The sequence below is a fragment of the Streptomyces sp. NPDC048566 genome (assembly GCF_043199735.1).
GTDB lineage: Bacteria > Actinomycetota > Actinomycetes > Streptomycetales > Streptomycetaceae > Streptomyces.
This window is the reverse complement of sequence record NZ_JBICWL010000005.1, coordinates 349,727-398,384: the sequence shown is the minus strand read 5'-3', so window position 1 is coordinate 398,384 and position 48,658 is coordinate 349,727. Positions and strand designations below refer to the sequence as shown.

Genomic DNA, 48,658 nt, shown 5'->3' with positions numbered 1-48,658 from the left:
TCGCGGTCGCGGTCAGCAACGGTTCGGGTGCGCGGCTGCGGGAGCGGCTGGCGCCCGCGCTGCCGGGCGCGACCTGGTACGAGGTCGGCGGCGGCTCGCTCGACGACGCCATCCGGCTCGCCGACGAGATGCGCTCCGGCCACTTCGACGCGGTCGTGGGCCTCGGCGGCGGCAAGATCATCGACTGCGCGAAGTTCGCCGCCGCACGGGTCGGGCTGCCGCTCGTCGCCGTGCCGACCAACCTCGCCCACGACGGTCTGTGCTCGCCGGTCGCCACCCTGGACAACGACGCCGGCCGCGGCTCCTACGGCGTGCCCAATCCCATCGCGGTCGTCATCGACCTCGACGTGATCCGGGAGGCGCCGATCCGGTTCGTCCGGTCCGGGATCGGCGACGCCGTCTCCAACATCAACGCGATCGCGGACTGGGAGCTGGCCAACCGGGTCAACGGGGAGAAGATCGACGGACTGGCCGCCGCCATGGCGCGCCAGGCGGGCGAGGCCGTGCTCCGCCACCCCGGCGGCGTCGGCGACAACGACTTCCTCCAGGTCCTCGCCGAGGCGCTGGTCCTCACCGGCATCTCGATGTCGATCTCCGGCGACTCCCGGCCCGCCTCGGGCTCCTGCCACGAGATCAACCACGCCTTCGACCTCCTCTTCCCGCAGCGCGCGGCGAGCCACGGCGAGCAGTGCGGACTGGGCGCGGCCTTCGCGATGCACCTGCGCGGTGCCCACGAGCAGGCGGCGCACATGGCCGAGGTGCTGCGCCGGCACGGACTGCCGGTGCTGCCCGAGGAGATCGGCTTCACCGCGGAGGAGTTCGTCCAGGTCGTGGAGTTCGCTCCGCGGACCCGGCCCGGGCGCTACACGATCCTCGAACACCGCGACCTGAAAACCCACCAGATCAAGGACATCTACACCGACTATGCCAAGGCCATCGGTAGCTGAACTGCGCCCCGTCGTCCACCCCGCAGGGGTGAAGGACCGGCGCAGCGGTGAGCACTGGGCGGGACGCCTGTACATGCGGGAGATCTCGCTGCGCTGCGACCGCTACCTGGTGAACACCAGGATCACGCCCAACCAGCTCACGTACCTGATGACCCTGTGCGGCGTGCTCGCGGCCCCGGCCCTGTTGGTGCCGGGGATCGCGGGCGCCGTGCTCGGCCTGGTGATGGTGCAGCTCTACCTGCTGCTCGACTGCGTGGACGGCGAGGTCGCCCGCTGGCGGCAGCAGTTCTCGCTCGGCGGGGTCTACCTGGACCGCGTCGGCGCCTACCTGACCGACGCGGCGGTCCTCGTCGGCCTCGGTCTGCGCGCCGCCGACCTGTGGGGCGCGGGACGCATCGACTGGCTGTGGGCCTTCCTCGGCACCCTGGCCGCCCTCGGGGCGATCCTGATCAAGGCCGAGACCGACCTCGTCGGCGTCGCCCGCCACCAGGGCGGACTGCCGCCGGTCCAGGAGTCGGCCGCCGAGCCCCGCTCCTCCGGCATGGCGCTGGCCCGCCGGGCCGCCGCTGCGCTCAAGTTCCACCGGCTGATCCTCGGCATCGAGGCGACCCTGCTGATCCTGGTCCTCGCGATCGCCGACCAGGTGAGGGGCGACCTGTTCTTCACCCGCCTCGGCACCGCGGTGCTCGCCGGCATCGCGGTCCTGCAGACCGTGCTGCACCTGGTGTCCATCCTCGCCTCCAGCAGGCTCAAGTGAGTGCGGGCACGACGGTCGGCGCCGTCGTCATCACCATGGGCAACCGTCCCGAGGAACTGCGCGCCCTGCTCGACTCGATCGCCGGGCAGGACGGCGACCGCGTCGAGGTGGTCGTGGTCGGCAACGGCGCCCCCGTCCCCGACGTCCCCGCGGGTGTCCGCACCGTCGAGCTGCCCGAGAACCTCGGCATCCCCGGCGGACGCAACGTCGGCATCGAGGCCTTCGGCCCCGGCGGTACCGACGTCGACGTCCTGCTCTTCCTGGACGACGACGGCCTGCTGGCCCACAAGGACACCGCGGAGCTGTGCCGCCGGGCGTTCGCCGACGACCCCCGCCTCGGGATCATCAGCTTCCGCATCGCCGACCCCGAGACGGGCGTCACCCAGCGCCGCCACGTGCCGCGGCTGCGCGCCGCCGACCCGATGCGCTCCTCGCGCGTCACCACCTTCCTGGGCGGCGCCAACGCCGTGCGCACCAAGGTCCTCGCCGAGGTCGGCGGGCTCCCGGACGCCTTCTTCTACGCGCACGAGGAGACCGACCTGGCCTGGCGGGCCCTCGACGCCGGCTGGATGATCGACTACCGGTCCGACATGGTGCTGTACCACCCCACGACCGCCCCCTCGCGGCACGCGGTGTACCACCGCATGGTGGCCCGCAACCGCGTCTGGCTCGCCCGCCGCAACCTCCCCGCGCTCCTCGTCCCGGTCTACCTGGGCGTCTGGATGCTGCTGACGCTGCTGCGCCGCCCCTCCCGGGCCGCGCTGAAGGCGTGGTTCGGCGGCTTCCGGGAGGGCTGGAGCAGCCCGTGTGGACCCCGCCGTCCGATGAAGTGGCGTACGGTGTGGCGGCTGACCCGACTGGGCCGACCTCCCGTCATCTGACAAGCTCGATTCCGAGAGCGTTCGGGCCGCCCCCGGCCCGCGGCGCTCGCCCTGCCCGATCCGGCTGTGCGCATCCTGAGGACGAAAGTTTCCACTTGTGAGTGAGACAACGCAGGACGGCGGTGTCGCGGTGAGCGACCGCCCGTCGCCCGATGAAGGGCTCTCCGCGGCCGAGCTGGCCGCCCGGTACGGGCTCGCGGTCAGCGGTGCCCGCCCCGGTCTCGTCGAGTACGTCCGTCAGCTGTGGGGCCGGCGCCACTTCATCCTCGCCTTCTCCCAGGCCAAGCTCACCGCCCAGTACAGCCAGGCCAAGCTCGGCCAGCTGTGGCAGGTGGCGACGCCGCTGCTGAACGCGTTCGTCTACTACCTGATCTTCGGTCTCATCCTGAAGGCCAACCGCGGGATGTCGCACGACGTCTACATCCCGTTCCTGGTGACCGGCGTCTTCGTCTTCACGTTCACCCAGAGCTCGATCATGGCGGGCGTGCGGGCGATCTCCGGCAACCTCGGCCTGGTGCGCGCGCTGCACTTCCCGCGCGCCTCGCTGCCGATCTCCTTCGCCCTCCAGCAGCTCCAGCAGTTGCTGTTCTCGATGATCGTGCTGTTCGTCGTGGCGATCGGCTTCGGCAGCTACCCGGGCATGTCCTGGCTGCTGATCCTCCCCGTGCTCTTCCTGCAGTTCCTCTTCAACACGGGCCTCGCGCTGATCGTGGCGCGGATGGGTGCCAAGACGCCCGACCTCGCCCAGCTGATGCCGTTCATCCTGCGCACCTGGATGTACGCCTCCGGTGTCATGTTCTCCATCAGCACCATGCTGGCGGGCCGCCCCGAGTGGATCTCCCGGGCGCTCCAGGCGAACCCGGCCGCGGTCTACATGGACCTGATGCGCTTCGCCCTCATCGACGGCTACGGCTCCTCCAACCTGCCGCCGCACGTGTGGGCCATCGCCGTCTTCTGGGCCGTCGTGACGGCCCTCGGCGGGTTCGTGTACTTCTGGAAGGCGGAAGAGAGGTACGGCCGTGGCTGAGCTGGAGAAGAGGTCGCACATCCCGACCGTCATCGCGGACGAGCTGCACATCGTCTACCGGGTGAACGGCGCCAAGACCGGCAAGGGCAGCGCCACCGCCGCCCTGAGCCGCATCGTCAAGCGCGGCGAGGAGCGCGGGGTGCGCAAGGTGCACGCCGTCAAGGGCGTCTCCTTCACCGCCTACCGCGGCGAGGCCATCGGCCTGATCGGCTCGAACGGCTCCGGCAAGTCCACGCTCCTGCGGGCCATCGCCGGCCTGCTGCCCGCGGAGAAGGGCAAGGTCTTCACCGACGGGCAGCCCTCGCTGCTCGGCGTGAACGCGGCCCTGATGAACGACCTGACCGGCGAGCGCAACGTCATCCTCGGTGGACTGGCCATGGGCATGTCCCGCGAGCAGATCCGCGAGCGCTACCAGGACATCGTCGACTTCTCGGGGATCAACGAGAAGGGCGACTTCATCACGCTGCCGATGCGGACCTACTCCTCCGGCATGGCCGCCCGGCTGCGCTTCTCGATCGCGGCGGCCAAGGACCACGACGTGCTGATGATCGACGAGGCGCTCGCCACCGGCGACCGCTCCTTCCAGAAGCGCTCCGAGGCCCGCATCCGGGAGCTGCGCAAGAGCGCGGGCACGGTGTTCCTGGTCAGCCACAACAACAAGTCGATCCGCGACACCTGCGACCGGGTGCTGTGGCTGGAGCGCGGCGAACTGCGCATGGACGGCCCCACCGAAGAGGTCCTGAAGGAGTACGAGAAGTTCACGGGCAAGTAACCCGTTCCGCCCAGGGCCCCGCCGGAACTGTCCGGCGGGGCCCTGCGTCTGCAAAGGAAACGTCAACTCCCTTGGGCCATAGGAATCTTGGCGCCAATCGGTGTGTTGTCGTGATGCGCGGGACACCCCGGCGGAGGGGGCGGCGTTGTACAACGTAAGCTGTACCGGTGCTCAATCGCGTCAAGTGGGGCGATAATACGCGACACCCGGCACCGTCGCGCCGCGCGGACCGCCGGGCGGCGTGTCCGAAATGGGCAGGGTTGGGTCGGCAGTGTAGAACGGGAGATGTGACGGCAATGGCTACGGTGACTCTCCAGCTCCGCGATGCGTGTGCCGTCCCCGCGCCGGGTGGCCGTCGGTGACCGAAGCCGGTACGGCCCGCCCCGGTGCCCCGGGGCGCGGCACCCTCGACAAGGCCGCGGACGAGAACTTCCCCGTGGCCCCCTTCTTCCTGCCCGCCGCGTGGCGCGACGACCTGACGGCCGTCTACGGCTTCGCCCGGCTCGTCGACGACATCGGTGACGGCGACCTGGCCCCCGGAGGCGCCGACGCGGCCCTGCTCGGGGTGCCCGCCGCGGACGCCGAGGACAGGTCCGTCCTGCTGGACGCCCTCGAAGCCGATCTCCATCGCGTGTTCGATCCCGGCGCCGTCCCCGGCCACCCGCTCCTGGCCGGCCTGCGGCCCACCGTCCGCCGCGCCGGCCTCGACCCCCGGCCCTTCCTCGACCTCATCGCGGCCAACCGCCAGGACCAGCTGGTCGGGCGGTACGAGACCTACGACGACCTGCTCGCCTACTGCGCGCTGTCCGCGAACCCCGTCGGCCGGCTGGTGCTTCGCGTGACCGGGACCTCCACCCCCGAGCGGGTCCGCCGCTCCGACGCGGTCTGCACGGCCCTGCAGATCGTCGAGCACCTCCAGGACGTCGCCGAGGATCTCGGCCGCGACCGCGTCTACCTCCCCGCCGAGGACATGAAGCGGTTCCGTGTCACCGAGGCGGATCTCGCCGCCCCCACGGCAGGCGCATCGGTGCGAGCACTGGTTGCATACGAAGCAGAACGCGCCTTGCGCCTCCTGAATGAAGGCACCCCCCTCGTGGGTAGCGTCCACGGCAGGCTGAAGCTGCTGCTCGCGGGGTTCGTCGCGGGGGGGAAGGCGGCGGTCCGGGCGATCGCCGCCGCCGAATACGACGTACTGACAGGCCCGCCCAAGCCCGGCAAGCTCCAGTTGCTGCGCGAGGTGGGAGTGACCCTGCGAGGAAAGGGGTGATCCGGACCGTGGAGTCGGAACAGCACGTGTCCGCACCGGTACTCGCCGCGTACAGCTACTGCGAGGCGGTCACCGGTCGGCAGGCCCGCAATTTCGCGTACGGCATCAGGCTGCTGCCCACGGCCAAGCGCCGTGCGATGTCGGCGCTCTACGCCTTCTCCCGGCGCGTGGACGACATCGGGGACGGCACGCTGGCGCCGGACGTGAAGGCGGTGCGCCTGGAGGAGACGAAGGAGCTGCTCGCCCGCGTCCGGGCGGGCGCCGTCGAGGAGGACGACACCGACCCCGTCGCGGTCGCCCTCACCCACACCGCCGCGACCTTCCCGGTACCCCTCGGGGGCCTGGACGAGCTGATCGACGGCGTGCTCATGGACGTGCGCGGCGAGACCTACGAGACCTGGGACGACCTGAAGGTCTACTGCCGCTGCGTGGCCGGGGCGATCGGCCGGCTCTCGCTCGGTGTCTTCGGCACCGAGCCGGGGGCCCGCGGCGCCGAGCGGGCACCCGAGTACGCCGACACGCTCGGACTGGCGCTCCAGCTCACGAACATCCTGCGCGACGTCCGCGAGGACGCCGAGGGCGGGCGCACCTACCTGCCCGCCGACGACCTGGCCAAGTTCGGCTGCTCGGCCGGCTTCGACGGGCCGACCCCGCCGCCCGGCTCCGATTTCGCCGGCCTCGTCCACTTCGAGGTCCGCCGGGCGCGCGCGCTGTTCGCCGAGGGCTACCGGCTGCTGCCCATGCTCGACCGGCGCAGCGGCGCCTGCGTCGCGGCCATGGCCGGCATCTACCGGCGGCTGCTCGACCGGATCGAGCGGGAGCCCGAGGCCGTGCTCCGCGGCCGGGTCTCGCTCCCCGGCCGGGAGAAGGCGTACGTCGCCGTACGGGGTCTGTCCGGACTCGACGCGCGCCACGTCTCGCGTCGCACGGTCCGGAGGCGTGTCTGATGGACAATAGGGGCCAAGGTGACGCGTCCGGCGAAAAGCGGCACGCAACCCTCCGGTGCCGGACGGCGTCCCTGACGGCAGCGGTCAGCCGTGTGTCGTACGACCGCCGTTCCGCGGTCCCAGGGGAGGGTGCACGATGAGCGAGGTCCAGGAGGCCGCGGCGGACTCCGCCCGGTCCGCGGTGGTGATCGGCGGCGGACTCGCCGGCATCACCGCGGCGCTCGCGCTCGCGGACGCCGGGGTGCGCGTGACGCTGCTGGAAGGCCGGCCGCGGCTCGGCGGCCTCGCCTTCTCCTTCCGGCGCGGCGACCTCACCGTGGACAACGGCCAGCACGTCTATCTGCGCTGCTGCACTGCCTACCGCTGGTTCCTCGACCGCATCGACGCCGCCGCGCTCGCCCCCCTGCAGGATCGTCTCGACGTGCCCGTTCTCGATGCGCGGGCCCCCGTGGGCCGCCGCCTCGGACGGATCGGCCGCGGCCCCCTGCCGGTCCCGCTGCACCTCGCGCGCAGCCTCGCCACCTACCCTCACCTCTCGCTCGCCGAACGCGCCCGGGTGGGCCGCGCGGCGCTCGCGCTGAAGGGCCTGGACCCGGCCGATCCCGCGCTCGACGACCGGAGCTTCGGCGACTGGCTCGCCGCCCACGGCCAGTCGCGGCGTGCCGTGGAGGCGCTGTGGGACCTCGTCGGGGTCGCCACCCTCAACGCGGTGGCCGGCGACTGCTCGCTCGCCCTGGCCGCGATGGTGTTCAGGACCGGCCTGTTGTCCGACCCGGGCGCGGCCGACATCGGCTGGGCGCGGGTCCCGCTGGGCGACCTGCACGACACCCTGGCCCGCAAGGCGCTCGACTCCGCGGGCGTGCGCACCGAGACCCGTACCCGCGTCACCTCCGTCTCCCCCCACGAGAACGGGCGCTGGAGCGTCCGGGTTCCCGGCGAGCGCATCGAGGCCGACGCCGTCGTGCTCGCGGTCCCGCAGCGCGAGGCGCACGACCTCCTGCCCGAGGGTGCGCTGGACGCCCCCGAACGGCTCCTGGAGATCGGCACCGCGCCGATCCTGAACGTCCACGTCGTCTACGACCGCACCGTGCTGACCGCGTCGTTCTTCGCCGCTCTCGGCTCCCCGGTGCAGTGGGTCTTCGACCGCACCGCCGCCTCCGGGCTGCGCGCGGGGCAGTACCTCGCCCTGTCGCAGTCGGCGGCGGCCGACGAGATCGACGAACCGGTCTCGGCGCTGCGCGAGCGCTACCTCCCGGAGCTGGAGCGGCTGCTGCCCGGCACCCGCGGCGCCACGGTGACGGACTTCTTCGTGACCCGGGAGCGCACCGCGACGTTCGCTCCCGCCCCCGGGGTCGGTCGGCTGCGTCCCGGCGCCCGGACCAAGGCCCCCGGCCTCTACCTGGCCGGAGCGTGGACCGCCACGGGGTGGCCCGCGACCATGGAGAGTGCGGTCCGCAGCGGAGTCGGCGCGGCGGACGCCGCGCTGGGCGCCCTGGGACGGTCCCGCGATCACCTCCCCGGAGTCTTCGAGGAGGCGGCATGACGCTCGAACAGAGCACGACAGGCCCCCGCACCCGCGGTACCGCGACAAGAGGAGAGACTGTGCCCACTGTGCCCCCGGCCGAAACGGCTGCCGACGCGGTGGACGTGACCGCGCTCCTGGAGCGCGGCCGGACCCTGTCCACACCGGTGCTGAAGGCGGCCGTCGACCGCCTGGCGCCGCCCATGGACACCGTGGCCGCCTACCACTTCGGCTGGATCGACGCCCAGGGCAACCCGGCGGACGGCGACGGCGGCAAGGCGGTGCGCCCGGCGCTCGCCGTGCTCTCCGCCCAGGCCGCCGGCGCCGAGCCCGAGGTGGGCGTCCCCGGCGCCGTCGCGGTCGAGCTGGTCCACAACTTCTCGCTGCTGCACGACGACCTGATGGACGGCGACGAGCAGCGCCGGCACCGCGACACCGTCTGGAAGGTGCACGGCCCCGCCCAGGCGATCCTCGTCGGCGACGCGCTGTTCGCGCTGGCGGGCGAGGTGCTGCTGGAACTCGGCAGCGTCGAGGCGGGCCGCGCCGCCCGGCGGCTGACCACCGCCACCCGCGCCCTCATCGACGGCCAGGCGCAGGACATCTCCTACGAGCACCGCGACCGGGTCAGCGTCGAGGAGTGCCTGGAGATGGAGGGCAACAAGACCGGCGCCCTGCTCGCCTGCGCCTGCTCCATCGGCGCGGTCCTCGGCGGCGCCGACGACCTCACCGCCGACACCCTGGAGCGCTACGGCTACCACCTCGGCCTGGCCTTCCAGGCCGTCGACGACCTCCTCGGCATCTGGGGCGACCCGGAGTCCACCGGCAAGCAGACCTGGAGCGATCTGCGCCAGCGCAAGAAGTCCCTGCCCGTGGTGGCCGCGCTCGCGGCGGGCGGTCCGGCCTCCGAGCGGCTCGGCAAGCTGCTCGCCGAGGACGCCAAGGCCAGCGACTTCGAGAACTTCTCCGAGGAGGAGTTCGCCGCCCGCGCCGCTCTCATCGAAGAGGCGGGCGGTCGCGACTGGACCGCCCGGGAGGCGCGCCGGCAGCACGCCATCGCCGTGGAGGCGCTGGACGCCGTCCCCATGCCCGACCGTGTCCGCGCCGAACTCGTCGCGCTCGCCGACTTCGTCGTCGTCCGGAAGAGATGATCACTATCGGTCGAATACACCTCGCGTAGTCGCCGGCCGGTGTCCGTGCCGCTTCTCGAACCTCGTTCGGGCACGAGAGCACCAGCGCAACGGGAGCACCGGCCGACGGCGGACCCACAGCAGAGTCGTACCTTTGCACGAAGGGGAAGCCATGACAGCGACGACCGACGGAAGCACCGGGGCACTTCCTCCCCGCGCTGCCGCGGCCAGCGAAGCCCAGCACGACACTCCCGCGGCGGCCGGGACGGTCGAGACCCGAGACGCCGCCACGCGCGCCATGCGGCGCGCCACCGACTTCCTGCTCGCGCTCCAGGACGACGAGGGCTGGTGGAAGGGCGACCTCGAGACGAACGTCACCATGGACGCCGAGGACCTCCTGCTCCGCCAGTTCCTGGGCATCCGCGACGAGCCCACCACCCGCGGCGCGGCCCTGTTCATCCGCGGTGAGCAGCGCGAGGACGGGACCTGGGCCTCGTTCTACGGCGGGCCGGGCGAGCTCTCCACCACGATCGAGGCCTACGTCGCGCTGCGGCTGGCCGGGGACGCCCCGGACGCCGAGCACATGGCGAAGGCGTCCGCGTGGATCCGCGGGCGCGGAGGAATCGCCGCGGCGCGCGTCTTCACCCGGATCTGGCTCGCGCTGTTCGGCTGGTGGAAGTGGGACGACCTGCCCGAACTGCCCCCGGAACTCATCTACTTCCCGAAGTGGATGCCCCTCAACATCTACGACTTCGGCTGCTGGGCACGCCAGACGATCGTGCCGCTCACGGTTGTGTCGGCGGAGCGTCCGGTGCGCCCCGCGCCCTTCGCGCTCGACGAGCTGCACGCCGACCCGGGCAACCCCAGTCCGGCCAGGCCCCTCGCCCGCGTGGCCAGTTGGGACGGCGTCTTCCAGCGGCTGGACAAGGCGCTGCACCAGTACCGCCGGGTCGCCCCGCGCGCGCTGCGCCGGGCGGCGATGAACACGGCGGGACGCTGGATCATCGAGCGGCAGGAGAACGACGGCTGCTGGGGAGGCATCCAGCCGCCCGCCGTCTACTCCGTCATCGCCCTGCACCTGCTCGGCTACGACCTCGACCACCCGGTGATGCGCGCGGGGCTGGCCTCGCTCGACCGGTTCGCCGTGTGGCGCGAGGACGGGTCCCGGATGATCGAGGCATGCCAGTCTCCGGTGTGGGACACCTGCCTGGCCACCATCGCGCTGGCCGACGCCGGCGTGCCCGCCGACCACCCGCAGCTCGTTCGGGCCGTGGACTGGATGCTCGGCGAGGAGATCGTCCGGACCGGCGACTGGTCGGTCAAGCGGCCCCATCTCCCGCCGGGCGGCTGGGCGTTCGAGTTCCACAACGACAACTACCCCGACATCGACGACACCGCGGAGGTCGTCCTCGCGCTGCGCCGCGTCCGCCACCACGACCCGGACCGGGTCGAGCACGCCATCGGACGCGGGGTCCGCTGGAACCTCGGCATGCAGTCCAAGGACGGCGGCTGGGGCGCGTTCGACGTCGACAACACCAGCCCGTTCCCCAACCGGTTGCCGTTCTGCGACTTCGGCGAGGTGATCGACCCGCCCTCCGCGGACGTCACCGCGCACGTCGTGGAGATGCTCGCGGTCGAGGGACTCGCGCACGACCCGCGTACCCGCCGGGGCGTCGAATGGCTGCTGGCCAACCAGGAGCCCGACGGCTCCTGGTTCGGGCGCTGGGGCGTCAACTACGTCTACGGCACCGGCTCGGTGGTCCCGGCCCTCGTCGCGGCGGGGCTGCCCGGCTCGCACCCGGCAATCCGGCGGGCGGTGGCCTGGCTGGAGGGCGTCCAGAACGAGGACGGCGGCTGGGGCGAGGACCTGCGCTCCTACGACGACGCCGCCGGATGGAGCGGACGCGGCTCCTCCACCGCCTCGCAGACCGGCTGGGCGCTGCTCGCCCTGCTGGCCGCGGGGGAGGGCGAGTCCAAGGCGGTGGAGCGCGGGATCGGCTGGCTCGCCGCGTCCCAGTTGCCCGACGGCTCCTGGGACGAGCCCTACTTCACGGGGACCGGCTTCCCGTGGGACTTCTCCATCAACTACCACCTCTACCGCCAGGTCTTTCCGCTGACCGCGCTCGGCCGCTACGTCAACGGAGAGCCCGACCTGGCGCGGGAGGCGGGCTGATGACCACCCGGCCCGCTCCGGCCCCGCTGCTGATCGCCTGCGCGCTCGGCATCGAGCAGCTCGCCCTGCGCAGCGGCGACCGCAGCGGCGCGGACGCACCCGTCACCGTGCTGCGGACGGGGATGGGCCCGCGGGCCGCCGAGCGGTCCCTCACCCGGGTCCTCGGCTACCCGGACCTGCGGGCGGCGGCCGTGCTGGCCACCGGGTTCTGCGCGGGGCTCGCCCCGGGCATGCACCCCGGCGACCTGGTCGTCGCCGAGGAGACCCGTGACCCGGACGGCACCACGCCGTGCGTGGGCGCTGACCTCCTCGTCAAGGAACTGGTGCGGGCCCTGCCCGGCCGCACCGTGCACACGGGGCCGCTGACCGGCTCCGACCACGTCGTGCGCGGTCACGAGCGGTCCGCCCTGCTCGCGACCGGAGCCATCGCCGTGGACATGGAGTCCGCGGCCACGCTGCTCGCCGCGGTCCGCGCGGGCACCCGTCCCGTTGCGGCCGTACGGGTGGTCGTGGACGCTCCGGAACATGAACTCGTCCGTATCGGCACGGTCCGCGGTGGAATATCGGCTTTCCGTGTTCTTCGTGCCGTGCTTCCCGCTTTCTTTGAATGGCACCGTTCTTTGTTGCTCCCTCGGAGGTGAGCCAGATGGCCATGCCGCTCCGGCAGTCCATGAAGGTCGCTGCATACCTGTTCGAACAGAAGCTCAGGAAGCGGGACAAGTTCGCCCTGCTCGTCGAGTTGGAACCGCTCTTCGCCTGCAACCTCGCCTGCGAGGGCTGCGGGAAGATCCAGCACCCGGCCGGTGTGCTCAAGCAGCGCATGCCCGTGGCGCAGGCCGTGGGAGCGGTCCTGGAGTCGGGCGCGCCGATGGTCTCCATCGCCGGCGGCGAGCCGCTGATGCACCCTCAGATCGACGAGATCGTGCGGCAGCTGGTCGCCAGGAAGAAGTTCGTCTTCCTGTGCACCAACGCCATGCTGATGCGCAAGAAGATGGACAAGTTCACGCCGTCGCCGTACTTCGCCTGGGCCGTGCACATCGACGGCCTGCGCGAGCGGCACGACGAGTCCGTCGCGAAGGAGGGCGTCTTCGACGAGGCGGTCGAGGCCATCAAGGAGGCCAAGCGGCGCGGCTTCCGCGTCACCACCAACTCGACCTTCTTCAACACCGACACCCCGCAGACGGTCATCGAGGTCCTGAACTACCTCAACGACGACCTGAAGGTCGACGAGATGATGCTGTCGCCCGCCTACGCCTACGAGAAGGCCCCCGACCAGCAGCACTTCCTCGGCGTCCAGCAGACCCGGGAGCTGTTCAAGAAGGCCTTCGCGGGCGGTAACCGGCGCCGTTGGCGGCTCAACCAGAGCCCGCTCTTCCTGGACTTCCTGGAGGGCAAGGTCGACTTCCCCTGCACCGCGTGGGCGATCCCGAGCTATTCGCTGTTCGGCTGGCAGAAGCCCTGCTACCTGATGAGCGACGGGTACGTGCAGACGTACCGGCAGCTGCTGGAGGAGACGGACTGGGACTCCTACGGCCGCGGCAAGGACGAGCGGTGCGCCAACTGCATGGCCCACTGCGGCTACGAGCCGACGGCGGTGCTCGCCACCATGGGCTCCCTCAAGGAGTCGATCAGGGCGGCCCGGGAGACCTTCACGGAAAGCCGCGGGTGACGTCGTGACCGCCGTTTCGCTGGGTCTGCCCGAGGTGCCGGTCCGGCCGATCGCGGAGCGCCGTGTCGCGCGGCGCATCCAGGTCGGGCCGGTCGCCGTGGGCGGGGACGCGCCCGTCTCGGTGCAGTCGATGACGACCACGCGCACCTCGGATGTGGGGGCGACGTTGCAGCAGATCGCGGAGCTGACGGCGTCGGGCTGTCAGATCGTCCGGGTCGCGTGCCCCACGCAGGACGACGCGGACGCGCTGGCGACGATCGCGAGGAAGTCGCAGATCCCGGTCATCGCCGACATTCACTTCCAGCCGAAGTACGTGTTCGCGGCCATCGACGCGGGGTGTGCGGCCGTCCGCGTCAACCCCGGCAACATCAAGCAGTTCGACGACCAGGTCAAGGAGATCGCGCGGGCGGCGAAGGAGACCGGCACCCCCATCCGGATCGGCGTCAACGCCGGTTCCCTCGACAAGCGCCTGCTTCAGAAGTACGGCAAGGCGACGCCGGAGGCGCTGGTGGAGTCGGCGCTGTGGGAGGCGTCGCTGTTCGAGGAGCACGACTTCCGGGACATCAAGATCTCGGTCAAGCACAACGACCCGGTCGTGATGGTCAACGCCTACCGGCAGCTCGCCGCGGCCTGCGACTATCCGCTGCACCTCGGTGTGACCGAGGCGGGTCCGGCGTTCCAGGGCACGATCAAGTCCGCCGTGGCGTTCGGTGCGCTGCTGTCCGAGGGCATCGGCGACACCATCCGGGTCTCCCTGTCCGCGCCGCCGGTCGAGGAGGTCAAGGTCGGCCTCCAGATCCTGGAGTCGCTGAACCTCAAGCAGCGCGGGCTGGAGATCGTCTCCTGCCCGTCCTGCGGGCGTGCGCAGGTCGACGTCTACAAGCTGGCCGAGGAGGTCACCGCCGGGCTGGAGGGGATGGAGGTCCCGCTCCGCGTGGCCGTGATGGGCTGCGTCGTCAACGGCCCCGGCGAGGCCCGCGAGGCCGACCTCGGTGTCGCCTCCGGCAACGGCAAGGGCCAGATCTTCGTCAAGGGCGAGGTCATCAAGACCGTCCCCGAGTCGAAGATCGTGGAGACCCTCATCGACGAGGCGATGAAGCTCGCCGAGCAGATGGAGCAGGACGGCATCGCCTCCGGCGAACCCGCCGTCACCGTGAGCTGAGCAGCACGGACCGAGAGGGGGCCCGACGTGACGAGGCTGGAGAACATCCGCGGACCGCGCGACCTGAAGGCGCTGTCCGAGCCGGAACTCGGTGAACTGGCCGAGGAGATCAGGGAGTTCCTGGTGCACGCGGTCACCAGGACCGGCGGCCATCTCGGACCCAACCTGGGCGTGGTGGAGCTGACCATCGCCCTCCACCGGGTCTTCGAGTCGCCCGTCGACCGCATCCTGTGGGACACCGGCCACCAGAGCTATGTCCACAAGCTGCTGACAGGTCGTCAGGATTTCTCGAAGCTGCGCGGCAAGGGCGGGCTGTCCGGCTACCCCTCCCGCGAGGAGTCCGAGCACGACGTCGTCGAGAACAGCCACGCCTCCACGGCGCTCGGCTGGGCCGACGGGCTGGCGAAGGCCCGCCAGGTGCAGGGCGGGAAGGGTCATGTGGTCGCGGTGGTCGGCGACGGCGCCCTGACCGGAGGCATGGCCTGGGAGGCGCTGAACAACATCGCAGCGGCCAGGAACCGGCCGCTGATCATCGTGGTCAACGACAACGAACGCTCCTACGCGCCGACCATCGGCGGACTGGCGAACCACCTGGCGACGCTGCGGACGACCGACAGCTACGAGCAGGTCCTCGCCTGGGGCAAGAAGGTGCTGCGGCGCACGCCCCTGATCGGCGGCACGGTCTACGAGGCCTTGCACGGCGCGAAGAAGGGCTTCAAGGACGCCTTCGCGCCGCAGGGCATGTTCGAGGACCTCGGACTCAAGTACGTCGGCCCGATCGACGGCCATGACGTCAAGGCCGTGGAGTCCGCCCTGCGCCGGGCCAAACGCTTCCACGGACCGGTCCTCGTGCACTGCCTGACCGAGAAGGGCCGCGGCTACGAGCCCGCGCTCGCCCACGAGGAGGACCACTTCCACACCGTCGGCGTGATGGACCCGCTCACCTGCGCGCCCCTCGCGCCGGCGGGCGGCCCGTCCTGGACGTCCGTCTTCGGCGAGGAGATCGCCCGGATCGGCGAGGAGCGGCCGGACGTCGTGGTGATCACCGCCGCCATGCTGCGTCCGGTCGGGCTGGGCGCGTTCGCCGAGCGGTTCCCCGACCGGGTGTGGGACGTCGGCATCGCCGAGCAGCACGCCGCGGTCTCCGCGGCCGGACTCGCCACCGGCGGCCTCCACCCCGTCGTCGCGGTCTACGCGACCTTCCTCAACCGGGCGTTCGACCAGCTCCTCATGGACGTCGCCCTGCACCGCTGCGGCGTCACCTTCGTCCTGGACCGGGCCGGTGTCACCGGCGTCGACGGCGCGTCGCACAACGGCATGTGGGACATGTCCGTCCTCCAGGTGGTGCCCGGTCTGAGGATCGCCGCCCCGCGCGACGCCGACCAGCTGCGGGCCCAGCTGCGCGAGGCCGTCGCCGTCGACGACGCGCCCACCCTGGTCCGCTTCCCGAAGGAGTCGGTCGGGCCGGCGGTCCCCGCGGTGGACCGGGTGGGCGGACTGGACGTGTTGCACCGGGGCGAGCACCCCGAGGTGCTCCTGGTCGCGGTGGGCGTCATGGCGGGGGTCTGCCTCCAGGCCGCCGACCTGCTCGAAGCCCGCGGGATCGGCTGCACCGTCGTCGACCCGCGCTGGGTCAAGCCCGTCGACCCCGCGCTGCCCGCACTCGCCGCCGGGCACGCCCTGGTGGCGGTCGTGGAGGACAACAGCCGGCAGTCCGGCGTCGGCGCGGCCGTCGCGCTCGCGCTCGGCGACGCGGAGGTCGACGTGCCGGTACGGCGGTTCGGGATTCCCGAGCAGTTCCTCGCACACGCCAAGCGGTCCGAGGTGCTGGCCGACATCGGGCTCACCCCCGTGGAGATCGCCGGGCGCATCGGCGCCGCTCTGGCCGCCCGGGACGAACGGGCCCGGAAAGAGCCCCGGACACCGAAGGCCGCCGAACCGGCCCGGAACGAGTCCTCCAAGGAGAGCAAGGAATGAACGACCCGGTCCGCAAGGGGGAGTTCGACCTCGGCGCGCTGCTCGCCGAGCGCGGGGCCGAACGCTACGAACTGCACGCCAGGCATCTCAACCACCAGTTGCCGCGCATGCTGCACACCATCGGCTTCGACAAGGTCTACGAGCGGGCCGAGGGCGCCCACTTCTGGGACGCGGACGGCAACGACTACCTGGACATGCTCGCCGGGTTCGGGGTGATGGGCCTCGGCCGCCACCATCCCGTGGTCCGGCGGGCGCTGCACGACGTCCTCGACGCCTCGCTCGCCGACCTCACCCGCTTCGACTGCCAGCCGCTGCCCGGCCTGCTCGCGGAGCGACTGCTCGCCCACAGCCCGCACCTGGACCGGGTGTTCTTCGGCAACAGCGGCACCGAGGCGGTCGAGACCGCCCTGAAGTTCGCCCGCTTCGCCACCGGCAGGCCGCGGGTGCTGTACTGCACGCACGCCTTCCACGGTCTGACCACGGGCTCCCTCTCCGTGAACGGCGAGGACGGCTTCCGGGACGGCTTCGCACCGCTGCTGCCCGACACCGCCGTCCCGCTCGGCGACCTCGACGCCCTGGCCCGGGAGCTGAGGAAGGGCGACGTCGCCGCGCTCATCGTGGAGCCGATCCAGGGCAAGGGCGTGCACGAGGCACCGCCCGGATACCTGCGGGCCGCGCAGGAACTGCTGCACCGGCACAAGGCCCTGCTCATCGCCGACGAGGTGCAGACGGGGCTCGGCCGCACCGGCGACTTCTACGCCTACCAGCACGAGGAGGGCGTCGAACCGGACCTGGTGTGTGTGGCGAAGGCGCTGTCCGGCGGCTACGTGCCGGTCGGCGCGACCCTCGGCAGGGACTGGATCTTCAAGAAGGTCTACTCCTCGATGGACCGCGTCCTCGTCCACTCGGCGAGCTTCGGCTCCAACGCTCAGGCCATGGCGGCGGGGCTCGCGGTGCTCTCCGTCATGGAGAACGAGCAGATCGTCGCCGGAGCCCGGGTCACCGGCGACCTGCTCCGGTCCCGGCTCGCCGCACTGGTGGACCGCTACGAGCTGCTGAGCGACGTACGCGGCCGGGGCCTCATGATCGGCATCGAGTTCGGACGGCCCAGGTCGATCAAGCTCCGGAGCCGCTGGACCATGCTCCAGGCCGCACGCAAGGGACTGTTCGCACAGATGGTGGTCGTCCCGCTGCTCCAGCGCCACCGCATCCTCACCCAGGTCTCCGGGGACCATCTGGAGGTCATCAAGCTGATCCCGCCCCTCGTCGTCGACGAACAGGACGTCGACCGGTTCGTCGAGGCGTTCACCGCCGTCATGGACGACGCGCACAGCGGCGGCGGCCTGATGTGGGACTTCGGGAAGACCCTGGTCAAACAGGCGGTCGCCAACCGCTGAGCCTAATTGCCTCGGAGGCAAGAAAATTGCCTCCAGGGCAAGGATCGGGCTCAATGGAGGCATGAGTCCCGCCGACCCGAGGGCGGCCGACGAGCCGTCCGGCGACCCGCCCGACGATCCTTCCGGCCCGTCGTCCGCCGAACTGCACGCCGTGGCGCCGCAATTGCGCGCGCTGCGCCGCCGGGCCTCGCTCACACTGGAGGCCGCGGCCCGCGCCGCGGGGCTGTCCCCGGCCCACCTCTCCCGGCTGGAGACCGGCCGTCGCCAGCCCTCGCTGCCGATGCTGCTCGCCGTGGCCCGGGTCTACGGTACGACGGTCTCCGAACTGCTCGGCGAGACGGTCCCCGAGCGCGACGCCGTCGTGCGCGCGGCCGACATGGACCCGACGCCGGCCGGCGGCTGGACCTACTGGCAGGCCGGAGCCCCGGGGCGCGGCATGCAGGCCCTGCGCGTACACGTCCCCTACGGCTCCCAGGGGGACATCGTGCGGGTCCATCCCGGCGAGGAGTGGCTGTACGTCGTCGAGGGGCGGCTCCGGCTGCGGCTCGGCGACACGGTGCACGTCCTCGCCCCTGGCGACAGCGCGCACTTCGACTCGCTGACCCCGCACCGGATCGCCGCCGCCGAGCGGACCGGTGCCGCCTTCCTGTTCGTCCACACGCTCTTGCAGAGCCCGACCGCCGCGCTGTGCCTCGGCCCGGCGGCGGGCCGCCCCGACCCGGGAGGGACGTCATGACCGAACCCACCGAACCGCGCGAGCGGTCCATGGAGGAGAAGTTCCCGCGCGCCCTGTGGGTGCGGCTGATCATCTACGTCGCCGTCGGCCACCTCTTCGCGGCCTTCGTCTACCTGCTGTTCACCCTGGGCGCCCGCAACCAGTAGCGGCGGGCACCCCGCGCGGGCACGCGGGGTGCGGACCCGCGCGGGCGCTTCAGTCCAGCAGACGCTCGCGCAGCCGGTCGCGCAGCGCTGGGGTCAGCCCCAGCCCCCGCTCCAGGTACGGGTCGACCCCGCCCCAGGTCTCCTCGATGGTCTCGAACGCGGCCGACAGGTACTCGGCACGTGCGTCGAAGAGCGGGCCGAGCAGCTCCATGATCTCGGGGGAGTAGGCCGAGGCGGCGGAGCCGCTGCGCCGCACCTTGTAGCGCCGGTGCGTGGCGTTCGACTCCAGGTAGTCGGCGACGATCGCGTCGCGCTCGACGCCGATGGCGAGCAGGGTGACCGCGATCGAGAGGCCCGCGCGGTCCTTGCCCGCCGCGCAGTGCATCAGCACGGGCACGCTGTCCTCCGCCATCGACAGCAGCACCCGGGAGTGCTCCGCGGTGCGCTCCCGGACGATGGTGCGGTAGGAGCCGACCATGCGGTCCGCTGCCTTGCCGTCGCCGAGTATCGCGCGCAGCTGGTCGAGGTCGCCGTCCCGCACCATCTTCCAGAACTCGCTGCCGTCCGCCGGGTCGCTCAGCGGGAGGTTCACGTTCCGCACGCCGGGCAGCTCCACGTCCGGGCCCTCCAGCTTCTGGTCCGCGGCGTTGCGGAAGTCGAAGATCGTGTGCAGGCCGAGCGTGGCGAGGAAGGCGGTGTCCTGCTCCGTCGCGTGCGCGAGATGGCCGCTGCGGAACAGCCGCCCCGGGCGCACCCGCCTGCCGTCCGTGGTGGGCAGGCCGCCCACGTCGCGGAAGTTGCGCACGCCGGCCAGCTCGGGCTCGGTCGACGGGACCTGCTGCGTCACGGGGGCTCCTCATCGTCGGCCGCCCGCCGACCGGCCGGACCCGGCGGCGCCCGGCGGCTGCTGTCTTCGGTCGCCTTCCCGACGATACGACATGGGTTCCTGAGGCAATGAGTTGTCCACAGGCGTTGCCTCCCCGCGCTCCCGCGCCGATGACGTCGATCCCTGCTCGCGCCTGCCCGCATCGGTGGGGGACGGACGGTCGAGACCGGCGCGGACGGCCGGACCCGGCGGCTCACCGGCACGACGAGCGGTCGCGCGCTCCGGCGGTGGCGGCCGGATCGACCTCGGGGTGCCGGCCCGCACCGACCGGGATGTGGACCTCCCGCAGCACCGATCCGCTCGGCCGGCTCGCCATCGACCCGCTCGCCATCCAGCACGGCTTCGGCCGGGTGCACCGGCCCGGATCACGGCGGCCCGGGTCACGGGCAACCCGATCACCCTGCCCGACGGCCGGGCCGGTTCCCCGCGCCTCCGCTTCGTGAGCGCCACGGCGGAGGTGCCGGGCGTCGGTACCGGGCGTCGGTGGCGGCCTCATCCGACGGAGCGAGGCCGAGCCGGCGCGGGAGCGGGAGTGGGGTGCGCTCCACAGGGAGATCAGGCCCGTCGTGCAGCAGGCGACCTCTACAGGCTGCGCGGCCCGGAGAGCGGACTCGGTGGCGTGCGGGAGGCGCCGCGGCGAGGCCGTGGTCCTCGCCGGGGCTCCGGAAGAGAGCCGGGGCGAGCGGCCCGCCCCGCTCCGGCTGCGCGGACTCGACGGGCGGGGATCTGCGAACAGGTCGAAACGGGCGAAATGTGCAGCGATGTGCCGCTGTGTCTTTACGGATTGTCCGTCGGTCCGTGCGGCGACCTCGACGCGATGGTGATCCGACTGCGCCACATCCGGCCCTTCTGTCCCTTTTGTATCCTTCATTCCAACTGGCCCTGGAATGGGGCGGCATGGGGTGCGCCGCGTGAGCAGGGTCATATTCGTGACGATGCGTTGCCGAGCGCCCATTCCAACGGGCCTTTGAATACGGGCTTCTTGAATGTCCGGAAAGATCGTCTTTCCACGGAGTGTGACCGCGAATTCCGCATGGATCAAGAAAGGGAGGCGTGGGAAATCCGCACCCAGTTGTCCGCGCGCTCCCCTCTCGCCTACGTTCTGCCTCAATCCGGACGGACGCCCAATCCTGCCGCCGCCCGGAATTCCGCACACTCACCCGTACACGGCAGGAGCGGGGGACCCACAGGTTCCGCGCCTGGTCCGGATTCCGGAACAGGCTAGGGGTACAGCCGCGCAGCAGCGCGGCCGGGCATCTCCAGCCCGCACCCGACAGCTCACCTCGCAGGCGCCGGAGAGGAATTCGCCATGCCCGCGAAGGGTAAGCACCGCCGTCCCAAGTCCCTGCGACTCACCCGCACGATCGCCGCGGCCGGCACCGGTGGCGCCGCACTCGCGCTGCCGCTGCTGGGAGCCACCGGCGCCCACGCCGCGACCCCCGCCGCCGCGCAGCACACGCAGAAGGCCGCCGCCGTCGCGCCGGCCGCCGCCAAGGCCGCCGCGCCGAGGACGTACGCGGTGAAGGCCGGAGACTACCTCGCCAAGATCGCCGGCGAGCAGCACGTCTCCGGGGGCTGGAAGAAGCTCTACGCCGACAACCGCTCCGCCATCGGCGGCGACCCGTCCCTGATCCACCCGGGCCTGAAGCTCTCGCTCGGTGCGAAGGCCGCCGCCCCGAAGGCCGCTGCTCCTAAGGCCGCCGCCCCGAAGGCCGCTGCTCCTAAGGCCGCCGCGCCGAAGACCGCGCAGGCCAAGCCCTCCGCCGCGAAGGCGGACACGGCCGGTACCGCCGCCAAGGCCGCCTCCACCAGCACCGGTTCGGGCTACACGCTCCCCGTGGCCGGCGCCACCATCGGCACCAACTACCACGTGGCGGGCAGCATGTGGTCCAGCGGCTACCACACCGGCACGGACTTCGTCGTCCCGACCGGCACGACCATCAAGTCCATCGCCGCGGGCACCGTCGTCTCCGCCGGCTGGGGCGGCGCCTACGGCAACCAGGTCGTCATCCAGCACGCCGACGGCCGGTACTCCCAGTACGCCCACATGTCGTCCCTGTCGGTCTCGGCGGGGCAGAGCGTGACCGAGGGCCAGCAGATCGGCCTCTCCGGCGCGACGGGCAACGTCACGGGACCGCACCTGCACTTCGAGATCCGCACCACGCCCGACTACGGCTCGGACATCGACCCGGTCGCGTATCTGCGCTCGCACGGCGTCGCCCTCGGCTGACCCGTGCTCCCGGTGACCTGCTCCTGACGGCAGGACCGCCTCCGAAGGCCGGACCCCACGATCCCCGGGGTCCGGCCTTCGGTGTGTCCGCCCGCGCGGCGGACGTCAACAGCCCCGGCGGAGGCTCTATTCCGCGATCGGCCACCTGGGGACGCGTGGTCTATCTCACCGGCCGTCAACCCCTCCCTACGGTCGCGTAGCTCACATCCCGCGGTGAATCATGGGCCGATGTGGCAGACCATTCGAAGAGTGACGGCAGATCAGTGATCGGGTCGTACGTCGCGGTGGGGGACAGCTTCACCGAGGGCGTCGGCGACCTCGGACCCGACGGCGCCTTCGTCGGCTGGGCGGACCGCTTCGCGGTCCTGCTCGCGGACCGGCGGCCCGAGGGCGACTTCGCGTACACCAACCTCGCGGTGCGCGGGAAACTGCTCGACCAGATCGTCGAGACGCAACTCGTGCGCGCCAAGGAGATCGGCCCGGACCTGGTCTCGTTCTGTGCGGGCGGCAACGACATCATCCGGCCCGGTACCGATCCCGACGACGTCGCGGAGCGCTTCGAGCGCGCGGTCGCCGACCTCACCTCGGCCGTCGGCACGGTGATGGTGACCACCGGTTTCGACACCCGTGGCGTGCCCGTGCTCCGGCATCTGCGGGGCAAGATCGCCACCTACAACGGCCACGTGCGGGCCATCGCGGACCGCTACGGCTGCCCCGTCCTCGACCTGTGGTCCCTCAGGACCGTCCAGGACCGCCGGGCCTGGGAGGGCGACCGGCTGCACCTGTCGCCGGAGGGGCACACCCGGGTGGCGCTGCGGGCCGGGCAGATCCTCGGCCTGGAGGTGCCGGCCGACCCGGACCAGCCCTGGCCGCCCCAGCCGCCGCGCGGCACCCTGGAGGTGCGCCGCGACAACATCCACTGGGCCCGCGAGTACCTGGTCCCGTGGATCGGCCGCCGGCTGCGCGGCGAGTCCTCCGGAGACCACGTCTCCGCCAAGGGCGCGCTCTCCCCGGACGACATCAAGACGCGCATCGCGTCGGTGGCCTGACCGGGCACCGGCGGGCGGCGCCCCGGGTCCGCGGACCCGGGGCCGGCCGCCGCGGGCGGTGCCGGCCGGGCCGCGGGCACGTGGGCGCGGGTGCGGCGCACCCGCTCCGGGTGGCGGGGGCCGACGTCCGCGGGCGGCCCGGCCGGTGACGGGGTGCGGCGGCCGATCAGCGCGGGCTCGACACCGACTCGACGCGATCCAGGCACAGTTCGCGCGCCAGCGCCTCGTCCGCCCACTGCTGGGTGCGGGCCCGCGACACGGTGCCTCCGTAGGCGGTCATCTGGACGGCCAGGCCGTCGAGCAGGGCGGTGAGGCGCAGTGCGGCGCCGGTCGGATCGGGGCACCGGAACTCGCCCGCGGCCACCCCTTCGGCGATCACCTCGGTGAGGGCCGCCTTCCACTGCCGGTCGAGGTCGCGGGTGACCTCCAGCAGGGCCGGCTCGCGCAGGGCGGCGGCCCAGCCCTCGATCCACAGCCGCCACCCCTTGGCCTGGCCGGTGGGCGCGTACCAGCGCACGGCGCTCCGCAGCCGGCGCAGGGCGGTCGTACGGCGGCCCAGCAGCTTGCGCAGATGGGCGAGGTCGTCCTCGGCCGCGTAGGTGAAGGCCGCGGCCACCAGCTTCTCCTTGGTCGAGAAGTGGTAGAGCACCAGTGCGTTGCTCACGCCGAGGGACGAGGCCACGTCGGCGATCCGTACCGCCGCCACGCCGCGTTCCTGGATCTGCTCGACGGCGGCCCGCAGCAACTCCTCGCGCCGCTCGGCCACGCTCAACCGCACTCTCGCCACGCGCCAACCCTACACACGCGTCCCGGTCCGGCCGGACACGCGTTCGCGTCATCCGTACCAGCCGAACCGCTCTGCGATGGCCGGCAGCCGGTCGGCGGCGATCGCGTGGGCGGCGACGCGCGGTGACGTCCCGTCGGTCTCCGCGCGGCCGAGCGTGCGCCCGACGAGTGCGCGCAGGGCGCGGCGGATGTGGGCGAACGCCTCGTCCGCGTCGGCGTCGATGTCGCCGAACAGCGTCCACCACCACCACGCGTTCGTCGCGGAGTTGACCACCACGTCCGGCAGCACGGTGACCCCGCGGGCCGCCAGCAGGTCCTCCGCGTCCGGCAGGACGGGCATGTTGGCGGCCTCGGCGATCCAACGCGCCCTGATCCGGGCCTGGTTCACCGGGTCGATCGCGTACGAGACCGCGGCCGGCACCAGCACCTCGGCGTCCGCGGACAGCCAGGCGTCGCCCGCGAGTTCGCGGTCGCCCGGGCGCAGCGCCGCGCGGTCCACGGTCCCGTGGGCGTCCCGTGCGGCGAGCAGCGCCTCGACGTCCAGGCCGTCGGGGTTCGCGACGGTCCCCTTGATGTCGGCGACGGCCACCACCCGCAGGCCCGCCCGGCGGAGGAACCGTGCCGTGGCGCCACCCATCGTGCCGAGGCCCTGGACGGCGACCCGCGCTCCGGCGGGCGCGACCCCGGCCCGGTCCAGCGCCGTGAGGACCGACTCGGCGACGCCGCAGCCGCCGGCCAGTTCGTCGAGCCCGATGCCGTCGACCTCGACCGCGAAGGCGTCCGCGAGCCGGCGCCGGGCCGCGTCCGCGTCGTCGAGCAGCGGGTAGACCGCCTGTACGGACGAGGCGAGCCCGGCCTCGCCGGCCGCCCGGTCCACCACGTCCTGGGAGAGGCCGAGGTCCTCCCCGGTCGTCCAGCACGCCTCGACGTACGGGCGCACGGCCCTCAGGTAGCGCACCAGCAGGCCGTACGCCCCGGGGTCGCGCGGATCGCAGTCGATCCCGCCCTTGGCGCCGCCCAGCGGCACGTACCGGGCGGCGGGGTCGTAGTGCAGCGCCTCCTTCACCGTCATCCCCCGGGCCAGCCCGGTGACCTCCTCCAGCGTGCAGCCCGGCCGCATCCGCAGACCGCCGCTCGCCACCCCGCGCACCAGCCGGTCGACGACGAGGAAGCCGCGGCGGCCGGTGACGTGGTCCGTCCAGGTGAGCGACATCAGGGGGGCGGGGGGCGGGACATGCACGGGGTTCTCCTCGGGGGGCGGCCGCGCCGGGGGCGGACGGGGCATCCTCCGTGCCGGGTCCCGCGGGCAATTACTGAATAGGCGTTCAGTATCGAAACCGGTGCGCCGTCCTGTCAACGCGCGCGGCGGCGCCGCGCCACGGTGCCCCGCGCCCGGGGGCCGGGCGCGGGCGGTCCGCAGAACGTTCCCGCCGGGAGGAAGAAGCGGATGCGGGCCGGGGTTGAGGGGACACGGGCCGGCGGCGGGCGTCGCGCCGTGACCCGGGCGACGCGGCGCCGCCGGCGGCGCCGACCATAATGAAATCCTGACCGACTCCTCGTGGAGGTATCCGTGACCGGTTTCCGTACCCTGAGCTCCGGGCTCCGCGCGCTGCGGCCCGCCGCCTTCGGAGCCGATCCGGGTGGTGCGCGTCTGGAGCGCATCCGCAGATCACCGAACTTCGCGGACGGCGTCTTCCGGAACCCGCTGAGCGCCCGCACCCGCCCCGACGCTTCCATGCTGGAGTTCGCGAGGGTCTACTTCCGCAAGGAGGAGCGCGTCCTGCGCTCCCCCGAGGGGACCGTTCCCGTCCACGCGACGACGGTCGCCGACCTGGCCCGGCCCGCCGCGACCGGCCTGCGGCTCACCTGGATGGGGCACTCCAGCGTCCTCGCCGAGATCGACGGGCACCGCGTGCTCTTCGACCCCGTCTGGGGCGAGCGCTGCTCACCCTTCGCCTTCGCGGGTCCCCGGCGGCTGCACCCGGTCCCGCTGCCGCTCGCGGCGCTCGGGCCGGTCGACGTCGTGGTGATCTCCCACGACCACTACGACCACCTGGACATGCCGACGATCAAGGCCCTGGCCGGTACGGACACGGTGTTCGCGGTCCCGCTGGGCGTGGGTGCCCACCTGGAGCGCTGGGGCGTGGCGGAGGACCGGATCAGGGAGCTGGACTGGAACGAGTCGGCCGGGATCGGCGGGATCAAGCTGACGGCCACCCCCGCCCGCCACTTCTGCGGCCGGGGCCTGCGCAACACCCAGCACACCCTGTGGGCCTCCTGGGTCGTCGAGGGCGACGCGCACCGGATCTACCACAGCGGCGACACCGGCTACTTCCCCGGCTTCCAGGACATCGGCGCGGCCCACGGGCCGTTCGACGCGACGATGATCCAGATCGGCGCGTACAGCGAGTACTGGCCGGACATCCACATGACGCCCGAGGAGGGCATGCGCTCCCACCTGGACCTCCAGGGCGGCCGGCCGGCCGGCGTGATGCTGCCGATCCACTGGGCCACGTTCAACCTGGCGAACCACGGCTGGGCCGACCCGGGCGAGGGCACCGTGGCGGCCGCCCGGGCGGCCGGCGCGACGGTCGCCCTGCCGCGGCCCGGCGAGCCCTTCGAGCCGACCGCCGAGACGGTTCCCGGCGAGCCGTGGTGGCGCGCGGTGGCCCGCACTCCGCGGGGCGGCCGGCCGGCCGCCGCGGAGCCGGCCGCCGGTACGCCGCGTGACACCGCCGACGGCTCGACGGACGGCACGGGGGACCCCGAGGCGGTGCCCGCGGGCTGACCGGCCGGTCGACGGCGAGGGCCGGGGAGCCGCGGGCTTCCCGGCCCTCGCCCTGTCCGTGACCGGTTCCGACCAGGTCCGATCAGAGATGAACCGCGGCCGAACGGGTGTCCAGACATTCCGTCGATCGGTTGTGCGAGGCGTCATACCAGAGCGGGACCCTGACCGGGGGACTTTGTCAACAGCCCATCGCAGATGACGCGTTGACGACTACTGTCAGTTGCCGTCGGGCGACGCAGAGCCGATTTCCTCGGCTCTCGCGACCGGCATCAGATGGCGCATGCCCGAGTCGCAGACCCGCGGGAGCCCCGTGCCCCCGACGCATCCAGTACGAGGACGCCGATGTCTCACCTTCGCGCACCGGCCGCACGCGCAGAGCGCCGCGAGGGCGGACGCCACGGCCGGCCCGCCCGCGCCGCCCCCGCGCCGCCCGAGACGCACCTGCGGCCCCAGTTGCTGCGCCTCGCCGTGCTGCCGCCCACCGCGGTGGCCCTCAGCGCGTGCGCGGCCGTGCTGTTCACCGTCCGCTCCGCCGGCGCCCGTCCCGGCCCCGGTCTCTGGGCGGTCCTCGCCGGAGCGGTGTCCGTCGCCATGGCGGGCATCCTGATCGCGGCCGTCGCCGCCGACCGCGCCGCGCGGTCGGTGGGGGAGCGGGCCGCCGCCCTGCGCCGCGCCGGCGCGCGCCACGAGGCCGAACTGCGCACCGTCGTCGAGGGCCTGGAGCGCGGTGAGCAGCCGTCCGCCCGCACCCCCCGGTCCCGGCCCGCTCCGGACGCGGACGAGTTCGACCTGCTCGCCGCCGACATGTCCCGTGCCCACGACGGCGCCGTCGCCGCCGTCGTCCGGGCGGCCCGGCTCCCCGGCCGCGCGGTCGGCGAACGCCAGGTCGAGGTCTTCGTCAACCTCGCCCGGCGCCTGCAGTCCCTGGTGCACCGCGAGATCTCCCTCCTCGACGAGCTGGAGAACGAGATCGAGGACCCGGACCTGCTCAAGGGCCTCTTCCACGTCGACCACCTCGCCACCCGCGTCAGGCGCCACGCCGAGAACCTCGCCGTGCTCGGCGGCGCCGTCTCGCGCCGCCAGTGGAGCAACCCCGTCCCCATGACCGAGGTGCTGCGCGCCGCCGTCGCCGAGGTCGAGCAGTACGCGCGGGTCAAACTCGTGCCCCCGGTCGAGGGAACCCTGCGCGGCCACGCCGTCGCCGACGTGATCCACCTGCTCGCCGAACTCGTCGAGAACGCCACCGTCTTCTCCGCCCCGCACACCGAGGTGCTGCTCCGGGTCGACCCCGTCACCTCCGGGCTGGCCGTCGAGGTGGAGGACCGCGGCCTCGGCATGCAGCCGGGCGAACTGAACAGGATGAACGCCCTGCTGGCCGACCCCGACCGGGTCGACGTCGCGAGCCTGCTCCAGGACGGCCGCATCGGCCTGTACGTGGTCTCCCAGCTCGCCCGCCGCCACCGCATCCACGTCCGCCTCCAGAGCAACATCTACGGCGGCGTCCAGGCCGTGCTCGTCGTGCCCGAGGAACTGGCCGGCGCCGCGGCGAGCGGGCGCGACGACGCCGGCGGCCGGCAGCGGCCGGGCGGCGGCCACCCGCGGCCCGCGGCGCCCCGGAGCACGCAACCGCTCCCCGGACAGGCGCCCGCCGCCGCGGGACCGGCCGTTCCCACGCCCCGGCGGACCCAGCCGGCACCGTCCCCGGGGGAGGCGGCCGTGCCGCCGAGCCGCACCCCGGGCGCCGGCCCCGCGCCGCTGCCCACCCGCACCGGCCGCGCCGCACGCCCCACCCCCGCCGACGCCGTCCCCGGCATCCGCGCCGAGGACCGCGGCGCCGCCGACGGGAACGCGGGGATGCCGCCCGTGCCCCGGTCGGGGGCCGTCCAGGGCACCCCGGCCAGGCCGCACCTGCCCCGACGGCGCGCCCAGGAGCACCTCGTCCCGCAGCTGCGGGAGGCCCCCGCCCCCCGGAACGACGCCGAGCAGGCCGGCGGCCACGATCCGGGGCTCATGGCCGCGTTCCGGCGCGGCATCGGCAGGGCGGAGGCCGACCACGCGCGAGCGGCGGGCGGGCCGGAAGCCGACACCGGCACCGCCGGGACCGGCGCCCTGCCGGCCGGTCCCGGGACGCTCCCCGGCACCGCCGACCCGCTCCGCGCGCACCCCGGCCCCGCCGCCGCGCACCCGGACCTGCCGGGGCCCGGCCCGCGCCACCGGGCCGACCGCCCCGCCGGACCGGCTCATCGGCCGCCGGCGCGGGCCGGCGACCGCTCCGGCGACCAGGGACACCCGTACCCCGTCCCCTCCCACCCCGCGGACACCGGCCCCGGGGACGGCGATCACCGCGCGGTCACGCCCCGGGGCCGCGTCCACGAGGCGCCCTCCGGCCCCGGCCCGGACCCGGACGGCCCGATCCCGCCCGGCCGCGCCCCCGGCGACCCGGCCCGCCGGACGCCGGCGGCAGCGCTTCCCTTCCGCCCGCGACCGCGGCCGCTGCCCACGGAGCACACGCCCCCGGCCGACGGCACGACGCCGCTCACCGGCCGCGGGGACGACCCGAGGCCCCCCGGCCCGGCCGCGGCGAACGGCACCGTCGCCGCCCACCCGGCCGAGGCGCACCCCGCCCACCCGGGGGCGCCGCACGACGGCGGGGACACCGCGCCCGGACCCGGCCGCACCGCCCGGCCCCACGGGGGCGCCCCGGGCGGATGACCACCTCTTCGGGCGCCCCCGCCCCGCCACCGACCCACCGGGAAGCCCCGCACCTCCCCCCACCGCTCCCGCAGACCTTCGCACCCCCAAGGAGTCCATCCCCCATGGCGAGCGATGCGCCGACCGGCCGCGTTCTTGACCTCGACTGGCTGATGAGCGGCCTCGTCCAGCGCGTACCCCACACCACGAGCGCCGTGCTGCTCTCCTGCGACGGACTGGTCAGGTCCGTCCACGGCCTCGATCCGGACAGCGCCGACCACATGGCCGCGCTGGCGTCCGGCCTCTACTCCCTCGGGCGCAGCGCCGGCGCACGCTTCGGGGACGGCGGCGACGTCCGGCAGGTCGTCGTCGAACTCGACGCGACCCTGCTGTTCGTCACCACGGCGGGCTCCGGCACCTGCCTGGCGGTCCTCGCCGGCCGCGAGGCGGACGCCGCGGTACTGGGCTACGAGATGGCCATGCTGGTCAAGAGCGTGCGTCCCTACCTCGTCACCGCGCCCCGGCAGCACGCCGTCGAAACCCCGGCGATCAGGCCGTGAGCGCGACCACGGCCGGGGACGAGCCGTGGCTCGACGACGCGGCGGGGCGACTGGTGCGCCCCTACACCGTCAGCAACGGCCGCACCCGACCGTCGACCGCGCTCGACCTCCTCTCGCAGGTCATGGCCACCGGGGCCACCCCGCTCGGCTACCTGGGGCCCGAGCACAGCCAGGCACTCGAACGGTGCCGGGCACCGGTCTCCGTCGCGGAGATCGCCGCCCATCTGCACCTCCCGGCGGCGGTCACCAAGGTGCTGCTGTCCGACCTCGTCGACTGCGGGGCGCTCACCACCAAGCCCCCGGAGTTCCACCACAACCCCACTGACCGGTCCCTTCTGGAGGCAGTGCTCGATGGACTACGACGACAGCTCTGACCCCTTCCCCACCGCACTGAAGATCCTGGTGGCGGGAGGGTTCGGGGTCGGCAAGACGACTTTCGTCGGCGCGGTGAGCGAGATCGCGCCGCTCAGCACGGAGGAACTGCTCACCACCGTCAGCGCCGCGACCGACCGACTCGACGGCATCGAGAACAAGGTCGAGACGACCGTCGCGATGGACTTCGGCCGGATAACCCTGGACCCGGAACACGTGCTGTACCTGTTCGGCACGCCCGGCCAGGAGCGCTTCTGGTTCATGTGGGACGAACTGAGCGAGGGCGCGCTCGGCGCGGTGATCCTCGCCGACACCCGGCGCCTGGAGGACTGCTTCGCGGCGGTCGACTTCTTCGAGCAGCGCGGTCTCGGCTTCATCGTCGCGGTGAACGAGTTCGACGGCTCCCACCGCTACGGCCCCGACGAGGTGCGCGCCGCCCTCGACCTGGACCCCGCGATCCCGGTCGTGCCCTGTGACGCCAGGATCTCCAGTTCCGGCGTGCAGACCCTGCTCACCCTGGTCCGGCACCTGCTCGCCCACGCCCCCGGCCGCGCGCCGAGCCAGGGAGCGCGCCTGTGACGTACGACCCGCCCCGCCCCGCCGGGCGCCTGCTGCTGACCCCCGAGGACAAGGACGCCGCGGCCCGGCTGCGGCGGCTGCGCGTTCTGGGGCTCGGCGAGCGGGCCGAGCCCGTCCTCGACGCGTTCGCGGACCGCCTGGCGCGGACCGCCGCGGCTCCCTACGCCAAGGTCACCTTCATCGGCGAGGAACAGCAGTTCTTCGCGGGGCTGCACACGCCCGGCCGTGGGGGCCGGGCGGCGGGCGGCGCCGCGACGGCTGCCGGGGAGCCGCCGGTGGAGCGTCGGCGGGGCCGGGACCACGGTTTCTGCCCGCACGTCGTGGTCCGCCGCAAGGCCCTCGTCCTGGAGGACGTCCGCGACTATCCGCGTTTCGCCGGCAATGCGCTCGTCGGGGAATTCGGCGTCCGCGCCTATCTCGGCGCACCCCTCATCGACGGCAGCGGCATCGCCCTGGGCGCGATCTGCGTCGAGGACGTCGTCCCGCGCCCGTGGGGGAGGCCCGGGCTGGACACCATCAAGGCGATGGCGGCGGAACTGGCCGGGCAACTCGAACGGCGGGCGGCGGCCACGGGCATCTGACCCGCCGCGCCACGGGGGCGCCGCCCACCGGGAACCGCTCCCGGAGGGCGGCCGCAGCCCCGTCCCCACCGGCCCGCACAGCGGTTTTCCGGGCGTCCCCGGGATCGGCGGGAAAAGCGAAAGCGCGGAAAGCCGGGGGGAGAAAACGGGGGCGTGAAGGAAAGCTGGGGCCGCGCTTAAGAAAACCTCGATGGACCGGAGGTACCGTCGTAGGGCAGATTCCTCAGGGAATTCACCCCTCTTCCCGGTACGGGCTGCCTTCGGCACGCTCATTCCCGGGACCTCACGCACAGGAGCCGTCTCGTGAAGGCGCTGGTCAAGCAGAAGGCGGAGCCCGGGCTCTGGCTCACGGACGTCCCCGAGCCGCAGGCCGGCCCCACGGACGTGCTGATCAAGGTCCTCAGGACCGGCATCTGCGGCACCGACCTGCACATCCGCAACTGGGACGGCTGGGCGCAGCAGGCCATCACCACGCCGCTCGTCCTCGGCCACGAGTTCGTCGGCGAGGTCGTGGAGACCGGCCGCGACGTCGCGGACATCGCCGTCGGCGACCTCGTCAGCGGTGAGGGGCACCTCGTCTGCGGCAAGTGCCGCAACTGCCTGGCCGGCCGGCGTCACCTGTGCCGGGCCACCGTCGGCCTCGGCGTCGGCCGGGACGGCGCGTTCGCCGAGTACGTCGTGCTGCCCGCCGGCAACGTCTGGGTGCACCGCGTCCCCGTCGACCTCGACGTCGCGGCGATCTTCGACCCGTTCGGCAACGCCGTGCACACCGCGCTGTCCTTCCCGCTGGTCGGCGAGGACGTCCTGATCACCGGCGCCGGCCCGATCGGCCTGATGGCCGCCGCCGTGGCCCGCCACGCGGGCGCCCGCAACGTCGTCATCACCGACGTCAGCGAGGAGCGCCTGGAACTGGCCCGCAAGATCGGCGTCAGCCTCGCGCTCAACGTCGCCGGCTCCACGATCGCGGACGGGCAGCGCACGCTCGGCCTGCGCGAGGGCTTCGACATCGGCCTGGAAATGTCTGGCCGCCCCGAGGCCCTGCGCGACATGATCGCCAACATGACGCACGGCGGCCGGATCGCGATGCTGGGCCTGCCCTCCGAGGAGTTCCCGGTCGACTGGTCCCGGATCGTCACGTCCATGATCACGATCAAGGGCATCTACGGCCGCGAGATGTTCGAGACGTGGTACGCGATGTCGGTCCTGCTGGAGGGCGGTCTCGACCTCGCCCCCGTGATCACCGGCCGGTACGGATTCCGCGACTACGAGGACGCGTTCGCCGACGCCGCCAGCGGCCGTGGCGGCAAGGTCATCCTCGACTGGACCCTCTGAGGACTCTAAGGAACTGATGATGTTCGACTCCGTCCGTGACGACCTGCGCTCCACCCTCGAAGAGATCAGCGCCGCCGGGCTGTACAAGCCCGAACGGGTCATCGGCACCCCGCAGTCCGCGACCGTGAGCGTCACCGCCGGTGGCCGCCCCGGCGAGGTCCTCAACTTCTGCGCCAACAACTACCTCGGTCTCGCCGACCACCCCGAGGTCGTCGCCGCCGCCCACGAGGCCCTGGACCGCTGGGGCTACGGCATGGCCTCCGTTCGCTTCATCTGCGGGACGCAGGAGGTGCACAAGGAACTGGAGGCGCGGCTGTCCGCCTTCCTCGGGCAGGAGGACACGATCCTCTACTCCTCCTGCTTCGACGCCAACGGCGGCGTGTTCGAGACCCTGCTGGGCGCCGAGGACGCGGTCATCTCCGACGCCCTCAACCACGCCTCGATCATCGACGGCATCCGGCTCTCCAAGGCCCGCCGCTTCCGCTACGCCAACCGCGACATGGCGGACCTGGAGGCGCAGCTCAAGGAGGCGTCCGACGCCCGCCGCCGGCTCATCGTGACCGACGGTGTCTTCTCGATGGACGGCTACGTGGCTCCGCTCAAGGAGATCTGCGACCTCGCCGACCGCTACGACGCCATGGTCATGGTCGACGACTCGCACGCCGTCGGCTTCGTCGGCCCCGGCGGGCGCGGCACCCCGGAGCTGCACGGCGTGATGGACCGCGTCGACATCATCACCGGCACGCTCGGCAAGGCCCTCGGCGGTGCCTCCGGCGGTTACGTCGCGGCGCGTGCCGAGATCGTCGCCCTGCTGCGCCAGCGGTCGCGCCCGTACCTCTTCTCCAACACCCTCGCCCCGGTGATCGCGGCGGCGTCCCTGAAGGTGCTCGACCTGCTGGAGTCCGCCGACGACCTGCGGGTGCGGCTCGCCGAGAACACCGCCCTGTTCCGCTCCCGGATGACGGCGGAGGGCTTCGACATCCTCCCCGGCGACCACGCCATCGCGCCCGTCATGATCGGCGACGCCTCGGTCGCCGGCCGGATGGCCGAGCTGCTGCTGGAGCGCGGCGTCTACGTCATCGGCTTCTCGTACCCGGTCGTCCCGCAGGGCAAGGCCCGTATCCGGGTGCAGCTCTCCGCCGGGCACTCCACCGAGGACGTCAACCGCGCCGTGGACGCCTTCGTGGCGGCGCGGGCGGAACTCGGCGCCTGACCCGCGCGTCCGTTCCGGCGGCGGGGAGGCGCGCGTCCGCCCCGCCGCCGGAACGGACCGGCCTCCGCCCCGCCGCCGGAACGGACCGGCCTCCGCCCGGAGGCCGGCCCGGAGCCCCGCCGATGGCGGGAAGAGCGGTGTGACCTGAGAGAATCGGTCGCATGATCGAGGCGCGGCGGCTCCACATCCTTCGTGCGGTGGCGGACCACCGCACGGTGACGGCGGCTGCCGCCGCGCTGTACCTGACCCCCTCGGCGGTCTCGCAGCAACTGACCGCCCTGGAGCAGGAGACTGGCCACCGGCTCGTCGAGCGGGGCGCCAAGGGCGTGACGCTCACCCCGGCCGGGGAGATCCTGCTCGGCCACACCCACGCCGTACTCGCCCAACTGGAGCGTGCGGAGGCCGAGTTGGCCGCCTACGGCTCGGGGTCGGCCGGGACGGTGACGGTGGCCGCCTTCGCCACCGGCATCAACCTCGTCGTGGCCCCCGCACTGTCCCGCCTCGCCGTCGCCGCCCCCGGCATCCGCCTGCGCATCCAGGACGCGGAGGGCGACGCCAGCCTGCCGATGGTCCTCGACCGGCAGGTCGACATCGCGGTGGCCGTCGAGTACCGGGGCGCGCCGGACGCGGACGACCCGCGGCTGACGCACGTCCCGCTCTACGCCGAGCCCTTCGACGCGGTGGTCCCCGTCGCGCACCGGCTGGCCGGCGCGGAGGAGGTGCCGCTCGCCGAACTGGCCAAGGACCCCTGGATCGGCCCCTACCCGGGCAACCCCTGCCACGACGTGGTGGTGCTGGCCTGCGAGAGCGCGGGGTTCCAGCCGCGCCTCGAACACTCCTCGGACGACTTCCGCGCCGTCGTCGCGCTCGCCTCGGCGGACGCCGGCGTGGCCCTGGTGCCCCGCTCGGCGCTGCGCGGCATGGACCTCACGGGGGTGGTCGTCCGCCCCGTCGACGGCACGGCCCCCACGCGGCGGGTCTTCGCCGCCGTCCGCCGGGGCGCCGAGCGGCACCCGCTGATCCGCCCCGTCCTGGAGGCGCTGACGCAGGCCGCGACCGCCGACTGACGCGCGGCCGGCAGCGGGCGGCGGGCGCCCGGTCCGCCCCGCCCGGACGGCTGACCTCGGCGGGCGGCGTCGGGGAGGCCGGACGGCCGTCTCCGCCGCCCCGGGGAGACGCGCCGCGGCGACCCGGGTCCTCGCCTTCGCCTTCGCTTCCGCCTCCGCCGCCGAGCCCGCCGCATGCGGCTCCGGCCGCACCCGCGGCCCGCCCTCCGCCGTCCCGGCCGCGGTCCGGACAGCGCGGCGGCCGGGCAGCGGACGGCCCGGCCCACCCGGAACCAGGCCGTTCCCTCGTCGCGACGCCCGCGCGGGCGCACCGCCGCACGGCGGCCGTTCCCCACGCCGCCCGACCCGCGGACGCGCAGCACCGGTCCGGTCCCGCACCCCCGGCCGAGCCGTCGCCGCCGGCGCCCGCGACCGGGCGGCGCGCCACGGGAACCGCCGCCGGGACCACACGCCCAGGACTGCGGGGGAGAGGTGGCGCCCGCACACCCGCCGCCGTCGGGTGCGTGCGTGCCCGCCGTTGTCGGTGCCGTTGACTACCGTTGCGTCCCATGCCGGATGCCGACGACGTACGACGGATCGCCCTCTCCCTGCCGGAGACCACCGAGAAGACCGCCTGGAGCATGCCCACCTTCCGGGTGGCGGGCAAGATGTTCGCCACGCTGCCCGAGGCCGAGACCTCCATCGCCGTGCGCTGCCCCAAGGAGGAGCGCGACGAACTGGTGCTGGCCGAGCCCGCCAAGTTCTGGATCGCCGGCCACGAGGCCGGCTTCGCCTGGGTCCGCGCCCGGCTCTCCGCCCTGGAGGACGAGGCGGAGCTGCGGGACATCCTCACCGACTCCTGGAGACAGGCGGCGCCGCCCCGGCTGACCGGGGCCCACCCCGAACTCGGCTCCCCGTCCACCGGCTGATACGCCGCGGGCGCCGTCGGTGCCCCGTGGCATGATCCGGAAACAGGAGCGCTGCGGGGGCGGGCGGCTTCGCGGGGGAGCCGTGCGCCGGGGCCGGGGAGGGGTGTGGGCAGGTGGGCGGAACGCCGTCGAGTGAGGAACGGTGCGCAGGTGCCGCCCCGCCGGGCGCGGGCGGCGTGCCCGACCGGCCCGCCGCGGGCCGCCGGGCCGTCTGGTCCCGGGACTTCGCCCTGTTCTTCGTGGCCAGGGCCCTCGCCCGGCTTGGCGACACCATGCTGCCGGTGGCGCTGGCCGCCGGGCTCCTTCAGTACGGGTACGGGGTGGGGGCGGTCGGCCTCGCCATGGCGGCGTCCGCCGCCGCCTTCGCGGGGCTCGTCGTCTTCGGCGGCGTGATCGCCGACCGGTTCGACACCCGCAAGCTGATGATCGGGGCCGACCTGGTGCGGCTGGGCGCCCAGTCCCTGGCCGCGGCGCTCTTCTTCACCGGCCATGTCGTCCTCTGGCAGGTCTGTGTGATCGGCGCGGTCAACGGTGTGGCGGGCGCGGTCTTCCAGCCCGGCGTCGCCAGCACGGTGCCGCGGCTCGCGGCCGACGTGCAGGGCGCGAACGGCGCCGTCCGCATCGCCGAGTCCGGGGCCCAGCTCGCCGGCCCGGCGCTCGCCGGCCTGCTCGTCGCCTTCGCCTCGGCCGGCGGTGTCTTCGTCGCCCACGCTGCCACGTTCGCGCTGAGCGCCCTGTGCCTGCTGCTGCTCCGGCTGCCGCCGGACGCGCCCGGCGGCCGGGCCCGCGGTGCCGGCTTCCGCGCCGATCTCGCCGAGGGCTGGCGCGAGTTCCGATCCCGCACCTGGCTCTGGGCGGTCATCGTCATCTGGTGCGTCTACATGATCGCCGTCTGGGGGCCGACCGTCCCGCTGGTGGCGACCGAGGTGGTGCGCGAGCACGGCCCGCACGCCTACGGGCTGATCAACTCCGCGCTCGGCGCCGGCACCGTCCTCGGCGGACTGCTCGCGCTGCGCCTGCGGCCGCGCCGCATGCTGCGTGCCGGGTCCGTCGCCCTGTTCGCCTTCGCCTGCTTCCCCGCGTCGGTCGGCGCCGGACTGGGCGTCGGGGCCATCGCCGCGGGAGCGGTGGTCGCCGGCACGGGGATGTCCGTGTGGGGCGTCATGTGGGCGACCAGCGTGCAGACGCAGGTCGCCCCCGACGTCCTCAACCGCATCCACGCCTACGACGTCGCGGGCTCGCTGGCGATGATGCCCGTCGGCCAGGCGCTCGCGGGACCCGCGGCCACGGCCCTCGGCGCCGACCGGGTCCTGCAGATCGGCGGGGTCATGAGCCTCGTCGTCGCCGCGGCTCTGCTGTGCGTGCCCGCCGTACGGGGCCTCGTGCGGGCCGACGGGCCCGTGCCCCGGCTCCGGGACGCCGTGCCGGCCGCGCCGGCGGGACACCGGGCCGGCTGAGGCCGCGGAGGCGGCACGGGCCGGTGTGCCCGGGCCGGGCGGAGGCGGAGCGGGACGGCCGCTCAGGCCCCTGCGCCCGCGGCGAGGAAGGCGTCGATCCGCTCGCGCAGCGACCGGGCGTCCAGACCGTGCGCGCTCACGTGTTCCTGGACCGTCCCGTAGCGGCGCAGCTCACCGCGCCCGACCCCCAGCCCGAGCAGGCGGTGGGGCACGTCGGCGAGCGCCCGGGCCGCGGCGGCCGTCGAGGTGCCGGCCAGGTACGGCTCGACCAGGACCACGTCGGTGCCCGCCGTCCCGGTGGCGGCCCGCAGGGCGGCCGTGTCGACGGGGCGGACGGTGGTCGCGTAGAGCACCGTCACGTCGCGCTCCCGCACGGCCTCCAGCACGGCGTCGAGCATCGGCCCCACGGCGACCACCACGCCCCGGCGGCCCTCCCGGACCGTGTGCCAGTGCGTCCCGTCGACCTCGGTCGCGTGCGCGTTGGCCTGCGTGGAGAGCCGGACGTACACCTTGTCGTCGCCGGCCGCGACGGCGTGCCGCAGCAGGGTCTCCGCCTCGTCGGGGTGGCCCGGCACGTGCACGGTCCAGCCCTCCAGCGTGTCCAGCAGCGCCACGTCGCCCGGCGCCATGTGGGTGAGGCCGCCCGCGGGCCAGTCGAAGGAGGCCGCCGCGCTGACCAGGACGGCGCCGGCGTCCTGGTGCCCCAGGTCGAGCTTGATCTGCTCGAAGGGCCGTTCCACCAGGAAGCTCGCGAAGGTGTGGAGCACGGGCCGCAGCCCCGTCAGGGCCAGGCCCGCGCCCGCGCCGATCAGCAGCTGCTCGCGGATGCCGACGTTGATCACCCGGTCGGGATGCCGCCGCCCGGCCTCGGCGAAGCCGTCGGCGCCGATCTCGGCGAGGACGACGGCCACGCGCGGGTCCTCGTCGAGGAGCCGGGAGACGACGGGGGCGAAACGGTCACGCATGGTGTCCATGGAGGGGGTCCTTCCTGCGGGGGCGAGCCGCCGGCCGGTGGCGGCCGAGGCGGGGGATCGGGGCGCCGGGGTCGGGAGGGGACGGTGCGGCGGGGTCGGGAGGCGAGGGTGGCGACGGTGCGCTGGGCGGAGAGCTGCGGGGGCGGGGGGAGCGGTGCGGCGGGGGTGGCTGTGGCCTCACGGGTTCTTCGGCTCCACGCGGGCCACGACCACCCGCGGCCGGCCCGGGTGCGCGGCCGTGAAGGCGGCGTGCAGCGCCTCGTGGTCCCGGCCGTCCACGGTGGCGGCCGACCAGCCCGCCACCTCGAAGCGCGCCGCGATCCCGCCCGGGCGGGCGTGGCGGGCCGAGGAGTTGTCGATCACGACGGTGTGCAGCCGGTCCAGCCCGGCCGGCCCGGCGAAGGCGATGGCCTCGTGGTTGCTGCCCTCGTCCAGTTCGGCGTCGCCGACCATCACCCACACGCTCGGATCGTCGAGCCCCTGGGCCCGCAGTCCGAGCGCCGTCCCCACGGCGATGGGCAGCCCGTGGCCGAGTGACCCGCTGCCGATCTCGGCGCCGGGCACCAGCACCCGGTCCGGGTGGTGGCCGAGGGGCGAGTCGTACCCGCCGAAGCCGGGCAGCCACGCCGCGGGCAGGAATCCCTTGGCCGCGAGCACGGCGTAGTAGGCCATCGGACCGTGCCCCTTGGACAGGAGGAACCGGTCACGCCCGGGGTCGTCCATGCGTTCGGGAGTCACCCGCAGGACGCGGTCGTACAGGACCCACAGCGCGTCCAGCGTGGAGGTCGCGGCCGGACCGTGCTTCTCGTCGCCGGTCATCAGCTCCATCAGTTGGGGCAGGTCGGCGTAGGTGTGGCGGTGATCCGCGGTGATCGTCATGACAACGAGCGTGCAACCTCGACCAAACTTGAGGTCAAGCGCGCGGAGCGGCCCACCGCTCGATTCCGGACGGCGCGGCGCGCGGGCCCCGGGAGAAACGGGTGCGCGACCACCGGCATGAGTGCGGTATTGTTTCCGTGCACGTCCGGCCGGGGGAAACCCCAGGTCAGACAGGCATCGGGACGTGGCGCAGCTTGGTAGCGCACTTGACTGGGGGTCAAGGGGTCGCAGGTTCAAATCCTGTCGTCCCGACTGGAGACAGTCGCAGGGTCAGGGCCGGTTTCGGAGACATCCGAGACCGGCCCTTGATCGTTCCCGGACGCGGACCGCCCGCGGGGCCGCGCGCGCCGGTCCCGCCCCGCCCGCGCCAGGCGAGACGCCCCGCGTGTCCGGCGGGGCGCGTGCGCCGATGGCGTTGCTGCGTTCGGGTGGGCACTGCACCCGTTCGGCGGTGTGTCGCCCCCGCCCGCCCGCACGCGGGCTCCGCTTTGGCCAGGATGACGGGTCGTGGAGTGCCCGGACTCTGAGCCCCAGGAGACGACCGACCAGTGAGCGTCATCAACGAACCCCAGGATGCCGACGCGGGGGAGGACTCGTACGAGAGCGAGGTGCCCGCACGGCGCAAGCAGCCGGGCAGCGTCGTGGTCAAGTGGGCCACCACCACCGACCACAAGACGATCGGCACCCTCTATCTGACCACGTCGTTCGCGTTCTTCCTGATCGGCGGCGTCATGGCGCTGCTGATGCGGGCCGAACTGGCGCGGCCCGGGCTCCAGATCGTGTCGAACGAGCAGTACAACCAGGCGTTCACGATCCACGGCACGGTCATGCTGCTGCTGTTCGCGACGCCGCTGTTCGCCGGATTCACGAACTGGATCATGCCGCTCCAGATCGGCGCGCCCGACGTGGCGTTCCCGCGGCTGAACATGTTCGCCTACTGGCTCTACCTGTTCGGTGCGCTGATCGTCATGGGCAGCTTCCTCACCCCGCAGGGCGCGGCCGACTTCGGCTGGTTCGCCTACAGCCCGCTCTCCGACGCGGTCCGCTCGCCGGGCATCGGCGCTGACATGTGGATCATGGGTCTGGCCTTCTCCGGCTTCGGCACCATCCTCGGCGCGGTCAACTTCGTCACCACGATCATCTGCATGCGCGCGCCCGGCATGACGATGTTCCGCATGCCGATCTTCGTCTGGAACGTACTGCTCACCAGCGTCCTGGTGCTGCTCGCCTTCCCCGTCCTCGCGGCGGCCCTGTTCGCCTTGGAGGCGGACCGCAAGTTCGGGGCCCACGTCTTCGACGCGGCCAACGGCGGAGCGCTGCTGTGGCAGCACCTCTTCTGGTTCTTCGGCCATCCCGAGGTGTACATCATCGCGCTGCCGTTCTTCGGCATCGTGACCGAGGTGTTCCCGGTGTTCTCCCGCAAGCCGGTCTTCGGCTACATGGGCCTGGTCGGCGCGACCATCGCGATCGCCGGGCTGTCCATCACCGTCTGGGCGCACCACATGTACGTCACCGGCGGTGTGCTGCTGCCGTTCTTCTCCTTCATGACGTTCCTCATCGCGGTCCCGACCGGCGTGAAGTTCTTCAACTGGATCGGCACGATGTGGAAGGGCTCGCTGTCCTTCGAGACACCGATGCTCTGGGCGATCGGCTTCCTCGTGACGTTCCTCTTCGGCGGTCTGACCGGCGTGATCCTGGCCTCGCCGCCGATGGACTTCCACGTCTCCGACTCCTACTTCGTGGTGGCGCACTTCCACTACGTGGTGTTCGGCACCGTGGTGTTCGCGATGTTCTCCGGCTTCCACTTCTGGTGGCCGAAGATGACCGGCAAGATGCTCGACGAACGCCTCGGCAAGATCACGTTCTGGACGCTGTTCATCGGCTTCCACACCACCTTCCTGGTGCAGCACTGGCTGGGCGCCGAGGGCATGCCGCGCCGGTACGCGGACTACCTCGCCGTCGACGGCTTCACCGCGCTGAACACGATCTCCACGATCGGCTCGTTCCTGCTCGGCCTGTCGATGCTGCCGTTCCTCTACAACGTGTGGAAGACGGCGAAGTACGGCAGGAAGGTCGAGGTCGACGACCCGTGGGGCTACGGCCGCTCGCTGGAGTGGGCCACCTCGTGCCCGCCGCCGCGGCACAACTTCCTCACCCTGCCGCGCATCCGGTCCGAGTCCCCCGCGTTCGACCTGCACCACCCCGACGTCGCGATGGCGGAGGTCGCGGCCCACGGCGCCGAGCGCTGAACGGCCGGGGAACCACGTGAGCGATCTGCCCCGGCGGGAGAGCGCCGCATCGATCGGCAACCAGGTGGAGGGATACCTCCTCTGGAGCGCGACCGTCGCCGAAGCGGAGCGGCGCGCCGAGGAGTTCCTGCGCCCGCTGGACTGGCTCACCACGTCGCAGCGCGCGGAGATCGAGCAGTGCTACGTCGCCGACAACCTGCGCAGGGCCCGGCAGGATCTCGAACGCGTCGCGGCGCGGAGCCGGTCCCTGCGGGCGGAGTACGAGAACCGCTACCGGTCGCTGCGGCGCCGGTGCCTCGGGGTGACGCTCGCGGTCTGGGCGGCGCTCACCACGGCCGTCGCCCTGCTCTGCGTGCTGTGAGCAGGCGGCGACGGGGCCGCCGAAGCCGCCGGTGACGCCGTGCGGCCCGCCCTCGGTGCGAGGCGGGCCGCGGTGGGTGGGGAGCCGGGACGGGCCCGCTCGCGCGCGCACGAGCGGGTCTCGCCGCGTTCCGGCACCGGCGGCCGGGCCGCCGGTGCGCGGGCCGGAGGGCGCGCCGAAACCGGCCCCGGACGCCCCTTCCCGTGGCCGGTTTAAACGCGTGGACCGCCCGGACGCCGCCACGCGACACTGGCGTCGCCGGCCGGCCCGTACCGCACCGTCGCGCGGTCCACGAAGGCACCGGCGGCCCCCGCGCGAGCGCCGGCAGGGCCGCCCACGACGACACGGGGTGGGGCATGGCGTCAGGGGAATCGAGCGGGGTGTCACCCGGACGGGGGCCGGTGCTGCTGGCCCTGCGTCACTACGGACGGGAACTGCGGCGGCTGCGCGCCATGGCGGCGCCCGCCCTGCTGCTGCCCGCCCTCGGCAACATCGGCATCAACTACCTCGCGCCCCTGGTGGTCGCGAAGCTCGTGGCGCGCATCGCCGCGGACGGGTCCCTGTCCGTGCGGACCGCGCTGCCGTACGTGCTGTGGTTCGCCGGGGTGCTGCTCCTCGCCGAGGCGCTGTGGCGGCTCGGGCTGCACTGCCTGAACCGGCTGGACGCCTTCGGCGTCGAGCACCTCTACGTGATCGGGATGGACGAACTCTTCGCGCGGGACGCCGCGTTCTTCCACGACAACTTCGCCGGGTCGCTGACCAAGCGCGTGCTGAGCTTCGCCTCCCGCTTCGAGGACTTCGTCGACACGATGACCTTCCAGGTCGTGGGCCGTCTGGTGCCGCTGGTGTTCGGCTCCGTCGTGCTGTGGCGCTACGACCCGCTGCTCGTCGTGGGACTGCTGACGATGATCACGGTCACGGGGCTGTGCGTGGTACCCCTGATCCGGCGCCGGCAGGTGCTCGTCGCCGAGCGGGAGGAGGCGATCGCCCGGGTCTCCGGCCATGTCGCCGACAGCCTGATGAACATGGACACCGTCCGGGCCTTCGCCGCCGAGGAGCGGGAGGCGGCCGAGCACCGTGCGCGGGTCGCGGCGTCCCGGCGGCTCACCCTGCGGTCCTGGGACTACGGCAACCTGCGCATCGACACCCTGGTCGCGCCGATGTCGGTGCTGACCAACGCACTCGGCCTGCTGCTCGCGATCGCGCTCGGCGGGGGCGGGCACGGTGTCGAGGCCGTCGTCGTCGCGTTCACGTACTACGCCAACGCGACGCGGATCATGTTCGAGTTCAACCAGATCTACCGCCGTCTGGAGAGCTCGATGACGGAGGCGGCGCAGTTCACCGAACTGCTGCTGACGCCGCCGGCCGTGCTCGACCCGGCCGCGCCGGAACCGCTGCGCTGCCGGGCCGCCGACGTCCGCTTCGAAGCGGTCGCCTTCACCCACGCCGGCGCCGGGCCGCTGTTCGCGGGCCTCGACCTGGCCGTGCCGAGCGGTTCCAAGGTGGGCCTGGTGGGGCGGTCCGGCGGGGGCAAGACCACGCTCACCCGGCTGCTGCTGCGGATGACCGATCTCGACGGGGGCCGCATCCTGATCGGCGGCCAGGACATCAGCCGGCTGCGCCAGGCCGACCTGCGCGGCCTGATCGCCTACGTCCCGCAGGACCCGGCGATGTTCCACCGCTCCCTGCGGGACAACATCGCGTTCGCCCGGCCGGACGCCACCGAGGCCGAGATCCGCCGGGCTGCCGAGGCCGCCCACGTCACGGAGTTCGCCGACGCGCTGCCCGACGGATTCGCCACGATGGTCGGGGAGCGGGGCATCAAGCTGTCGGGCGGACAGCGCCAGCGGGTCGCCCTCGCGCGCGCCATCCTGCGGGACGCGCCGATCCTGCTCCTGGACGAGGCGACCAGCGCGCTCGACTCCGAGAGCGAGATCCTCGTCCAGGAGGCGCTGTGGCGGCTCATGGAGGGGCGGACCGCTCTGGTCGTGGCGCACCGGCTGAGCACGGTCGCCACCATGGACCGCCTCGTCGTCCTCGACCGCGGCCGGATCGTCGAGCAGGGCACCCACCGGGAACTGCTGGCCTGCGACGGCGCCTACGCCAAGCTGTGGCGCCACCAGTCGGGCGGCTTCATCGCCGACGGCCCGCTCCCGGCCGGCGGACCCGTGACGGCCGGGGGTACGCCCCGCGTGCCCGACGGCCGGGGCCCGGCGTCCGAGGGGCTGTCCGCCCCGGCCGACCACCGCTGAGCGCGGTGCCCCGGCCGGGCTCCCCGGGGTGGGGCGTGCCCGTGCCCGTCGGGCCGGGGAGCGGCGCACCCGCCCGTCGGGGGCGCCCCGGTCCCGACCGGGGTCCCCGGGCGTGTCGCGAAGGCCCTGGTGCCGTGACCGGAAAGGGTCGCCGGACGGCTCGCGGCGTCCGGTGCGGTGCATCGCACGGCGGAGCGTCTCCCGCGTACGGGATGTACTCGGGTGATGCGACAACGCGGCGAGGTGCCGTGCCGGGCGCCGCGAGCCGGTGAACCTTTCCGGTCAGGGCACCAGCCGCGGCTTGAAGCCGACCCCGCCGTACAGGGACACCGGACCGTCGCCGAGGGGCGCCTCGCCCTCGGCGAGGTCGGGGCGCCAGTCCCGCACGGAGACGATCCCCGGGGCGGCGAGGTCGAGACCCGTGAAGAACCGGGCGACCTCGGTGTGCGACCGGCCGACGAGGGTGACCCCGCCGCGCGTGTACGCCTCGATGCCCTGCCGCACCTTCTCCGGTTCGAAGTCGGCGGTCATCGCGGACAGGGCGAGGCAGCTGCCCGGCGCCAGCGCGTCGACCAGCGTCTGTACCAGCTCGTAGGCGCCGGACGCGTCCGGGACGAAGTGCATCAGCGCGATGAGCGAGAGGGCCACCGGCCGGTCGAGGTCGAGCACCCGCCCCGCCTCGGCCAGGATCTTCCCCGGCTCGCGGACGTCCGCCTGGAGGTACTCCGTCACCCCCTCCGGGGTGCCCCGCAGCAGTGCCTCGGCGTGGGCCAGCACGATGGGATCGTTGTCGACGTAGACGACCCGCGCCTCCGGTGCGGTGGCCTGGGCGATCTGGTGCAGGTTGGGCTCGGTGGGGATGCCGGTGCCGATGTCGAGGAACTGGCTGATTCCCGCGGTGCGGACCGCGTGGCGGACGGCCCGCTGCATGAACCTGCGGTTGGCGAGCGCGGCCCGAGGGGCGCCCGGGTCGAGGGCCATGATGCGCCGCCCGAGCTCCTCGTCGACCGGATAGTTGTCCTTGCCGCCCAGGTACCAGTCGTACACCCGTGCCGGATGGGGCCGGGTGGTGTCGATCCGGTCCGCGCCGGACTCGGTCCCCGTCATGGGACAACTCCCTTTTCCGCTCGGTGTCCTCACCCGCGGGCGGCTGCCCGGCCCGGTGCGCGAGCAGTGTGCCACGCGTGCGGGGGCCGGGTCGGCCGGCCGTCGATCCCCGGCCATCGGGCGCCACCGCAACCGCGGCCCGCGCCCGCCCTCCGTCCCCACCCGGTCCCCACCCCCTCACCGTCCGGCGGCTGCCGCTTCGGACGGCCGGCGGTCGCCCCCGCCCGCCGGGTGGCTCCGGCGCCGCCGCATCCCGTTCCCGCCCTCCCGCGCGCGGCTCCCGCCCGGTGCGGGGACCGCGCCGGTGAGCCGGTACGGGCGGACACCGGGGCGGCGGATCTTCCCAAGGGCCCGTGGCGGGGCTATAGTCCAAAACTAGCAGCGCTAATTAACTCGGTGTCGTCAGGAGTCCAGTCGTGCGCCCCGTCCACTTCGCGGCCGCCCGCCGCACGCCCATCGGCAAGCTGCGCGGTGCGCTGTCCTCCGTGCGGCCCGACGACCTCGCCGCGAGCGTCATCCGCGGCCTGGTCGCCGAGGTCCCCGCGCTCGACCCCGCCCGCGTCGACGACGTCTACTGGGGCGCCGCCAACCAGGCCGGCGAGGACAACCGCAACGTCGCCCGCATGGCCGCGCTGCTCGCCGGGCTGCCCGACAGCGTGCCCGGTGCGACCGTCAACCGGCTGTGCGCCTCCGGCCTCGAAGCCGTCACGACGGCCGCCCGGGCCGTCGCCGCCGGCGAGGCGGACATCGTGCTCGCCGGCGGCTCGGAGTCGATGAGCCGCGCCCCCTTCGTGCTGCCGCGCCCGGACGAGGCGCTGCCGCACCGCGTCGAGACCGTCGACACCCGGCTGGGCTGGCGGCTGGTCAACCCCGCGATGCGGGACCTGCACGGCGTGCTGTCGATGGGGGAGACCGCCGAGGAGGTCGCCACGCGCTACGGCGTGTCCCGCGAACGCCAGGACGCCTTCGCGCTCCGCAGCCACCGGCGCGCCGCGGACGCGGGCAAGAACGGCCACTTCGACGCCGAACTGCTGCCCGTGGAGCGCCCCGACGGCGTGGTCGTCGACCGCGACGAATGCGTCCGCGAGGACACCTCCCCGGAGAAGCTCGCCCGCCTGAAGCCGGTGTTCCGCGAGGGCGGCACCGTCACCGCGGGCAACGCCTCCCCGATGAACGACGGCGCCGCGGGCGTCCTCCTCGTGAGCGAGGAGGTGCTGAACGAACTCCACCTGGAGTCCCTCGGCCGGTACGTCGCCGGAGCCTCGGCCGGAGTCGACCCCGACGTCATGGGCATCGGACCGGTCCCCGCGACCCGCAAGGCGCTCGCCCGGGTCGGCTGGAGCGTCGAGGACCTCCAGGAGGCCGAGTTCAACGAGGCGTTCGCCGCCCAGGCCCTCGCCTGCGTCGACCGCCTCGGCATCGACCCCGACCTGGTCAACCCGAGTGGCGGTGCCATCGCGCTCGGCCACCCGCTCGGCTGCTCGGGCGCCCGCATCCTCACCACCCTGCTGCACCGGATGCGCCGCACCGGTGCCGGGCGCGGCCTGGCCACCATGTGCGTCGGCGTCGGGCAGGGCAGCGCGGTCCTCGTCGAACGCGCCTGAGGCCCCCCGCGTCGGCCGCACCACCACCGGGCCGCCCGCCGCGGACCGCGGGCGTGCTCGTCCCGCCACGACCTGGTGTTCCCGACGCCCGCACCCGGCTTCACGACCACCGGCTCCGCCTCGCCGGGGAACCGGTTCCGGCGCGCCTACCGGCTCCGCGCCAGCCGGGATCCCTCGGGGGTGCGGCGGTAGAGCACCGATCGGCCGGACCGGGCGCGGGCGACGAGGCCCGACCGGTGCAGTACGCCGAGGTGGTACGAGACCGTGGCGGGGCTGAGGAAGTGACGTTGCGCCAACTGCGCTGTGGAGGCCGGTTGCGCGAGCGCGGCGAGCAGCCCGGCGCGGGTGGGGCCGAGCAGCCGGGCCAACTCGGCCGAGGGGGCCGCCGGGGCGAGGGTGTCGGCCGTGGCCCTGTCGCGCACGGGGCAGACGAGCATCGGCGGCCGGTCTCCGGTGCGCGTCGGGTCCACGGCCACTCCCGGCACGGGCGCGACGAGTGACGGCACCACGACCACCAGGGGGACGGGCAGCGCGATCCGGAACCGGCTCTCGACGTGCAGGGTGCCGTCGGCCCACCGGATGCCGGGGTGCAGGGAGTTGAAGAGTCCGGCCGCCCCGTGCCGGGCCAGCATGCCGGCGCATCGGTCGACCTCGCCGTCGAGGGCGGTTTTGGCGGCCTCCCAGTGCGGAGCGAAGGCCAGTTCCCAGTAGCGCCGCATCTCGTCCGCCGCCTGCCCGGCCACGTGCGCACCACCCCGGGCCATGGCCCGCCGTACTTCCGGCGGCAGCTCGGAACCGGCGAGGCCGTGGTGTGGCCGGCCGGCGCGCAACGCCTCCAGTTCGCTCAGGACCCGACCGGGTGGGGTGCACCGGACCCGTTCCAGCTCCTCCTCGATGGTGGGGGAGGGCCCGGACGGGTGCGGGCTGAGGAAGTCGGGAACGTATCCGCCGCTGTCCAGGGCCAGTTCGGACAGCAGCGGCAGTCGGGCCCTGCGCAGCACGCGCCGGGCACGTGCAACCCACGGATCGCTGTCCGGGGCCGGTCCCAGACCCCAGGGCAGCAGCGTCGTGACGACCTCGTGCAACGGCGAGACGGCGAAGCGGGAACGGGCGAGCCCCGCCGCGTTCACGGTGAGCTCGATCATGAGCCTCCCCCTGTTCGGTCCTGCCGGTCCCGTGGCCGTGCCTGTGAACCTGCTCGAATCGTGGCACGGACGGTCACGGTGGCAGGGCCGATCCGACAAGCTGATGACCCGCGCCGTGGTTACCGACGGAGCCCAGGGCCGTGGCCTCCAGCGGCAGGATCGGCACGGTGAAGGACCTACGGCGAACACGACACCGTCCGATACGGCTCACGTCACCGCGACGTTCGGAGAAGTGCCACCGCTGATCGACACGGCCGGCCGCAGGACCGGAGCCGGCGCCTGAGCACACCTCCTGTGCGAAGAGATCCGTCCATGCCCACGGTGCGCGCCGGATCTGCCGGCGCGTGGAAAGAGGGGGAAGCATGCACATCCGATCACGCACCACCCGAGTCCTGGCGGCCACCGCCCTGGTGGCCGGTGGACTGACCGTCGCCACCGCCGCGCCCGCCGCGGCCCGGCCGGCATCCGGCACGAGCACCTCTCTCGCGGCCGCCGCGGTGGGCTGCGGCGGTTCGTACTCCCGCGGCCCCTACTGGTACGCGGGCGTCGACGCCGGCACCCGTGCGGGCAAGCGGATGGTCATGGACATCCAGGGCCCCTGGACCACGGCCGGTACACAGGCTCACATGTGGAGCTGGTACAACGGCCAGAGCCAGTACTGGTGTCTGGCGCCCATCCAGAACGGGAGTTCCGGCGGCACCTTCTACGGGGTCCGCAACTACTACACCGGCAAGTGCCTGGATTCCGGCGCGACCGGTTACGGCACCCTGGTCAAGCAGCAGGACTGCAATCTGTCCACCTACCGTCAGTTGTGGTGGATCACCAGCAAGGGCTCGTACTCCACCCCGGACGGCACGAAGACCGCCTACGAGTTCAGGAGCCTGGCCAACGGCCAGGGCTACTGCCTGGACGTGAAGGACTTCGGGTACAAGGACGGCGCCCTCCTGCAGACGTGGAGCTGCAGTGGTGGAAGGAACCAGCGCTTCTACTGACGGACGGCCGAGTGGCGCAGGGTCGTCGTCCACCGGACCCCGACCCTGCGACCCGGCCGCCGGAGTCCCTGTTAGCGTGGCGCGGCGTG

At 73.3% G+C, this 48,658-nt stretch carries 42 protein-coding genes, 1 tRNA gene, 1 pseudogene and 1 riboswitch; of the genes and pseudogenes, 37 read left to right on the top strand and 7 right to left on the bottom strand.

The window, feature by feature from the left end; all coding sequences use genetic code 11:
- The 18 genes from ACGFS9_RS12460 to ACGFS9_RS12375 form a co-directional block, all read left to right on the top strand.
- Window positions 1–947, top strand: a 947-nt coding sequence (locus ACGFS9_RS12460) for an iron-containing alcohol dehydrogenase family protein (protein ID WP_393252609.1), incomplete at its 5' end; no start/stop codon positions are given.
- Window positions 925–1,704, top strand: coding sequence for a CDP-alcohol phosphatidyltransferase family protein (locus ACGFS9_RS12455; RefSeq protein WP_393252608.1), 780 nt, complete (start codon window positions 925–927; stop codon window positions 1,702–1,704). The genes ACGFS9_RS12460 and ACGFS9_RS12455, both read left to right, overlap by 23 nt.
- Complete coding sequence (locus ACGFS9_RS12450; RefSeq protein ID WP_393252607.1) at window positions 1,701–2,585, top strand: glycosyltransferase family 2 protein; 885 nt, start codon at window positions 1,701–1,703, stop codon at window positions 2,583–2,585. Before ACGFS9_RS12455 ends, ACGFS9_RS12450 begins: the two co-directional genes overlap by 4 nt.
- A gap of 97 nt (window positions 2,586–2,682) precedes the next feature.
- Window positions 2,683–3,612: an ABC transporter permease gene (locus tag ACGFS9_RS12445; protein WP_393252606.1), complete on the top strand. Its 930-nt coding sequence runs from the start codon at window positions 2,683–2,685 to the stop codon at window positions 3,610–3,612.
- Window positions 3,605–4,384: an ABC transporter ATP-binding protein gene (locus tag ACGFS9_RS12440; protein WP_393252605.1), complete on the top strand. Its 780-nt coding sequence runs from the start codon at window positions 3,605–3,607 to the stop codon at window positions 4,382–4,384. Before ACGFS9_RS12445 ends, ACGFS9_RS12440 begins: the two co-directional genes overlap by 8 nt.
- A 358-nt stretch (window positions 4,385–4,742) precedes the next feature.
- Entirely contained in the window at window positions 4,743–5,651 is a 909-nt protein-coding gene (gene hpnC / locus ACGFS9_RS12435) for a squalene synthase HpnC (RefSeq protein WP_393252604.1), read from the top strand.
- On the top strand, window positions 5,648–6,598 hold the full coding sequence (gene hpnD / locus ACGFS9_RS12430) for a presqualene diphosphate synthase HpnD (RefSeq protein ID WP_393252603.1): 951 nt from the start codon (window positions 5,648–5,650) through the stop codon (window positions 6,596–6,598). Before hpnC ends, hpnD begins: the two co-directional genes overlap by 4 nt.
- Window positions 6,598–6,738, top strand: coding sequence for a DUF6380 family protein (locus ACGFS9_RS12425; protein WP_393252602.1), 141 nt, complete (start codon window positions 6,598–6,600; stop codon window positions 6,736–6,738). Before hpnD ends, ACGFS9_RS12425 begins: the two co-directional genes overlap by 1 nt.
- Window positions 6,735–8,141: a hydroxysqualene dehydroxylase HpnE gene (hpnE, locus tag ACGFS9_RS12420; RefSeq protein ID WP_393252601.1), complete on the top strand. Its 1,407-nt coding sequence runs from the start codon at window positions 6,735–6,737 to the stop codon at window positions 8,139–8,141. The genes ACGFS9_RS12425 and hpnE overlap by 4 nt, the downstream gene beginning before the upstream one ends.
- A 59-nt stretch (window positions 8,142–8,200) precedes the next feature.
- Window positions 8,201–9,268: a polyprenyl synthetase family protein gene (locus ACGFS9_RS12415; RefSeq protein ID WP_393252600.1), complete on the top strand. Its 1,068-nt coding sequence runs from the start codon at window positions 8,201–8,203 to the stop codon at window positions 9,266–9,268.
- A 151-nt stretch (window positions 9,269–9,419) separates the two neighbouring features.
- On the top strand, window positions 9,420–11,420 hold the full coding sequence (gene shc, locus ACGFS9_RS12410; protein WP_393252598.1) for a squalene--hopene cyclase: 2,001 nt from the start codon (window positions 9,420–9,422) through the stop codon (window positions 11,418–11,420).
- Window positions 11,420–12,061, top strand: a complete 642-nt coding sequence (locus ACGFS9_RS12405; RefSeq protein ID WP_393252597.1) for a 1-hydroxy-2-methyl-2-butenyl 4-diphosphate reductase — start codon at window positions 11,420–11,422, stop codon at window positions 12,059–12,061. The genes shc and ACGFS9_RS12405 overlap by 1 nt, the downstream gene beginning before the upstream one ends.
- A 5-nt stretch (window positions 12,062–12,066) precedes the next feature.
- Window positions 12,067–13,089, top strand: a complete 1,023-nt coding sequence (gene hpnH, locus ACGFS9_RS12400; protein WP_393252596.1) for an adenosyl-hopene transferase HpnH — start codon at window positions 12,067–12,069, stop codon at window positions 13,087–13,089.
- Between the two features lie 4 nt (window positions 13,090–13,093).
- Window positions 13,094–14,251, top strand: coding sequence for a flavodoxin-dependent (E)-4-hydroxy-3-methylbut-2-enyl-diphosphate synthase (ispG, locus tag ACGFS9_RS12395; RefSeq protein WP_393252594.1), 1,158 nt, complete (start codon window positions 13,094–13,096; stop codon window positions 14,249–14,251).
- 27 nt (window positions 14,252–14,278) lie between these two features.
- Entirely contained in the window at window positions 14,279–16,228 is a 1,950-nt protein-coding gene (gene dxs, locus ACGFS9_RS12390) for a 1-deoxy-D-xylulose-5-phosphate synthase (protein WP_393252593.1), read from the top strand.
- Window positions 16,225–17,625 (top strand): aspartate aminotransferase family protein, encoded by a 1,401-nt coding sequence (locus tag ACGFS9_RS12385; protein ID WP_393252591.1) that lies wholly within the window; start codon window positions 16,225–16,227, stop codon window positions 17,623–17,625. Before dxs ends, ACGFS9_RS12385 begins: the two co-directional genes overlap by 4 nt.
- Before the next feature lie 61 nt (window positions 17,626–17,686).
- A complete protein-coding gene (locus ACGFS9_RS12380; protein WP_393252590.1) occupies window positions 17,687–18,361 on the top strand; it encodes a helix-turn-helix domain-containing protein in 675 nt (224 codons plus the stop codon).
- Window positions 18,358–18,507: a DUF6126 family protein gene (locus tag ACGFS9_RS12375; protein WP_393252588.1), complete on the top strand. Its 150-nt coding sequence runs from the start codon at window positions 18,358–18,360 to the stop codon at window positions 18,505–18,507. Before ACGFS9_RS12380 ends, ACGFS9_RS12375 begins: the two co-directional genes overlap by 4 nt.
- 49 nt (window positions 18,508–18,556) lie before the next feature.
- Here the strand turns inward: ACGFS9_RS12375 and ACGFS9_RS12370 are convergent, their stop codons facing one another.
- Window positions 18,557–19,354, bottom strand: coding sequence for a tyrosine-protein phosphatase (locus ACGFS9_RS12370; protein ID WP_393252586.1), 798 nt, complete (start codon window positions 19,352–19,354; stop codon window positions 18,557–18,559).
- 1,186 nt (window positions 19,355–20,540) lie between these two features.
- Window positions 20,541–20,698, top strand: a riboswitch (cyclic di-AMP (ydaO/yuaA leader).
- Window positions 20,699–20,702: 4 nt separating this feature from the next.
- On the opposite strand from ACGFS9_RS12370, the gene ACGFS9_RS12365 reads away from it, so the two are divergent.
- Window positions 20,703–21,623, top strand: coding sequence for a peptidoglycan DD-metalloendopeptidase family protein (locus ACGFS9_RS12365; protein ID WP_393252584.1), 921 nt, complete (start codon window positions 20,703–20,705; stop codon window positions 21,621–21,623).
- A gap of 263 nt (window positions 21,624–21,886) precedes the next feature.
- Window positions 21,887–22,672 (top strand): SGNH/GDSL hydrolase family protein, encoded by a 786-nt coding sequence (locus ACGFS9_RS12360; RefSeq protein WP_393252637.1) that lies wholly within the window; start codon window positions 21,887–21,889, stop codon window positions 22,670–22,672.
- A gap of 166 nt (window positions 22,673–22,838) precedes the next feature.
- Here ACGFS9_RS12360 and ACGFS9_RS12355 read toward each other — a convergent pair whose 3' ends face one another.
- Together ACGFS9_RS12355 and ACGFS9_RS12350 are read right to left on the bottom strand one after the other, a co-directional pair.
- Window positions 22,839–23,459, bottom strand: a complete 621-nt coding sequence (locus tag ACGFS9_RS12355; protein WP_393252583.1) for a TetR/AcrR family transcriptional regulator — start codon at window positions 23,457–23,459, stop codon at window positions 22,839–22,841.
- A 48-nt stretch (window positions 23,460–23,507) separates the two neighbouring features.
- Window positions 23,508–24,671, bottom strand: coding sequence for a Glu/Leu/Phe/Val dehydrogenase dimerization domain-containing protein (locus ACGFS9_RS12350; RefSeq protein WP_393252636.1), 1,164 nt, complete (start codon window positions 24,669–24,671; stop codon window positions 23,508–23,510).
- A 357-nt stretch (window positions 24,672–25,028) separates the two neighbouring features.
- On the opposite strand from ACGFS9_RS12350, the gene ACGFS9_RS12345 reads away from it, so the two are divergent.
- The 11 genes and pseudogenes from ACGFS9_RS12345 to ACGFS9_RS12295 all read left to right on the top strand — a co-directional run bounded on the left by ACGFS9_RS12345 (window position 25,029) and on the right by ACGFS9_RS12295 (window position 37,006).
- A complete protein-coding gene (locus ACGFS9_RS12345; protein ID WP_393252581.1) occupies window positions 25,029–26,246 on the top strand; it encodes an MBL fold metallo-hydrolase in 1,218 nt (405 codons plus the stop codon).
- A gap of 342 nt (window positions 26,247–26,588) precedes the next feature.
- Window positions 26,589–28,271: pseudogene (locus ACGFS9_RS12340) on the top strand (ATP-binding protein); the annotation flags it as partial.
- A 791-nt stretch (window positions 28,272–29,062) separates the two neighbouring features.
- Window positions 29,063–29,497: a roadblock/LC7 domain-containing protein gene (locus ACGFS9_RS12335; protein ID WP_393252579.1), complete on the top strand. Its 435-nt coding sequence runs from the start codon at window positions 29,063–29,065 to the stop codon at window positions 29,495–29,497.
- Window positions 29,494–29,871 carry a DUF742 domain-containing protein gene (locus ACGFS9_RS12330; protein WP_393252577.1) on the top strand — a complete coding sequence of 126 codons (378 nt, stop codon included), beginning with the start codon at window positions 29,494–29,496 and terminating at the stop codon, window positions 29,869–29,871. Before ACGFS9_RS12335 ends, ACGFS9_RS12330 begins: the two co-directional genes overlap by 4 nt.
- Window positions 29,849–30,448: an ATP/GTP-binding protein gene (locus ACGFS9_RS12325; protein WP_393252575.1), complete on the top strand. Its 600-nt coding sequence runs from the start codon at window positions 29,849–29,851 to the stop codon at window positions 30,446–30,448. The genes ACGFS9_RS12330 and ACGFS9_RS12325 overlap by 23 nt, the downstream gene beginning before the upstream one ends.
- A complete protein-coding gene (locus tag ACGFS9_RS12320; protein ID WP_393252573.1) occupies window positions 30,445–31,029 on the top strand; it encodes a GAF domain-containing protein in 585 nt (194 codons plus the stop codon). Before ACGFS9_RS12325 ends, ACGFS9_RS12320 begins: the two co-directional genes overlap by 4 nt.
- 303 nt (window positions 31,030–31,332) lie before the next feature.
- Window positions 31,333–32,361 (top strand): L-threonine 3-dehydrogenase, encoded by a 1,029-nt coding sequence (gene tdh / locus ACGFS9_RS12315; protein ID WP_393252571.1) that lies wholly within the window; start codon window positions 31,333–31,335, stop codon window positions 32,359–32,361.
- Between the two features lie 19 nt (window positions 32,362–32,380).
- Window positions 32,381–33,574, top strand: coding sequence for a glycine C-acetyltransferase (locus ACGFS9_RS12310; protein ID WP_393252634.1), 1,194 nt, complete (start codon window positions 32,381–32,383; stop codon window positions 33,572–33,574).
- Between the two features lie 161 nt (window positions 33,575–33,735).
- A complete protein-coding gene (locus ACGFS9_RS12305; protein ID WP_393252569.1) occupies window positions 33,736–34,641 on the top strand; it encodes a LysR family transcriptional regulator in 906 nt (301 codons plus the stop codon).
- 548 nt (window positions 34,642–35,189) lie between these two features.
- The gene (locus ACGFS9_RS12300; RefSeq protein WP_393252567.1) at window positions 35,190–35,549 is read left to right on the top strand and encodes an MmcQ/YjbR family DNA-binding protein; all 360 of its coding nucleotides are present in this window, start codon (window positions 35,190–35,192) and stop codon (window positions 35,547–35,549) included.
- 176 nt (window positions 35,550–35,725) lie between these two features.
- A complete protein-coding gene (locus ACGFS9_RS12295; RefSeq protein WP_393252565.1) occupies window positions 35,726–37,006 on the top strand; it encodes an MFS transporter in 1,281 nt (426 codons plus the stop codon).
- 62 nt (window positions 37,007–37,068) lie between these two features.
- Here the strand turns inward: ACGFS9_RS12295 and ACGFS9_RS12290 are convergent, their stop codons facing one another.
- Together ACGFS9_RS12290 and ACGFS9_RS12285 are read right to left on the bottom strand one after the other, a co-directional pair.
- A complete protein-coding gene (locus ACGFS9_RS12290) occupies window positions 37,069–37,980 on the bottom strand; it encodes a transketolase family protein (protein WP_393252563.1) in 912 nt (303 codons plus the stop codon).
- A gap of 177 nt (window positions 37,981–38,157) precedes the next feature.
- Window positions 38,158–38,859: a transketolase gene (locus ACGFS9_RS12285; protein ID WP_393252561.1), complete on the bottom strand. Its 702-nt coding sequence runs from the start codon at window positions 38,857–38,859 to the stop codon at window positions 38,158–38,160.
- Between the two features lie 178 nt (window positions 38,860–39,037).
- Here ACGFS9_RS12285 and ACGFS9_RS12280 point away from each other — a divergent pair.
- The 4 genes from ACGFS9_RS12280 (at window position 39,038) to ACGFS9_RS12265 (ending at window position 43,721) form a co-directional block, all read left to right on the top strand.
- Window positions 39,038–39,111 (top strand) — tRNA-Pro (locus ACGFS9_RS12280).
- 296 nt (window positions 39,112–39,407) lie between these two features.
- A complete protein-coding gene (gene ctaD, locus ACGFS9_RS12275) occupies window positions 39,408–41,108 on the top strand; it encodes a cytochrome c oxidase subunit I (RefSeq protein WP_393252559.1) in 1,701 nt (566 codons plus the stop codon).
- 16 nt (window positions 41,109–41,124) lie between these two features.
- Entirely contained in the window at window positions 41,125–41,469 is a 345-nt protein-coding gene (locus ACGFS9_RS12270) for a cytochrome C oxidase subunit I (RefSeq protein ID WP_393252557.1), read from the top strand.
- 356 nt (window positions 41,470–41,825) lie between these two features.
- Entirely contained in the window at window positions 41,826–43,721 is a 1,896-nt protein-coding gene (locus ACGFS9_RS12265) for an ABC transporter ATP-binding protein (RefSeq protein ID WP_393252556.1), read from the top strand.
- Between the two features lie 282 nt (window positions 43,722–44,003).
- On the opposite strand, the gene ACGFS9_RS12260 is transcribed toward ACGFS9_RS12265, so the two are convergent.
- The gene (locus ACGFS9_RS12260; RefSeq protein WP_393252554.1) at window positions 44,004–44,828 is read right to left on the bottom strand and encodes an SAM-dependent methyltransferase; all 825 of its coding nucleotides are present in this window, start codon (window positions 44,826–44,828) and stop codon (window positions 44,004–44,006) included.
- 416 nt (window positions 44,829–45,244) lie between these two features.
- Between ACGFS9_RS12260 and ACGFS9_RS12255 the strand changes: the two genes are divergently transcribed.
- Window positions 45,245–46,432, top strand: coding sequence for a thiolase family protein (locus tag ACGFS9_RS12255; RefSeq protein ID WP_393252553.1), 1,188 nt, complete (start codon window positions 45,245–45,247; stop codon window positions 46,430–46,432).
- A 146-nt stretch (window positions 46,433–46,578) separates the two neighbouring features.
- Here the strand turns inward: ACGFS9_RS12255 and ACGFS9_RS12250 are convergent, their stop codons facing one another.
- Window positions 46,579–47,577 (bottom strand): ArsR/SmtB family transcription factor, encoded by a 999-nt coding sequence (locus tag ACGFS9_RS12250; protein ID WP_393252551.1) that lies wholly within the window; start codon window positions 47,575–47,577, stop codon window positions 46,579–46,581.
- Between the two features lie 362 nt (window positions 47,578–47,939).
- Between ACGFS9_RS12250 and ACGFS9_RS12245 the strand changes: the two genes are divergently transcribed.
- Window positions 47,940–48,569 carry an RICIN domain-containing protein gene (locus ACGFS9_RS12245; RefSeq protein ID WP_393252549.1) on the top strand — a complete coding sequence of 210 codons (630 nt, stop codon included), beginning with the start codon at window positions 47,940–47,942 and terminating at the stop codon, window positions 48,567–48,569.
- Window positions 48,570–48,658 lie beyond the last annotated feature (89 nt).

What these genes read in the sequence shown, in the direction of transcription:
- ACGFS9_RS12455 (WP_393252608.1), top strand. Translation starts at nt 925, where the DNA reads ATGCCAAGGCCATCGGTAGCTGAACTGCGCCCCGTCGTCCACCCCGCA.
- ACGFS9_RS12425 (WP_393252602.1), top strand. Translation starts at nt 6,598, where the DNA reads ATGGACAATAGGGGCCAAGGTGACGCGTCCGGCGAAAAGCGGCACGCA.
- hpnE (WP_393252601.1), top strand. Translation starts at nt 6,735, where the DNA reads ATGAGCGAGGTCCAGGAGGCCGCGGCGGACTCCGCCCGGTCCGCGGTG.
- shc (WP_393252598.1), top strand. Translation starts at nt 9,420, where the DNA reads ATGACAGCGACGACCGACGGAAGCACCGGGGCACTTCCTCCCCGCGCT.
- ACGFS9_RS12405 (WP_393252597.1), top strand. Translation starts at nt 11,420, where the DNA reads ATGACCACCCGGCCCGCTCCGGCCCCGCTGCTGATCGCCTGCGCGCTC.
- hpnH (WP_393252596.1), top strand. Translation starts at nt 12,067, where the DNA reads ATGGCCATGCCGCTCCGGCAGTCCATGAAGGTCGCTGCATACCTGTTC.
- ACGFS9_RS12385 (WP_393252591.1), top strand. Translation starts at nt 16,225, where the DNA reads ATGAACGACCCGGTCCGCAAGGGGGAGTTCGACCTCGGCGCGCTGCTC.
- ACGFS9_RS12380 (WP_393252590.1), top strand. Translation starts at nt 17,687, where the DNA reads ATGAGTCCCGCCGACCCGAGGGCGGCCGACGAGCCGTCCGGCGACCCG.
- ACGFS9_RS12375 (WP_393252588.1), top strand. Translation starts at nt 18,358, where the DNA reads ATGACCGAACCCACCGAACCGCGCGAGCGGTCCATGGAGGAGAAGTTC.
- ACGFS9_RS12365 (WP_393252584.1), top strand. Translation starts at nt 20,703, where the DNA reads ATGCCCGCGAAGGGTAAGCACCGCCGTCCCAAGTCCCTGCGACTCACC.
- ACGFS9_RS12350 (WP_393252636.1), bottom strand. Translation starts at nt 24,671, where the DNA reads ATGTCGCTCACCTGGACGGACCACGTCACCGGCCGCCGCGGCTTCCTC.
- ACGFS9_RS12335 (WP_393252579.1), top strand. Translation starts at nt 29,063, where the DNA reads ATGGCGAGCGATGCGCCGACCGGCCGCGTTCTTGACCTCGACTGGCTG.
- ACGFS9_RS12325 (WP_393252575.1), top strand. Translation starts at nt 29,849, where the DNA reads ATGGACTACGACGACAGCTCTGACCCCTTCCCCACCGCACTGAAGATC.
- ACGFS9_RS12310 (WP_393252634.1), top strand. Translation starts at nt 32,381, where the DNA reads ATGTTCGACTCCGTCCGTGACGACCTGCGCTCCACCCTCGAAGAGATC.
- ACGFS9_RS12305 (WP_393252569.1), top strand. Translation starts at nt 33,736, where the DNA reads ATGATCGAGGCGCGGCGGCTCCACATCCTTCGTGCGGTGGCGGACCAC.
- ACGFS9_RS12300 (WP_393252567.1), top strand. Translation starts at nt 35,190, where the DNA reads ATGCCGGATGCCGACGACGTACGACGGATCGCCCTCTCCCTGCCGGAG.
- ACGFS9_RS12290 (WP_393252563.1), bottom strand. Translation starts at nt 37,980, where the DNA reads ATGGACACCATGCGTGACCGTTTCGCCCCCGTCGTCTCCCGGCTCCTC.
- ACGFS9_RS12285 (WP_393252561.1), bottom strand. Translation starts at nt 38,859, where the DNA reads ATGACGATCACCGCGGATCACCGCCACACCTACGCCGACCTGCCCCAA.
- ACGFS9_RS12265 (WP_393252556.1), top strand. Translation starts at nt 41,826, where the DNA reads ATGGCGTCAGGGGAATCGAGCGGGGTGTCACCCGGACGGGGGCCGGTG.
- ACGFS9_RS12260 (WP_393252554.1), bottom strand. Translation starts at nt 44,828, where the DNA reads ATGACGGGGACCGAGTCCGGCGCGGACCGGATCGACACCACCCGGCCC.
- ACGFS9_RS12250 (WP_393252551.1), bottom strand. Translation starts at nt 47,577, where the DNA reads ATGATCGAGCTCACCGTGAACGCGGCGGGGCTCGCCCGTTCCCGCTTC.
- ACGFS9_RS12245 (WP_393252549.1), top strand. Translation starts at nt 47,940, where the DNA reads ATGCACATCCGATCACGCACCACCCGAGTCCTGGCGGCCACCGCCCTG.